46 protein-coding genes and 1 tRNA gene (2 of these 47 cut by a window edge) are annotated in these 57671 nt (G+C 55.3%); 12 read left to right on the forward strand and 35 right to left on the reverse strand.

What is annotated here, in order from left to right; genetic code table 11:
- From WJU22_RS14540 to WJU22_RS14565, 6 genes are all read right to left on the reverse strand, one after another.
- On the reverse strand, positions 1–750 hold the 5' portion of the coding sequence (locus WJU22_RS14540) for a hypothetical protein (protein ID WP_341838907.1). It extends 444 nt beyond the left edge of the window; 750 of the gene's 1194 nt are visible here — the first part of the coding sequence; it begins with the start codon at positions 748–750; the stop codon falls past the left edge of the window.
- Positions 751–761: 11 nt separating this feature from the next.
- Entirely contained in the window at positions 762–1571 is an 810-nt protein-coding gene (locus WJU22_RS14545) for a type 1 glutamine amidotransferase (protein WP_341838908.1), read from the reverse strand.
- Between the two features lie 10 nt (positions 1572–1581).
- Positions 1582–2685 (reverse strand): carboxylate-amine ligase, encoded by a 1104-nt coding sequence (locus tag WJU22_RS14550; protein WP_341838909.1) that lies wholly within the window; start codon positions 2683–2685, stop codon positions 1582–1584.
- Between the two features lie 37 nt (positions 2686–2722).
- Positions 2723–3673 (reverse strand): hypothetical protein, encoded by a 951-nt coding sequence (locus WJU22_RS14555; RefSeq protein ID WP_341838910.1) that lies wholly within the window; start codon positions 3671–3673, stop codon positions 2723–2725.
- Between the two features lie 3 nt (positions 3674–3676).
- Positions 3677–4387 carry an esterase family protein gene (locus WJU22_RS14560; protein WP_341838911.1) on the reverse strand — a complete coding sequence of 237 codons (711 nt, stop codon included), beginning with the start codon at positions 4385–4387 and terminating at the stop codon, positions 3677–3679.
- Between the two features lie 99 nt (positions 4388–4486).
- A complete protein-coding gene (locus WJU22_RS14565; RefSeq protein ID WP_341838912.1) occupies positions 4487–4942 on the reverse strand; it encodes a DUF695 domain-containing protein in 456 nt (151 codons plus the stop codon).
- Between the two features lie 91 nt (positions 4943–5033).
- Between WJU22_RS14565 and WJU22_RS14570 the strand changes: the two genes are divergently transcribed.
- Complete coding sequence (locus WJU22_RS14570) at positions 5034–5798, forward strand: alpha/beta hydrolase (RefSeq protein WP_341838913.1); 765 nt, start codon at positions 5034–5036, stop codon at positions 5796–5798.
- A 358-nt stretch (positions 5799–6156) separates the two neighbouring features.
- Here WJU22_RS14570 and WJU22_RS14575 read toward each other — a convergent pair whose 3' ends face one another.
- A complete protein-coding gene (locus WJU22_RS14575; protein WP_341838914.1) occupies positions 6157–9378 on the reverse strand; it encodes a TonB-dependent receptor in 3222 nt (1073 codons plus the stop codon).
- 344 nt (positions 9379–9722) lie between these two features.
- Between WJU22_RS14575 and WJU22_RS14580 the strand changes: the two genes are divergently transcribed.
- On the forward strand, positions 9723–10925 hold the full coding sequence (locus WJU22_RS14580) for a bifunctional 3,4-dihydroxy-2-butanone-4-phosphate synthase/GTP cyclohydrolase II (protein WP_341838915.1): 1203 nt from the start codon (positions 9723–9725) through the stop codon (positions 10923–10925).
- Between the two features lie 456 nt (positions 10926–11381).
- Here WJU22_RS14580 and WJU22_RS14585 read toward each other — a convergent pair whose 3' ends face one another.
- The 3 genes from WJU22_RS14585 to WJU22_RS14595 all read right to left on the reverse strand — a co-directional run bounded on the left by WJU22_RS14585 (position 11382) and on the right by WJU22_RS14595 (position 16980).
- Entirely contained in the window at positions 11382–11711 is a 330-nt protein-coding gene (locus WJU22_RS14585; RefSeq protein WP_341838916.1) for a hypothetical protein, read from the reverse strand.
- Positions 11712–11737: 26 nt separating this feature from the next.
- Positions 11738–12067: a hypothetical protein gene (locus WJU22_RS14590; RefSeq protein WP_341838917.1), complete on the reverse strand. Its 330-nt coding sequence runs from the start codon at positions 12065–12067 to the stop codon at positions 11738–11740.
- A 101-nt stretch (positions 12068–12168) separates the two neighbouring features.
- Positions 12169–16980, reverse strand: a complete 4812-nt coding sequence (locus WJU22_RS14595) for a translocation/assembly module TamB domain-containing protein (RefSeq protein ID WP_341838918.1) — start codon at positions 16978–16980, stop codon at positions 12169–12171.
- 111 nt (positions 16981–17091) lie between these two features.
- Between WJU22_RS14595 and WJU22_RS14600 the strand changes: the two genes are divergently transcribed.
- The 6 genes from WJU22_RS14600 to WJU22_RS14625 all read left to right on the forward strand — a co-directional run bounded on the left by WJU22_RS14600 (position 17092) and on the right by WJU22_RS14625 (position 25786).
- Positions 17092–18111, forward strand: coding sequence for an isoaspartyl peptidase/L-asparaginase (locus tag WJU22_RS14600; protein WP_341838919.1), 1020 nt, complete (start codon positions 17092–17094; stop codon positions 18109–18111).
- 336 nt (positions 18112–18447) lie between these two features.
- On the forward strand, positions 18448–21693 hold the full coding sequence (locus WJU22_RS14605) for a SusC/RagA family TonB-linked outer membrane protein (RefSeq protein WP_341838920.1): 3246 nt from the start codon (positions 18448–18450) through the stop codon (positions 21691–21693).
- A 19-nt stretch (positions 21694–21712) separates the two neighbouring features.
- Entirely contained in the window at positions 21713–23302 is a 1590-nt protein-coding gene (locus WJU22_RS14610; protein WP_341838921.1) for a RagB/SusD family nutrient uptake outer membrane protein, read from the forward strand.
- 19 nt (positions 23303–23321) lie between these two features.
- Entirely contained in the window at positions 23322–24017 is a 696-nt protein-coding gene (locus WJU22_RS14615; protein ID WP_341838922.1) for a hypothetical protein, read from the forward strand.
- Positions 24018–24389: 372 nt separating this feature from the next.
- A complete protein-coding gene (locus tag WJU22_RS14620) occupies positions 24390–24971 on the forward strand; it encodes a hypothetical protein (RefSeq protein WP_341838923.1) in 582 nt (193 codons plus the stop codon).
- Positions 24972–25081: 110 nt separating this feature from the next.
- Positions 25082–25786: a DUF92 domain-containing protein gene (locus WJU22_RS14625; protein WP_341838924.1), complete on the forward strand. Its 705-nt coding sequence runs from the start codon at positions 25082–25084 to the stop codon at positions 25784–25786.
- Here the strand turns inward: WJU22_RS14625 and WJU22_RS14630 are convergent.
- The 11 genes from WJU22_RS14630 to ggt form a co-directional block, all read right to left on the reverse strand.
- Positions 25783–27012 (reverse strand): hypothetical protein, encoded by a 1230-nt coding sequence (locus WJU22_RS14630; protein WP_341838925.1) that lies wholly within the window; start codon positions 27010–27012, stop codon positions 25783–25785. The genes WJU22_RS14625 and WJU22_RS14630 overlap by 4 nt on opposite strands.
- Entirely contained in the window at positions 27012–27908 is an 897-nt protein-coding gene (locus tag WJU22_RS14635; RefSeq protein WP_341838926.1) for an erythromycin esterase family protein, read from the reverse strand. The genes WJU22_RS14630 and WJU22_RS14635 overlap by 1 nt, the downstream gene beginning before the upstream one ends.
- Positions 27875–28288: a hypothetical protein gene (locus tag WJU22_RS14640; protein ID WP_341838927.1), complete on the reverse strand. Its 414-nt coding sequence runs from the start codon at positions 28286–28288 to the stop codon at positions 27875–27877. The genes WJU22_RS14635 and WJU22_RS14640 overlap by 34 nt, the downstream gene beginning before the upstream one ends.
- A 192-nt stretch (positions 28289–28480) precedes the next feature.
- Positions 28481–29206, reverse strand: coding sequence for a LytTR family DNA-binding domain-containing protein (locus WJU22_RS14645; RefSeq protein WP_341838928.1), 726 nt, complete (start codon positions 29204–29206; stop codon positions 28481–28483).
- On the reverse strand, positions 29203–30300 hold the full coding sequence (locus WJU22_RS14650; RefSeq protein WP_341838929.1) for a sensor histidine kinase: 1098 nt from the start codon (positions 30298–30300) through the stop codon (positions 29203–29205). Before WJU22_RS14650 ends, WJU22_RS14645 begins: the two co-directional genes overlap by 4 nt.
- Before the next feature lie 81 nt (positions 30301–30381).
- Positions 30382–32556, reverse strand: a complete 2175-nt coding sequence (locus WJU22_RS14655; protein WP_341838930.1) for an outer membrane beta-barrel family protein — start codon at positions 32554–32556, stop codon at positions 30382–30384.
- A 182-nt stretch (positions 32557–32738) separates the two neighbouring features.
- Positions 32739–33593 (reverse strand): TraB/GumN family protein, encoded by an 855-nt coding sequence (locus tag WJU22_RS14660; RefSeq protein WP_341838931.1) that lies wholly within the window; start codon positions 33591–33593, stop codon positions 32739–32741.
- 12 nt (positions 33594–33605) lie between these two features.
- Positions 33606–34664 carry an aminotransferase class I/II-fold pyridoxal phosphate-dependent enzyme gene (locus tag WJU22_RS14665; protein WP_341838932.1) on the reverse strand — a complete coding sequence of 353 codons (1059 nt, stop codon included), beginning with the start codon at positions 34662–34664 and terminating at the stop codon, positions 33606–33608.
- Between the two features lies 1 nt (position 34665).
- Entirely contained in the window at positions 34666–35082 is a 417-nt protein-coding gene (locus tag WJU22_RS14670; RefSeq protein WP_341838933.1) for a hypothetical protein, read from the reverse strand.
- The gene (locus tag WJU22_RS14675) at positions 35079–35606 is read right to left on the reverse strand and encodes a DUF1572 family protein (RefSeq protein ID WP_341838934.1); all 528 of its coding nucleotides are present in this window, start codon (positions 35604–35606) and stop codon (positions 35079–35081) included. Before WJU22_RS14675 ends, WJU22_RS14670 begins: the two co-directional genes overlap by 4 nt.
- A 39-nt stretch (positions 35607–35645) precedes the next feature.
- Positions 35646–37331: a gamma-glutamyltransferase gene (gene ggt / locus WJU22_RS14680; protein WP_341838935.1), complete on the reverse strand. Its 1686-nt coding sequence runs from the start codon at positions 37329–37331 to the stop codon at positions 35646–35648.
- Positions 37332–37430: 99 nt separating this feature from the next.
- Between ggt and WJU22_RS14685 the strand changes: the two genes are divergently transcribed.
- Positions 37431–39926 (forward strand): M14 family metallopeptidase, encoded by a 2496-nt coding sequence (locus tag WJU22_RS14685; protein WP_341838936.1) that lies wholly within the window; start codon positions 37431–37433, stop codon positions 39924–39926.
- 62 nt (positions 39927–39988) lie between these two features.
- Here WJU22_RS14685 and WJU22_RS14690 read toward each other — a convergent pair whose 3' ends face one another.
- The 9 genes from WJU22_RS14690 to miaB form a co-directional block, all read right to left on the reverse strand.
- On the reverse strand, positions 39989–40522 hold the full coding sequence (locus WJU22_RS14690; protein ID WP_341838937.1) for a hypothetical protein: 534 nt from the start codon (positions 40520–40522) through the stop codon (positions 39989–39991).
- An 86-nt stretch (positions 40523–40608) separates the two neighbouring features.
- A complete protein-coding gene (locus WJU22_RS14695) occupies positions 40609–41211 on the reverse strand; it encodes a thioredoxin family protein (protein ID WP_341838938.1) in 603 nt (200 codons plus the stop codon).
- A gap of 81 nt (positions 41212–41292) precedes the next feature.
- The gene (locus WJU22_RS14700; protein ID WP_341838939.1) at positions 41293–42261 is read right to left on the reverse strand and encodes a YihY/virulence factor BrkB family protein; all 969 of its coding nucleotides are present in this window, start codon (positions 42259–42261) and stop codon (positions 41293–41295) included.
- Positions 42262–42294: 33 nt separating this feature from the next.
- Positions 42295–43344, reverse strand: a complete 1050-nt coding sequence (gene mltG, locus WJU22_RS14705; RefSeq protein ID WP_341838940.1) for an endolytic transglycosylase MltG — start codon at positions 43342–43344, stop codon at positions 42295–42297.
- Between the two features lie 83 nt (positions 43345–43427).
- Complete coding sequence (gene secG, locus WJU22_RS14710; protein ID WP_341838941.1) at positions 43428–43775, reverse strand: preprotein translocase subunit SecG; 348 nt, start codon at positions 43773–43775, stop codon at positions 43428–43430.
- 49 nt (positions 43776–43824) lie between these two features.
- Positions 43825–45654, reverse strand: coding sequence for a hypothetical protein (locus tag WJU22_RS14715; protein WP_341838942.1), 1830 nt, complete (start codon positions 45652–45654; stop codon positions 43825–43827).
- A gap of 41 nt (positions 45655–45695) precedes the next feature.
- Positions 45696–46214 (reverse strand): LptE family protein, encoded by a 519-nt coding sequence (locus WJU22_RS14720; RefSeq protein ID WP_341838943.1) that lies wholly within the window; start codon positions 46212–46214, stop codon positions 45696–45698.
- Between the two features lie 7 nt (positions 46215–46221).
- Positions 46222–47475, reverse strand: a complete 1254-nt coding sequence (locus tag WJU22_RS14725) for a sigma-54 dependent transcriptional regulator (protein ID WP_341838944.1) — start codon at positions 47473–47475, stop codon at positions 46222–46224.
- A 16-nt stretch (positions 47476–47491) separates the two neighbouring features.
- On the reverse strand, positions 47492–48910 hold the full coding sequence (miaB, locus tag WJU22_RS14730) for a tRNA (N6-isopentenyl adenosine(37)-C2)-methylthiotransferase MiaB (RefSeq protein WP_341838945.1): 1419 nt from the start codon (positions 48908–48910) through the stop codon (positions 47492–47494).
- Between the two features lie 401 nt (positions 48911–49311).
- Between miaB and WJU22_RS14735 the strand changes: the two genes are divergently transcribed.
- The 3 genes from WJU22_RS14735 (at position 49312) to WJU22_RS14745 (ending at position 54034) form a co-directional block, all read left to right on the forward strand.
- Positions 49312–53028 carry a DUF7594 domain-containing protein gene (locus WJU22_RS14735; RefSeq protein ID WP_341838946.1) on the forward strand — a complete coding sequence of 1239 codons (3717 nt, stop codon included), beginning with the start codon at positions 49312–49314 and terminating at the stop codon, positions 53026–53028.
- A gap of 119 nt (positions 53029–53147) precedes the next feature.
- Positions 53148–53220: transfer RNA gene (locus WJU22_RS14740), tRNA-Gly, on the forward strand.
- Positions 53221–53428: 208 nt separating this feature from the next.
- Positions 53429–54034 carry a hypothetical protein gene (locus WJU22_RS14745; RefSeq protein WP_341838947.1) on the forward strand — a complete coding sequence of 202 codons (606 nt, stop codon included), beginning with the start codon at positions 53429–53431 and terminating at the stop codon, positions 54032–54034.
- Between the two features lie 15 nt (positions 54035–54049).
- Here the strand turns inward: WJU22_RS14745 and WJU22_RS14750 are convergent, their stop codons facing one another.
- The 5 genes from WJU22_RS14750 to WJU22_RS14770 form a co-directional block, all read right to left on the reverse strand.
- A complete protein-coding gene (locus WJU22_RS14750; RefSeq protein WP_341838948.1) occupies positions 54050–54580 on the reverse strand; it encodes an O-acetyl-ADP-ribose deacetylase in 531 nt (176 codons plus the stop codon).
- 327 nt (positions 54581–54907) lie between these two features.
- Positions 54908–55741 carry a hypothetical protein gene (locus tag WJU22_RS14755; RefSeq protein WP_341838949.1) on the reverse strand — a complete coding sequence of 278 codons (834 nt, stop codon included), beginning with the start codon at positions 55739–55741 and terminating at the stop codon, positions 54908–54910.
- Positions 55742–56260: 519 nt separating this feature from the next.
- On the reverse strand, positions 56261–56773 hold the full coding sequence (locus WJU22_RS14760; protein WP_341838950.1) for a hypothetical protein: 513 nt from the start codon (positions 56771–56773) through the stop codon (positions 56261–56263).
- Positions 56774–56807: 34 nt separating this feature from the next.
- Complete coding sequence (locus WJU22_RS14765; RefSeq protein ID WP_341838951.1) at positions 56808–57590, reverse strand: (Fe-S)-binding protein; 783 nt, start codon at positions 57588–57590, stop codon at positions 56808–56810.
- 10 nt (positions 57591–57600) lie between these two features.
- On the reverse strand, positions 57601–57671 hold the final stretch of the coding sequence (locus tag WJU22_RS14770; protein ID WP_341838952.1) for a (Fe-S)-binding protein. Its footprint extends 1042 nt past the window's final position; 71 of the gene's 1113 nt are visible here — the last part of the coding sequence; its start codon lies beyond the right edge, outside the window — the gene reads right to left on this strand; its stop codon occupies positions 57601–57603.

Raw genomic sequence — 57671 nt, forward strand, 5'->3', positions numbered from 1 at the left:
GTCGAAATCCTGCCGCAGATCGATGGGGTTGCCCAGTTGTGGCCGCATCTTTTCGAGGTCTTCGAAAATGACACGGTTGTAGATCCGGCTGATGGGGCGCTTCTTTCCATCGCGTTCGAAATACAGCTCACGGCCCGACTGTTTTAACTCGGAGACACACACCACCGGGATGCCGAGCATCGCTTCCGTCACCGCAAAATCGATGAGGGTCTTCTGTTGCAGGGGCAGCACTTCCAGCAAAATCGTTTCTCCGGCCGGCCGGTTTCCGACGATGGTGCGGCGGAGGAGGTCGCGGTAGGAGGCGGAAGTGAGCCCTTTGCCCAGGTTCTCCAATCCCGAAGGTACGTTCAGGTGCCGCCGGTATGCGGCAGCGAGTTGTTCCTGGAACCCGAACAGGCTAGGGAACCCCTGCAGCTCGATGAGTTTTGGCGTGAGGGAGCCATCGTCTGCCCGCGTTACGGCGAAATCCACGATGATGAATTGCGGCCGCGCGTTTTCGCCGGGCACGTTATAAGTTTTCGGGATCGCCCCGGCCGTGAGGGTTTTGATATCCGGCCGCATGATCACTTTCACAACGGCGTCCCCGGCTTCGAGGAGGCGTTCGGTCAGCAGGCGCGGCACAAAAACCGGGGTTTCCGCGATGCGGAACGCAGGCTCCACGCCCGTGGATGCCTTGAGGTCCGACAGCAGCGCCTGGTATTGGGCCGGTGAATACGATTGGTTATAGGCGAGGCGGATATCGGGGATCATGATGATTCGTTTTAGGTATGCTGGTATTGCAGCGCCGTTTCGAGGAAGTTGGGCAGCAAGGTATCGTGCGTGCGCAGGATCTTGTCTGGCTGTTGCAACAGTTCCAGCATGTTTTCGTATTTCTCTTCGCCATGATCGCCCACAACGCGTTTGCGGCAGGCGGGCTGGCGGAGGTATTTGTGCATCCCTTCGGCATCGGCCTCAGGGTGGAATTGCGTCCCGATCATATAAGGATTGAATCGGATGGCCATGGTTGCCCTTTCCAGGGGAACATGCGGCCTTTCCTTTTCGATGGCGAGCACTTCTGCGCCCATGGCCGCAAGGTTGGCTTCGTTCGGCTGGATCACTTGCCAGTGGCGACTGTCAACGATATAAAAAGGATCTTCCAATCCAGCGAAGATGGGCTCTTTTTCTCCGGAAGCGGTGAGATGGACGGGGAACACGCCAAAAGCGGGGCTCTTCCGCCGGCAAACTTCCCCCAACTGAAAATAACGGCAAACGATCTGGAACGAATGGCAAATGAGGAAAACGTGCTTTTTGGAGCGCCCTTCCTTCCGATTCCAATCCAGCACGGCGTTCAGCCAACCGAAATAACTGGCTTCCCAGGCGCTGCCGGCGCTGTCGACCGGGCTTCCCGGCCCGCCGGAACTGATGTAAACGTCGTACCCCAGGTCGGGCACCTTGCCTTGTCCGCGAACGTCGAACTCATTGAGTTGCAACGGTATCTGGCGCGCTTCGGCAAATTGCAGGAGCATTTCCCGGATACAGCGCATCCCCTCGTTGGGAACGCCTTCATACAGGTCTAAGACAGCTACTTTCATTACTGCAAAATTACGCCAGAAAGCGGGATTGTATGTAATCGACTACGGCATTGAAGTTGTTACCGGATTCTTCGAAGACTTTCAGCTGTTTATCCGCGCCTGTTCCCCCGGAAAGAATTTCCTCCGTTCCCTTCGTGATCACGTCGCGGGTGCCGAGGTCGTTCACCACATCGTCCACGAAATCAAGCAGTTCGTAAATCAGGGCGCGGGTGTTCACTTCCATTTCCTTCCCGAAATCGATCAGGTTGCCATCCAGCCCGTACCGCGAAGCGCGCCATTTGTTTTCGTTAATGAGGGCACGGTTGTAGAGGATGAAATTGAGGTTCTGGGCGCGGAGCTTGTATATTTTGACGCAAACCGCCTGGAAAAGCGCGGCCAGCGTGATGGTTTCGCGGACGGTGAGCGGCACGTCGCAAATGCGGAATTCGACGGTGTTGAAGAAAGGATGCACGCGGAGGTCCCACCAGACTTTCTTCGCATTGTCGATGCAATTGGTTTTAACGAGCAGCTTGATGTAGTTGTCGTATTCTTCGATGCTGGCGAAATAGTCGGGGATGCCGGTGCGGGGGAATTTATCGAACACCTTCGTTCTGAACGACTTAAACCCGGTGTTCCGTCCTTCCCAGAACGGTGAGTTCGTGCTGAGCGCAAACACGTGTGGGAGGAAGTAGCGGACGCTGTTGGCGATGTGGATGGCCATTTCGCGGTTTTCCATGCCTACGTGCACGTGCAAACCGTAGATGAGGTTAGAGCGGGCGGCGTCCTGCATTTCGTTGACCAGTTCGAAATATCGGGGATGGTCGGTGATGAGCTGTTTTTCCCATTTGGAAAAGGGATGGGTGCCGGAAGCGCCGATGCTGAAACCGAGGTTTCCGGCGATTTCGTGGATCGTTTTGCGCAGGAGCCAAACGTCGCTCCAGGCTTCGTCGATATTGGCGCAGATCTGTGTACCTACTTCCACGACGGCCTGGTGCATTTCAGCCTTCACTTTGTCTTTGATGACCTTCTGCGCCTGTTCCACGATTTTTTGTTCATGGGAGCGCAGTTCCCGGGTTTCGGGGTCCATGACCATGTATTCTTCTTCTATTCCGAGCGTAAAAGCGGCAAAGTTCATGTGTGACGATTGGTTAACCAGAGGTGAAGTTCGTAAATTATTCGGGATTGCGCGCCGCGGCGCCGGTAACGAAAATGCCCCATCGGAGGTTCATTTCATCTTCACGGGCCGCCATGGCCCTTTCCAGCGCGTATTGGGCCGAGTGTTCCAGGAACCATTCGAAGTTCTTTGGGCCTACCGATTGCGGATCAGCGTCCGGAGCGGGATTGCAGAAATCGATGGCATAGGGGACGCCGTCCTGCACGGCAAATTCCACAGTATTGAAATCATATCCCAGCATCCTGTTGAGCGAAATGGTGAATTCCTTGATAAGCGCCGCCAGCGCGGGAGATGGCCGGAAATTCGCGTTGTACCGTTCTGCATGGGGCAAGCCCGGATGGTAGGGCATGATGTGGACGTGTCTGGCGCCGATGCAAAAGCAGCGGTAATATTCCTCCCATTTCACTTCCGCCTGCAGCATCATGGTTTCCCGCCCGGTTTGCTGATGGACGTCGAAGAATTCTTCGCGGGACGAGATGTAGTGTACATCGCGCCAGCCGCCGCCGGCGTAAGGTTTCATGTAAGCGGGGAACCCCACGTACTTGAAAATCCCTTCCCAGTCCATGGGGAACGCCAGGTTGCGGAACGATCGTGCGTTGGTATTGTCCGGCTGCACGAAAGCGGGGAGCAGCGCCGTGTTGGGCACGGGGATGTCTAAACTGAGCGCGAGGGCGTTGTTGAAGTATTTTTCATCGGCCGACCACCAGAACGGGTTGTTCAGCACCGCCGTTCCCCGGAGCGCGGCGTCTTTGAGCCATGCGCGGTAAAAAGGAACGTCGTGCGAGATGCGGTCTATGACAACGGTATATTCCGCCACGCCGCCCTGGACGGCCTTGTCGATCATGACAGATTCGGCCAGCACGTCTGGCCCGCAGATACGGTTCACCCGGTCGATGAACGCCTGTGGGAAAGTGTTTTCCTGGCCGTAGAGGATCCCGATTTTCTTCATCCGTCAATGTTTTAACAGCGAGAGATAATGCGGCAGCATTTCTTTCCAGGCGGGCCAGTCGTGGTGCGAATTCGGCCTTACGTCGAGCCAGTGCTGGATATTCTTTTGTTGCAGGATGCCGGAGAACTGTTCGTTCTGCGCCCTGGAAATATCGTGTTCCGCAGCGCCGAGCACGATCCCCATTCGCCAGAGGTCGGGGTGGCTGTTGTCGGGCACGAAGTCCATGGGGTTATGATAGTAGATGTTATCGTCGTAATGCCCTTCCGCCCGCGCGCGGATGTCGAACAAACCGCTCAGCGAAAAAAGGTACGCTACTGATTCCGGGTGGCGGAAAGCGAAATTGGCCGCATGATATCCCCCGAAACTGCAACCACCTACCGCAACGCGCTCGTGGCCGGTTTCCTGCCGGATGCGGGGCAGGAGCTCGTCCATGAGTAGCCCGTCGTACAACGCGTGGTTGCGTGCCCGTTCGGAAGGGTGGATGTGGCGGTTGAACCAGCTCGACGCATCGATGCTGTCCGGACAATAAATCCGTACCCGTCCATTTTGGACGAACCAGGCTACGGACTCGATCAGCCCGCGGTCCTTGTTTTCGTAATACCGCCCCATGGAAGTGGGGAAGAGGATCAGCGGGTAGCCTGCATGGCCGAAAACGAGCATTTCAAATTCGCGGCCCAACGAGGGGGATTGCCATTTGTAATAGTTTTCTGTCAATGCTACGGGTTTTACGGATAAACGTTTTCCAGGTAAAGGAATGGTAAATGTTGGCATGCGCCGTTCGGTTTTTCACAGGTTAAAGGATACAGGTCCAGCTTATTTCCCGGCGGCTTCCAGCAGCGAGAGGTACGCTTTCCAGCCGGGATCGGGCCGGATGCTCACGGAATGCGGATAGGCGCCGTAGTTGTCTTTATAGAAAATATTCATGACCGAACGCAGGTCCAGCGTATCGGAAACGTAATAGTAATCGGTGCGTTTGCAGCCTTCGGATTTGAAACCCGCTTCCACGTTGGTGGTGAGCAGTTGCATCTGGCGAGACGCGGATTCGGCGATGGATGCGTGGGTTTCTTCCTGTTCGGCGGTTTGCCCGGTGCCCTTGCAGCCCGGGAGCGTCAGTTCCGTCACCACCAGAAAGGGGTACGCGCCATCGGGCGCCTGGCCTTTGATGAGGGTGTTGGGAACGGATTTGTCGGTACCCGGTACGGCCTGTTGCGCCCAAACAGCCTGCGAGATCAGCATCGCCAGTGGCAACAGGAATGGTTTGAATGGCATTTTTCCTCTTTTCACAACTGTAAAATAACATTTCTGCGGCGCATTTCTGGCGTCAATTTGTTAAATTACAGAAGAACCCAACCCGCCTGCTATGCTTCCCAGAAAAGAATCCTTCGGCCAGTATTCGATCTTCCTCCAGCGGGAAGTGACATTCGATTGCTTTTTGCCCGCGTCCCCGCGCGAAACGCCCCACCTGTTGCTGGTGAACGACGGCCAGGAGCTGGACGCCATGGGGTTCCCCGCCATGCTGGAACATTTGCAAAACCACAGCCATCCTTCGTTGTGGGTGGCTGCTATCCATGCCGGCCCGCAGCGCAACCAGGAATATGGAACGGAAAAACATGTGGGGGCGAGGGGAGAAGGATGCAAAGCCTCGCTGTACGCGCGCTTCGTGCTGCGGGAGCTGCTCCCGTTTCTCCGGGACCGCTACCACCAAGCGTTTCCGGATATCACCTTCGCGGGGTTCTCACTGGGTGGACTTTCCGCGCTCGACATCGTCTGGAACCATCCCGACCAGTTCCGGAAAGCCGGTGTTTTCTCGGGATCGCTCTGGTGGCGCTCATCGACCGACGGCGGCCCGCGCATCATGCACCGCCAGGTGGAAGAAGGATTATTCAAGCCAGAACTGAAATTCTTTTTCGAAGCCGGAACGGAAGATGAACTGGCAGACCGCAACGCCAACGGCGTCATCGACGCGGTAGACGATACGGAAGACCTTGTGCGCATCCTCGAAACCAAAGGCTATGAAAAAGGCCGGCATATTCAATATGCGCTGGTGCCCGGCGGCCGCCACAACACCGAAACCTGGGCCGGAGTGATGCCCGATTTCCTCGAATGGGTCGTTAAAACCGGTTGAATCCCTTCCACCGAAATAAAAAAGTAAGCTGCGCGATTTCCCCGATCGGGCCATAAAGCCCGGTTGGCTCCTTTCCACCGGAAATAAAAAAGAAAGCCGCCCCACCCTACGCGGAACGGCAATCTCGTCAGCCATTGTCCTCTGTAATTCGATAGAAAAGTCGTCCCGGAGCAAATGTCTTTAACCTGGAAGCGTTCGCTCTGCATCGTATGCCCGGCACCGGGAGGCCCGTTCTGTTAATACTAACGCAGCAGGATGTGCGCCGGATGTAATTTTTGTGTTAATGGATGAATTTTTCCATCCATAAAAAAGCCGCCTCGGATACACCGGGCGGCTTTTATCGTTTTACAGGTGAGGTTTAGTTATTGAAAATGTAGCGCACGCCCACTTGCATCTGCCAGCGCGACGCGATGCCGGTATTGGTACGGAAAGGGCCGCTCAGCTTGTCGAACGAGAAGCGCGGTTGCCCGCCGGCCCCGTTGTAATCGCGGAAAGCGAGGAAGCTGCTGGTGTTGGCCGTTTGTGTTACGCCCCATTTGCTGTTCAACAGGTTGCCCACATTGATGATGTCCCACGTCAACTGCAACTTACTTTTCGATTTCGGCGCGATCTTGCTGAAATCGATATCCTGTACGAGGCGGAAGTCGAAACGGTTGTACCAGGGGAATTCCAGGCCGTTCCTTTCTGCATATTGTCCGCGGCGCTTGTCGAGATAGGGATTGCTGCGGATGTACTTGTCGAGGTCGTCCCAGATCTGTGCAGGCGTGCGGGTATCGGGCGGCTGGTTGAAGCCGGCGCGGCTGGGGATGAGGATGATCTGGCTGGCATTGCGCGGAATATATACCAGGTCGTTGCTCGTGCCGTTGTCGTTGTTCACGTTGCCGCCATACACGTAGCTTACGCGCGAGTTATCGAACCCGTCGTTATATGGTTGCCCTTCGTAAATGAGGGAGAGCGTGGTGCCGAGGAGCTTGGCGTATTTGATGTTGTAGGAAAGCGTACCGATCACGCGGTTGCGAACGAGGAAGTTGGTGCGCGCCAGCACGGGGATGTTCGGATCGCCCACGATCTGGTTGCCGTTATATGCGCTCGCCGCCTGGGAGCCTGGGCTGGACGTCACGTCTTTCGCGTCGGTATACGTGTAGGCCACCATGCCGCTCAAACCGAAGTCGAAGGTTTTCTGCAGTTGCGCGGTGAGCGCGTAGGAGTAACCTTTCGATGAATTATCCAGCACGATGGCGTTGGTGAGGCTGCTGTTGATGCGGTTGGCGCTTCCGCCGGGGAAAAGCGGGCGCTTGTCCGGGCCGGGAAGCGTGCCGGTCGGGTATTTCAGGTTCGCGTCGCGATGGAAGACCGCATTGATGTCTTTGGTATAAATACCTTCCAGTGTCAGGATCACATCTGCCGGCAGGCGAATGTCTGCCGCGAGGTTCGACCGCCATACCTGCGGGTATTTGAAGTCGGGATCGATGACGTTGATGGCATATGTGGGCGATGCGGCCGGATTGGCGGGGATATAGGCGCTGGGGTTGTCGGTGAACGGACGGTTCGTCGGGTTCGTGGTGAACTCGTTACCGAAAAGCAGCCCGTTCTGACCGGCCTGGTTCACGGCCCATACGAAGGGAATGCGGCCGGTGAAGATACCCGTACCACCGCGGATCTGGTAGGTGTTATTGTCTGCCACGTCCCAGTTGAAGCCCAGCCTGGGCGACCAGAGGATCTGCGTTTTCGGGAGTTTGGCAACGTCCAGTTTCTCGCCGTCGCGGAAGGTCATGTCATTGACTTTCGGATTGGTAGCGAGATCGCTGGGGTACCAGGGCACGTCGATGCGGACGCCGTACGTCAACCGGAAATTATTCGCCACCTGGAATTCGTCCTGCACATACGCTGCGATCGCCGCCGTGTTCAGCTTGGCGATAGGAGCGGGATCGCCGGGGATGGCGGAGAAAGTGCGCTGGTAGAACGAGGGCATCACGGTATTGTCGTCTGTTGCGTCGAAGAAATCGTTTACACTGGCATACCGGAACTGGCCGTACACGAACTGCGCGAAACCGTTGCTGAATCTGTAGTATTCGCCGCTCACGCCGAACAGCAGCGTGTGTTTGCCCATGTACCAGTTGAAGTTGTTGGTGATCTGCCAGAGGTCTTGCCCGGAGTTGTTGAGGCCGGAGAAGGGCTCGGAGCCGAAGGAAATATAGTTCCTGCCGCCGGCTTCGAGGTCAACTACCGGGAACGGGCGCCCGAAGATCTCGCGGTGGTCGCGGAAACGGGAGTAGGTGGCGGTGAGGTTATTGGCGAAGCGGTTGCTGATGTTGTTGTTCCATTCCAGTACGAAGGAATTGAGTTTATTGTACTGCCGGTATTTCATATTCTCGAAATACAGCGAAGTGCTGCTCTGGCCGCGGCCGCTGTTGGAGTTGGAAGCGCTGGGGCCGATGTCGCGGTAAGCGTTGAGCCAGCTGTAGCGGAAGGTCAGCTTGTTTTTGTCGTTGATGTTCCAGTCGAAGCGGGCCGTTACTTTATCGTTGTGCGTAGGCAGCGAGAAATCTTCATATCGTCCCGGATCGTAGCCGTATTTGCTGATGAGCAGGTTGCGGACGGAATCGAGGGCGGATGCGTTTACGAAAGCCACGCCGGCGGGAACGTCGTTCACGGATTTGGCGTTGGGGTCGCGGTTGGCGCGGAAGTTACTGGCGGGGGATTCCTGGCGTTCCAGTTCGCCGCTGATGAAGAAGAAGAGTTTATTCTTGATGATGGGCCCGCCCACGCGGAAGCCGTATTGGTTCTGTTTGAAATCGTCTTTCTGCACCGTTTGTCCGTCTACCTTGCTGCCGGTGAGGCCTTTAGAGCGGATGAAGGTATATACCGAACCGGAGAATTCGTTGGTGCCGCCGCGGGTAACGGCGTTGATGCCGGCGCCGGTGAAACCGCTGAGTTTCACGTCGTAGGGAGCGAGGTTTACCTGCAATTGCTCGATGGCGTCGAGGCTGATGGGCTGGGCGTTGGTTTGGCCGCCGGGGAGCTCGGTGATGCCGAATGCATTATTAAAGGTGGAGCCGTCGATGGTAAAGCTGTTATATAAGCCGTTACGGCCGGCGAAGTTGAGTTTTTTACCGGATTGGGGCGTGAGTTTCGTGAAATCGGCGACGCCGCGGCTGAGGGAGGGCAGGTTGGCCAGTTGTTCGCGGCCGATGGCGGTGGAGGCACCGGTGCGCCCTGCGTTGAAGGTTTTATCCTGCCTGCCGGTGATCACTACTTCCTGGAGGCCGGTGGAGGCAGACTGGAGGGCGAAGTCGAGCCGGAAGATCTGGCCGAGTGGAATGGCCACGTTCTCGATTTTTTCTTCTTTGTAGCTCACGTAGGTGACGGTGATGGTGTATGGACCGCCAACGCGCATGTTCGGAATGTTGTAGCGGCCGTTTTCCATGGTGGTGGTGCCATAAATGGTGCCGGTGGGTACGTGAACGGCCTTCACGGTGGCGCCGATAAGCATTTCATTGGAGCTGGCATCTTTAATGGTTCCCGTGATGCCGCCGGTGGTAACCTGTGAATATGCGCAGGTCATTCCCAGCACAAGCATAATACTTGTAATGAGTAACTTTTTAAATCCCATAACAACCGATTTGATGATGATGGTGCAAAGATGACGAAATAAGCCGGGTAAAATTTAACTTGACTTTAACAAATTGTTACATGTTGAATATTCGGAAACAATTGTGCCCTTAGATTTTGATTTCTTCCTTTTATAACTGAAAACGGGTGCGATTTGTTTAAATGCTTCCCGGACAGATTTTTATTTTTTCAAATTAATTATTGTTTAATATGTGAAGGGTGGCCGGGAGGGGAAGGCTGGGGGCTGGGGCGCGTCAAACGTCGATTTTATATCCTAACTTTGCACATTCATTTCACATTAGAAGAATCATTATGCTGGATACTATCGAATCCGCCATTGAGGATATAAAGAAGGGGAAACTGGTCATTGTAGTGGATGACGAAGATCGTGAGAACGAAGGGGATTTCATTACGGCTGCGCGCAACGTGACACCGGAAGTGATCAATTTTATGAGCATGTACGGCCGCGGGCTGATCTGCGCCCCTCTTGTGGAGGAGCGTTGTGAGGAGCTGGGGCTCGATCTGATGGTGCGCGACAATACCGCATTGCACCAGACGCCCTTTACCGTATCTGTCGACCTCCTGGGCCACGGCTGCACCACGGGCATTTCCGCCTCCGACCGCGCCAAAACCGTTCAGGCGCTCATCGATCCCAATACCCGGCCCGAAGAACTGGGCAAACCCGGGCACATTTTCCCTCTGCGGGCTAAAAAAGGCGGTGTGCTTCGCAGAACGGGGCATACCGAAGCTACGATCGACCTGGCGCGCCTGGCTGGCTTCGAGCCTGCGGGCGTACTGGTGGAGATCATGAATGAAGACGGTACCATGGCCCGGCTTCCCGAGCTCCGCGAGATCGCCAAAAAATTCGACCTCAAACTCATTTCCATCAAGGACCTGATCGAATACCGCCTCCGTACCGAATCCCTCATCGAGGAAGAAGTACGGGTGCAGATGCCCACCAAATACGGCAATTTCGAACTGGTAGCTTTCAAGCAGCTCAATTCCGGCGACATGCACATGGCGCTGAAAAAGGGCGACTGGAACCAGGGAGATCCCGTGATGGTGCGCGTCCATTCCAGCTGCTTTACGGGCGACATCCTGCATTCCCTCCGTTGCGACTGCGGCGAACAGCTGCAGGCTGCCATGCAAATGGTGGAAAAGGAAGGCAAAGGCCTCATTTTGTACATGAACCAGGAAGGGCGCGGCATCGGGCTTATGAACAAACTCAAAGCCTACAAACTCCAGGAAGAAGGCAAAGATACCGTGGAAGCGAACCTGGAACTGGGCTTCGGGATGGACGAGCGCGATTATGGTGTAGGCGCGCAAATCCTTCGGCACATGAACGTGACGAAAATGCGCCTCATCACGAACAATCCCCGCAAGCGCGCGGGCCTCAAAGGCTACGGCCTCGAGATCGTGGAGAACGTGGCGATCGAAATCCATCCCAATCCCCACAACGAATTTTATCTCAAAACGAAACGCGATAAGCTCGGGCACGAAATCCTGAAAGGATAACCGGCTCACACGCATAAGGTATTAGCATCAAGGCTCACGGTCCGGAAAGGAACGTGGGCCTTGATCTTTTTACCGCCGGCAGGCCAATCAGGGAATTGCGATCAGCCATTGAACTTTACGTTCCAAAACCCTGACCACTCAGGGAATTGTGATCAGGCGTTGAACTTTACGATCCGAAACCTTGACCGTACAGGGTATTGCGATCAGGCTTTACGTTCCAAAACCCTGACCGCTATCCCATAAAGTCATGCAAAACGGTAAAATCCCTTACAAACCAGGTTCCCGCTTTTTATCATAAGACATTACGTAAGCGAACCCGGCGCCCTGGCGCAGGGTTCGCTGTTTTGAACAAGACCTGTTTTCTCCTCTTCCTGCAATTCGATTTCGGGTTCATCAATGATGGCTGATTACGGCCAACAAGCATTTACGCTTATCCTACCCTACACTGTACCGCACTTATTCAGGTCTCAGCTTTACCGTCGCTTTACCTCTGTTCAACAAATCCCTGCCCGAATTGATAATCCTGTTGATGATAATGGGTGCAATAATTCCGGTGACAAAATACCGGATCTTCGAAGAAACTACATAATCCTCAAAGAATATGTGCCCCGCAATCGCCCCGACTACTGCATACATGAGCATGGAGCCTAAAAATGGTAATAGGCGGAAACCGCTCTGTATCCCGCTTTCGACGGAATTGCCAGGTTCGATTCGTTGAGCAATAGGAACGGTTAACCCTCCCAGCATACAACAGAATGCGGGAGAATGGATGAATTGCTCCATCATTCGCTACAATTTTAAAGCATGAAATACTAGTCTCGCTGTCCGGTAAAAGCCGCTAACACTTTTTCAAAAAAACTGGTCCGGTCTTCATACAATTGCCGCACCGTAACGAGAATTTCGCCGTCTGCCATTCTCCAGGATGATTCGAGAAAGCATGTCCCGCTGGCATACATGGTTTTTTTGACTTCCTTCCGCGTCAACCCCGTGCATTCCGCAATCTCCGAATACGTCATCCAGAAATCCGTCCCTTTTGCATGTACCTGAATACATCGCTGAATAAGATCCTTTTTCTGCTCATGTGTCATGGCAGACAATTCAGGCATCTTCACTGGTTGTGTTACGTGAATAGTAGTTTGCATCTTCATCTGATTTTGATGAAAATGTAGCCATAAATCGGACACAAAAATTTTTTAGAAGCCGTTCATTCCGTTCATTTTTTGAACGTGGTATGTATACCTTTTTAGGGTCTGTCCACCGAGTCTTTTTCATGCTCGTGATCCTCGTGCCGCAAACTGTCTTCCTGCATCCTCCGCAGCATCGCGGCCCGCGCAATGCTGTCCTGTACCCGCCGCAACCGCCGGTCGCTGAAAAGCTCGCCGAACCGGTTGAAATCACGTACGTAAGACATCCCCACGCCACTCCGGATCCTGTTGTCCAGCAACCATGCATCATAATCCATCTTGCTGAACGCATTCAGACGAACACGCCCGTCCGGCGTCAGCAAATACTCGATCCGGAAGTCGCCCGCGAAGTTTTGCGTGGAAGAGCTCGCCGAAACCCTTCCCCAGTCGTAGTTCCCGCCTACGTATAAACGTATCCGGTTGTTCAGGAAAGATTTCGTGATACCCGTGCTCACCAGGTTCCGGTCATACGAACTGCTGGCGCTGTTATTGAAGTTGTATGCCGTATAGTTTACATTGAAACCGATCCCCGCATTCTTGAGGAAAGTATTGGAGAAGTTGTTCAGGATCGCCGAAGCCTGCGCGCTCAAAGCCTGCCCCACACTGTTTTTACCCGTAATCGCCACGTTGGCGCTGCCGTCTGGCGGCTGGAACTGGCCCGTTGCCAACAGGTACGAAATCTGGTACAAAGCCTGGTTCTGGTTGGAGTTGATCTCCTTCAACCGCGACGCCACCCCGCTCTCATACGCCATAGACCCCACGTCCGGCAAAGTAATCTCATAAGTGATGGTCGGCTGCGTGAGCGATTGCCGCAGGTACAGCAAAATATCCACCCGCTCCGAACGGTTCATCAGCTTGTCGTCTGTAGCTGATGCCCCTGCCGCGCCCGAGGCGGCGGCGGTACTGAGGTTATACAAACTCACCTTGGGAATGCTGTACTTCGCCGTAATGTTCACCAAAGCCTCGCCAGGATCCCCGTTCCAGGAAATCGTACTGTTCTTGTCGATATCGAACTTCCAGCTGGCGAGCCGCTGGAAACTGAAATTATAGGTACCGGTATTGATCGTATAATTGCCGTACATCGTGAAATCCCCTTCCAGGTTCACATTGATGGCCAGGTTGCCCGTTCCGTTGGCGGAAATCACGTCGTTCGTGGAGGCATTCAGGATCACATCGATCTGCGCGTCGGGGTTGGCGGCGATGTCCATCTTCACATTCAGCTTGATGTCGCTCTTCTTTTTCTGCTCTTCCACCACCTTTCCGTATTGCTTGAACCGGATGTATTCGTGCTTGCCGATATCCTTGCTGTCGCTCAGCGGCAGGTAGAAATGCGTGCCCTTCAGCGGGCGCGCCAGCACGCGAAGCTCGAGGTTTTCGAGCGGACCTGTAAAATAAACCCTTCCCTGCGACAGCACCGTTCCATAATACAGGTCGTTATCCGCCGGCCCCGTATCCAGGAACAGGAACTTGTCTGACTGCACGTCGAACTCGAACACCATATCGTAAAAGTTCTGATGCTGGATAAACCCATTCACCACCGCCTTGTTGTTGAACTTGTCGATCAGCGTGAACGGCTTCATTTCGATAAGGTTATCATCCATATGATGCACGTGGAGCAGGGGGATTTTGTACCGCGTGCCGAGATAATTCACTTTCATCCCGATATCCTGCACCTTCACCGATCCCCGGAACGATGGCTTGTCGGTAGTGCCGGTCACGTCGAGGTGGCCGGTAGCCGAACCGGTCAGTTCGCTCACATAATCTCCCAGGTATTTATCGAGCAGGCTGATGGAAGTGTTGTTCAGGTCGGTGGACGCGTTCAACACGCGGTTGCTGTCGCTGAGGCCCACCGTGCCTTTCGCCGTAAAGCTCGCCAGGGAATTGTCGGCCGACACGTCGAAGGAAAGCTGCCCGATCGTATGGTCGTAATTTCCTTTCCAGTTCACCAGCCCGATGGAGTCATTGTCTACCCGCAGCTGGCTCGTCCGCACGTCAGCGTCCACGCTCAGCCGCCCGAAAGGATCGTGCACGTCGATATCGCCATTGGCCATGCCTTCGATGAGGTAGCTGGTAAGGCCGTGGGAGATGATATCGGCGAGGTTCAGGTCTTTCAGGTTGATCATGAACCGCGACTCGTCCGGATTGAATTCGTTCGTGCTGATAGTAATGGCCTGGTCGTTGCGCGTGATTTTCAGGTTATGGACGGTCAGGAAATCGGTGCTCCAGTATACTTCATTCCCCGACATCATGTTCCAGGGCTTGCCGTTCACGGTGAAGGAGCTGTTGAGGAAGTGGATCTTCACGCCGTCGCCTACCGTTACCAGCCGTGCATAGAAACCATTGAGGGAAGTCGTGTCTTCCGCCTGCAGATCGAGTTTGATGAGCGAGGTGTCTTTCCCAGAACTGGCCAGGATGAGCGGATTGCGGAACATGACGCTGTCCCGGAACAACACCTCGCCCAGGCTCGTGCTTACGTTGATACGGCTGAAATCGCCGGTGGACTTGAGCACGAGGTTCCTCACCCCGAAATCCCGGAAAGCCGCCTGAGGGACCACCGCATTGAGCGACACGTTCCCCGTCAGCGTATTGAGTGCCCCCTCGATCCGTGTGCCGTCGAAACCGCTCACGTCGTTGGTAAAAGCGGCGATGAGCTTGTCCACCTGCCCGAATTCCAGGGAAAACGTGAAGTCCTGCCCGGCATTGACCATGGGCGGCGATTTGAAGAAACTGGGATAATATTTATTGAGGAACAGTTTGAAAGCGTTGGGCAATTCCATGAAACTATAGCTTCCCTGCACGAACCCGTTTACCTCGTTCCCCCGTACCCGTAAGGTTTTCAGCCCGTTTTCAGTGCCGGTGTAGACGGAAAGACTGTCGAATTCCACGCGGTTCCGGTTTTTGAACAGGGAAAGGTCGTACAGCCGGGCGGTGCCGTCGAAGTTATCGATGTTGCTGCCGGCAAAATTGAGGTCGGCTTTCGCCTGCAGCGTGATGGAATCTTCCGTGAGGTGGAGCGCTTTGAGGTCGCTGTTGCGTATTTCCGAATAGAAATTGAATATGGGCAGACGGCTGTTGAAATCGATCGTTCCCGTAAAATCCATGTCCAGGTTGGGATCGTTCACGGTCAGCGCACCGTTGAAGAACTTCCGGTTCATTTCGCCTTCGGTCTTCAGGTTCTGATATTGATAGCCGTATAGCCCGATCTGCTGTATATCCGCGTCTACCGCGGCTTTCAGGTTTTTGAAATTGAAACCTTCGCCTTTTACCTTGGCTTTCATCGTTACCCGGTCCACGATGGTGTTGCCGAGGAGCTCGCCGAGCTGGAAGTCGTATGTGGTAAGGCTTCCCGAGTAAACGGGCACGTCTTTGCTCGTCTTGAAGTTGATGTCGGAATCGAGGTTGCCGAGGTTGGTCTGGAATTTCCCGTAGGCCACGAAGTCGTTCACGAACCCGGTAAAGCTTCCCTGGAAGGCGAGCCGCTGGATGAGCTCGGTTTTCACGGCCGTGATATCTTTGAGCATGGGGAAGAACTGGCGGACGTCGGCGCCGCTGGTCGTGAGCTCCCGCGCGTTGAAATCGATAAATGTTTCGTTGATGTACGGAAGCCCCCTCATGCTGAAGTTCCCCCGGAGCCGCGTCGCCTTTCCGCCCTGCAGCTGCATGCTGTCTGCCGAAAGGTTGCTCACCGGCCCTTCCACCGACCCATTTACCAAAATTTCCGTATCCCAGGCCGAAAGCGGCGGCGCGAAAAACGCGATATCGTCAGACGACAGGCGGGTTTCGCGGAAATTGGCCTTCATGGTCACGAGGTCTACATAGTCGCCCAGGTCGGCCATGTCCTCGTATTGCATCGTATAATAATCCTTGATGTGGCTGTTGTTGGTCACCAGGTCGAGGTCGTTGAATTCCATTTCGACGGGCGACATCTTGAATTTCGCCTTGAGCGATTTTACCTCGAACCCGCTGCGCTCGCGGGTGCTGAGCGCCAGGTCTGCGAAAATGCTGTCTTTCACGAGCCGGCTGTTGGAGATCGAGAGGTTGATCTGGGCGAACCGGATGCGCGAGGGGTCGAACTGCCCGGCCGTGGAAGGCACCGAATCGCTGAGGTTGTTGACGCCGAACGTGCCGTCTTTGATCGTGAGGGATTTGACGATCAGTTTCCAGTTGTCGGCATTCCATCGCAAAGGCACGATGGCGGCGGAGTCCAGCACGGGTTTCGGTGCGGCGGGCGACGGGGCGCGGCGCTTGCGCAGGGGGCTGGCCGGGTAGCTGGATACCACGAACGAGGGCTGATCGAGCAGGAGCTCGTTGATCTTGATGTTGCGGGTCAGGAGATCGAGCTGTTCGGCGTCGAGGTAGATGCGGCCGGCGGAGGCGTTCATGTCTTCGCCTACCCATTGGTCGACCAGGTTGAACCGCACGCGGCGGAAGTCCACTTTTTTCAGGTCGAGCGAAATACCGGTTTTCTGTTTTTTGGCCGGCTGAACGGGGGCGCCGCCGAACTCGTCTATAATAAATTGATAATTCCAGAGGGAGTCGTTCCGGGGGCGGATGAGGTTGACCTGCGCATCTTCGAGCCCTACGAACTTGAGCACCGGTTTTTCCTGGATGAAGAACCAGTCGGTGATGCGGACGTGGAGGGCTTCTGCGTAAAGGAGGGTATCTTTGTTCCGGTCTTCCACCAGCGTGCCTTCCAGGCGCATGCTGTTGAACAGGCGGAAGTTGACGTGGCGGATTTCGACACGGGTGTTCAGCTGTTTGGACAGCCGCGCCGTAACTTCCTGGACAAGCAGGTTCTGAACGTAGGGAATATTGACGAGGATACTGACGAGGAGTAACAGGCCCAGCAGGCTCAGCAGGGCAATGGTCAATATTTTGCGAACTTTTTTCAGGGAACTCCGATTTATTCCGGCAAAAATAGTCATTACCAAAATGTTTGCCAATTGAATCTGCTACATATAAATTTGAATAAAACCCATCCCATGCGCTTTATACTCATTTTTTGCCTCCTGATACAAACCGGTTGGGCAGCGGCCCAGGAAAAATACGTGCTGGTCATCCACGGTGGGGCCGGTACCATTTTGAGATCGCAACTGACGCCGGAAAAGGAAACGGCCTACCGAGATGCGCTGAAAGCTGCGCTGACGGCGGGTTATGATGTGCTGAGCAAGGGCGGGTCGAGCCTGGACGCGGTGGAGGCGGCGGTGCGGTCGATGGAAGATTGTCCGCTTTTCAATGCCGGCAAGGGCGCGGTGTTCACGGCTGAGGGGAAGAATGAGCTGGATGCGGCGATCATGAACGGTAAAACGCTGGAAGCCGGCGCGGTGGCTGGCGTTACCGTGGTGAAGAACCCGATATCCGCCGCCAGGGCGGTGATGGAGAAAAGTAAACATGTGATGATGGTCGGGAAAGGGGCGGAGACGTTTGCGAAGGAAGCAGGCCTGGAGATCGTGGACCCGTCTTATTTCCGGACGGAGGAACGCTGGCAGGGGCTATTGCGCGCCCGGCAGCTGGATTCGACGCGGCAGCAGCTGGGCCATGCGGACACGGCGGCTTCCGCGAGGCTGGGAGCGGAGATGCGCGACTATAAATTCGGCACGGTGGGGGCGGTGGCGCTCGACCGGCAGGGGGACCTGGCGGCGGCCACGTCTACCGGGGGCATGACCAACAAGCGGTACGGCCGGGTGGGGGATGCGCCGGTGATCGGGGCCGGGACGTACGCCGATAACGCGACCTGCGCCGTTTCGTGTACGGGTTGGGGTGAGTATTTCATCCGGCTGGTGGTGGCGAAAACGGTTTGTGACCTGATCGCATACAAAGGAATGAGTGTCCGGGATGCGGCGAACGAATTGATAATGAAGAAAGTACCGGCGTTGGGGGGAGACGGGGGCCTCATCGCGATCGACAGGAACGGCCGGATCGCGATGCCTTTTAACACGGCGGGCATGTATCGGGCGGCTATTACTGAAAATGGGAGGATGGAAGTGATGATCTTCAAATAGCATATGTCATCACATTGTCACGCATCTGTGTTTGTGTTGATGGTATTTTGCACAATAGTGATGATAAATTAAGATACGAAAAATTCGTAATAATATCTTTGAATTTATCAAGTACGTATAGTATTGATAATCAAATCAATAATTCAACTAAATTTTACGTTTTAAGTCAGACATATTTTTCGATTGATGAAATGTAATGGCACTATCATGATTTGATGGTGGGATTTTTAACAAAATTTTAATCATTCTATTTTTCGGTTGAACGAATTGCAAAAGAAGTTCTTCTTCGTTGCAATACGTTCAGCATCATTACCAGTTTTATCAATCAAGATTTGTATGACCAAGAAGCTACTCTTTTTGTTGGTCCTGCTAGGGGCAGCGTATGCTGTTGCCCTAGCTCAGGACCGAAAGGTGTCCGGTACAGTGACGGATGCCAAAGGTGAGGCCCTTCCCGGGGTATCTATCCGGGAAGTGGGGACCTCCAACGGTACGGCATCCCTGGCCGACGGAAAATTTACCCTGACCTTAAAATCTGCCAGTCCCTCCCTTGAATTTTCTTTCATGGGGTACACCCGTACCACGATCAAAGTGGAAGGGCGCACTGATTTCAAGGTTGTGATGCAATCGGATGCGCAGCAACTGAAAGACGTTGTGATCACGGGGTACGAGCAGAAAAAACGCAAAACCCTGACTACCGCGGTTACGCGGCTTGAGGGCGACGAGATCCAGAACATCCCGGCAGCTTCGGTGGTGAACCTGCTGCAGGGGCGTATCGCTGGTTTGGGCGTAATTAACAACTCGGGTGCACCGGGCATCGGCGCGCCGGTGTTCATCCGCGGTAACGCCAGCGTGGCTTCCAGCTTTAACGACAACCGGATTTACTCCGATCCCCTTTACGTGGTGGACGGGATCCAGGTGCCGGCAGACCGTGCGGGCTCTAAAAGTTTTTCCTCCAACGATTTCGCCACCGGCAACAGCCCGATTTCCTGGCTGAACCCGAACGACATTGAGTCTATCGACGTACTGAAAGATGCCGCCGCCGCGGCCGTTTACGGTTCCCGCGGTGCCAACGGTGTCATCATCATCAAAACCAGAACGGCAAAAACAGGCAAACCCAAAATCGACCTGCGCGCTTATAACGGCGTGAACTTCGCTCCGCAGCTGTTCCCCATGCTGGGCGGCAAGGCCGAGCGTGAAGCAAAAGTCGACATCTGGCAGCGCTTCGCGCCTTACGACCAGCTGATGTCAGGCATGCCTATCCAGATGACGGACAGCCTCAACCCGTATTTCAACAACTCTACCGACTGGCAGAGCATGTACTTCCGTACCGGCCGCATCCAGAACTACGACGCCAGCGTTTCGTCTGGCAATGAGATGGGGAACTTCCGCCTGGGCGGAGGTTACTACGATGAACAGGGCATCGTCCTCAATACCGGCTTCAAGCGCTATTCGGCGAGTTTCACGGGCCGCCTGTTGCCGAACAAGAAAACGACCATCCAGCTGCAATCCTACCTGGGCCGTACCGACCGTTCCCGCGGCAACAGCCGTAACGGGCAGGGTATCAGCTCCCGCGGGATCTGGAGCGTTCCTTCGTCCGTTTACATGGTGCCCGACAAGAGCCCCTATGGCGGCGGCATGCTCGATGCATATACGCGCAACCGTGACAAGAACTTTACCAATACCATCAACACCAGTTTGCAGGTAATGTACCAGTTCACGCCAGAATTGCTTTTCACCTCCACAGGGTCGATCAGTTACGCGGTCGACAAGCGTGATTACTTCTTTGCAGGGGTGGCCAACAACGGCATTTCCGAAGCCGGCCAGTACAACGGCGCCAGTAACGCATACACGATCACTAACCAACTGTCTTACAGCCATACTACCCCTAACAACGACCATAACTATGGTGCGTTCGTGGTACAGGAATTCAACAAGAATACCATGGAATCCACCATCATTCAGGGCACAGGTGGAGGATCCGACTATGTACAGATCGTAAACGGATATTCACGCAAAAATACTTTTACCCAAACTGGATATGGCGCTAACGCCACTTCTTCCGTTCTCGGTAAAGTAAACTATGGTTTCCGTGAAAAATACCTGTTCGATGCATCCCTTCGCGCAGACGGCTCTTCCAAGCTGTCGCCCGATCGCCGCTGGGGTTATTTCCCCACCTTCTCTGTGGGTTGGCGTATTACCGAAGAGCCTTTCGTGAAGAACAACCTTCCCTGGATCGACGAAGCGAAGGTGCGTTACAGCTGGGGTAAAACCGCGAACCAGTTCGTGCAGGACTACGGAAGCATCAGCAGCCTGTTGCCAATCGGCGGCGGATTCGGCGAACCTCAGGAAAACTATGTTTCGACATACGGCGGCACACCTGTAGCGGTGCAGAACTTCTCGCAAATGCAGAACCGTGATCTGGACTGGGAATATTCTGACCAGTCGAACCTCGGTATCGAAATTGCCGTGCTGAAAAACCGGATCAGCTTAATTGCCGATTTCTATCAGCGCTACACAGAAGGAGGTACCTATGCCGAAACACTGCCCACCAGCTCCGGCTATTCGATGATCAACCGCAATGGGGTAGACTTGCTGAACAAAGGCTTCGAGTTGACGCTCTCCGGCAAGGTGTTCAATTCCACCAAGCCCGGCGGATTTAACTGGACGACCCGGGTGACGCTGGCCCGCAATACCACAAAAGTTGCGAAGCTCCCTAATAACAACCAGCCCTGGTACCTCGATCAACTCACCATGGTAAAAGTAGGCTCCGCACCTTATGGTTACCTGTTCATGGTGAACGACGGGGTTTGGCAAAGCGATGCCGAAGTGCCCGTGGATCCCTTCACCGGTAAAAAACTCTACTTCGATTACGGCTACCTGCCTTACCGCGTTGGCTCGCCCCGATTCCTGGACCTTAACGGCGACTACAAGATCAACGACCTGAACGGCGATGGCGGACGTGAAGTGAACGACCGTATGTGGGTTGGCGATCCCAGCATCAAATTAGAAGGCGGCTGGACGAACACCTTCTCGTATAAGAACTTCACTGTAGACATGATGTTCAACTACCGTATTGGTGTTAAAGTGGTGAACTCCGCGCTGCAACGTTACTGGAACTCTACCAAAGTTGTTGGTGGGTATAATCCGAACTACAAGTCGTTCGATTATTTTAACGGTAACTCCCTCGATTGGGGCGGCATTCCCCCGCTCGGCGAATACGACATTTTCGGCTTCGCTCCCGGCAGCCGTGGTGCGGAAGACGCTCGTTTCCCAACGCTTAACTATTGGACCGGTTCCGTACAGACTTTCTGGAACATTTATGATTACAAAAGCGCGTTCGTGGAAGACGCCTCGTTCATGCGCCTGAAGAACCTCATGGTTAGCTATAACGTGCCTTCCAAGACGATTCGCAGAATCGGGCTCGACAGGGCGTTGGTTTACGCCAATACGGAAAACGTATTCATCCTGACCAAATATTCCGGCAGAGATCCGGAAGGTATCGAGTTTCCGTCCGGGTACGACCGCGGCCGTAACTATCCGTTGTCCCGCAAAATTACCCTGGGCTTAAACTTGACTTTCTAATCCAAACAACTAGCATCGTATGAAAAGAGGAATATATTATGTGTTGATGGGGATGGTGGGATTAACGGCATTCTCCTGTAACAAGCAACTGGAGATAGATCCCATCAACTCAATACCAGACGCCAAGTACTGGTCTAGCGAACGAGACCTGGACGGTGCGGTGGCAGGCGCTTATGCACTGCTCCGGTCAACTTTCGTGGAAAGCCCGATGAATACCAACGACCCGAATGGTTACCAGCCGCGTTTTTATATGTACGGAGACAGAAGGGGGCTGAGCCTTACTTCCTACACCACCAAAGATCCCATCCGTGAGAACACGGACGCGGCGCTGCGGAAAAACAGGCTGCGCAGCGAATGGGGTACTACCAACGGTTGGGACGGCATCCTGTTCAACTGGGCCCCGTTTTACCAGGTGATCGAACAGTGCAACATCGTGCTGGAAAATGCCGGCCGTGTCCCCGACAACCAGTTCATTTCCAATACCCGCGAGCATTATGTATCAGAAGCCCGCTTCGTGCGCGCGTTCACCTATTTCTACATGGTCCGCGTTTGGGGGAATGTGCCGCTGGTGACTGCGCCCCGTACTTCGGAAAAACTGGGACGTACAGACTATAACAAAGTGCTGGATTTCGTGGAGTCGGAACTGAAAGCCGTTGAATCGAAATTGCCGACATTCTATTCCAATGCCTCTTACAACGCCATCCGCGCGACCAGTGGAATGGTTCAGGCTACGCTGGCGCATACGCTGGCATGGCGCCATAAAGACGCTGAAGCGGTAACATATGCCTCGAAAGTCATCAACAGCGGTATTTATACCTTGGTTGAAGACCGCAAGCCTACTTCTTCTGCACCGGTATATTACCAATACCCGACCATCTTCCGCGGCAGAAGCTCGGAAGGGATCATGGAAATCGACTTCGATCCCGGAACCGGAGAAGTAGGCAGGAACACCTCGCTTGCCAACCTGCTGCTTTTCGGGCCCAACCTGGCCAACCGCAACGAGCCGCTGTGGGGGATCAATTACCTCAAGATCAACGACTCCACTAACGCCGCAGGATCGCGCGCTTTTTCACGGATCACCGACCCGAAAATCATCTATCCAGACTCAACGAACGACGAGCGTTTTGTAGCGCTCTTCCCCAAATCGGGCAGCTCCACCAAACCCGGTGAATTCGTGTACACCAAGTACGCCTGGGTAGTAGATCCGCTTCGCTTCATCTATCACGCCAACATCGTCGTATTCCGTCTCGCAGATATCATGCTGCTCCGCGCTGAGTGCAACGCTCGTCTGGGCAACTACACCGACGCACGTAAAGATCTCAACGCCATCCGCAAAAGGGTATGGCTCAACGATTGGACTGGTGCCGACGCAGACCTCGGCCTCGAGATATTCAACGAGCGCCGCCGCGAATTGTTGGGAGAAGGCCATTACTACTACGACCTCGTACGTACCGGCTACATCACTTCCCCCGATTACATCAAAGTGCCTACCCGCCCGGATATGACGACGGATGAATTCAATGAAGGCGCCTGGACATGGCCCGTTTCCAACCGTGCTTTCACCGAGAACCCGAACATGGAACAAATGCGCTACTGGCAACGCTACTAAACAGAAAAAAACTGGAATCATGAAAAAACTCATCTTAAAATACTGGTTCTTCCTGGCCGCAGTGGCGCTGACAGCATCCTGCCAGAAAGAACATTACTTCGACGGTGGCGTTCACACCGGCAAGCTGGATATGAACATCTACGAATTCCTGAAAAGCCGTCCGCTGGAATTCGACACCATCGTCTGGATCCTGGACAAAACCGGGCTGGCCGCAGAAGTGCAGAAAAACAACATCACCTTCATCGCCCCCAAAGACCTCTGCGTCGTGAATTACCTCAAGCAGATGGGTGGTGCCAAACTGGATACGGTGAATACGGAAACGCTTCGCAAGGCCATGTCGAAATACATCCTCCCCAACGTGAAGATCTGGCGTGAGGAAGTGCCTTTCGACTATGATATCAGCAGAAACGGTGGGCAGTTCGTTAAAACGCTTTCCGGAGACTCCGTCTTCCTGGATTCCCCCCGCCGCGACGATTACAACGGCGTAAAGGAAGCCGGCCCGAAATTCTTCCGCGTTTGGTACCACAACGGTTACGGAGAGTTCTTCGGCCGCCGTTTCACCGCCGCCAATACCTGGCCCGAAACCGAAGTGAACGGCAAACGCTGGAACCCCTGGGTCAGCAGCGGTATCGTTATCACCACCGACCTGCAGGCCACCAACGGGAACATCCAGGTGCTCAACGGCTCGCATACCTTCAATTTCCCCTTTAAATAAGGGATATTAAAAAACATGCAATCATGAAGACGAAGACTATAAATAAAATATTGATCGGGGCGGCCATCATCGGAGGTTTCGCATACGGCTGCCGGAAAGTGGACCTGCAAGACGGATATTTCGGCAACAACATCCGTTATAAAGACAAGATCATGACCCTCGAAACCGGGCGCGACGTCATGAAAGGCGATCTGCTGCTCGACCGCTCCACAGGCCCCATCACCGTGGAACTGGCCGCCATCCGCAAGTGGAACGGTCAGCCCGCCCCGGAAATGCTGCAACAGGTAGACGCGGTGGAGTGGATCGACGAATTCACCGGCCAGGAGAAAACCCTGGAAGAGCTCGAAAAAGAAGAAGAAAGTAAAACGCCCCGTGTTCGAGATCAACAAGAACGACGGCCGCATCATCTTCCGCAAGGAAAGCTACGAAATGGATTCCTGCACCTATTTCATCGACGTGAAAGTCACCAACGGCGCCGGCTCCCGGGTCATCACCAACGCTCTCGAAGTGAAAGTGGTGAAAGGGGCAGACTATGAGTACCGTGATGACTATGCCTGGATCGTTTGTGCAGACTACGATTGGGACAACTGCGCGCCTTACTTCGACTCTGTCAATATCCAGTTCCAGAAAGTAGAATACCTGGGTGAAGGCAACACCATCACCTTCAAGTTCATTTCGCCGGAAGGGCAGGTGCTCAACCCGAAACTGTTCCCCGAAGGCAGCAAACAGAAAGGCAAGCGCATGGAGGATTTCACCTTCGCCTACCGCAAATTCGACGACCGCCTGGAATACGACGTATCATATCCCTTCAACACCCAGGACCGCGAGTTCGAATGGTGGGTGCCCGGCGCTACGTTCGGCAAAGACGATCATTACGATATGTTCGCCGCCGTGCGATTCAAAATATTCCGGCCCGGCAACTGGAGGATTACCTGGAAAGCATTCTATCCCTGATCTAAACCCTGACCATCAACCATAGACGAAACGGGCGGTAGCGATACCGCCCGTTCTTTTTTTGAATAAGGCCTGTCCGCATGCGTGCATAAAAAATTACCTTTGCCTCCATGCTCGAATACCTCCTTGTTATCCTCGCCCTGGGCGCCGGCGCCGCGGCTGCTTTCCGCCTCGGGAAACTGACCCCGCCTGCCACGGTCGCAGCCTGGTTCACGGGGATCATCGTATTCACCGGCGCCGGTTACCTCGGCCTGGGCATGCTGATCGCTTTCTTTGCGATGGGCACCCTCGCCACGGCGCACGGCAAATCCCGCAAGGCGCTCACGGGAGAAGCCCAGCAACGCCGGAACGCCGGACAGGTATTCGCCAACGGCGGCGCGGCGGCACTCATATGTTTGCTGATCGTGGCCGCACCATCCGCCGGCATTCCTTACCCGCTCATGTTGGCCGCCACCATGGCTTCCGCAGCGGCGGACACGGTATCTTCCGAGCTGGGAACGCTGTATGGACGGCGGTTCTATAATATCCTGACTTTCGGGAAAGACGAAAATGGGCGCGATGGCGTGGTCAGCCGCGAAGGAACGCTTTTCGGCATCGCCGCGTCGGCAGTGATCGGATGTATCTTCGTATTGTTTACCGGCTCGTGGACCGGCTTTTGGATCGTTGTAGTCGCCGGAACAATGGGTAACTTCGCGGATTCCGTGCTGGGAGCAACGCTGGAAAGGAATGGCGTGATCAAAAACGACGCCGTCAATTTTCTCAACACCGTCGCGGCTGCATTGGCGGCCTGGGGATTGTGGGCGATCGCAGCTTAGCGCGTACGCCAGATCCGGCGGACGGTTTCCTCTACATTCAACCCGTCCGGGCATTGCGGCGAACGCGTATTACCGCGGTTGCGGATCATGCCCTTCCCCCGTTCAATCGTAACCACCCGCGCGATGGGCATTTGCAGAAACCCGTTGCTGTCGGTCTTTTTTAGCCAGTCATACGCATATCGCAGCCACTGGTTGCGGTAAGATTCGGGTTGAAGGTAAAACCAGGATATCTCGTCGTACCCCCAGATGTAATGGGAAGTGGTATCGGCCACCCCCGGGGTGCGACTGATCCCGAAATTATCGAACTCAACGAGATAGGGCAGGGAGGCGCACTGCCAGCCCGACGGCGTAACACAGCCCTTGCTGCGGCCGTACAGCGCGTCCAGGTAACCCACCTGCAGCACCCCTTGCTGCGGCTTGTCCACTACCGGCTTGATGCGCAGGGGAAAGGAGTTGAAATCCAGCAGGCTCCTGCCGCCCGCCACCATTCCGCCATGCGGTGTATGCGCATCCAGCAGTACCCATCCGCGGCGCGATCCCTTCCGCGCGAATGCCCTTAACTTTTGCAGGAACCCGTCCCACGCCGCCCAGTCACGGTCGGCCATGGCCATCAGATTCACCTGGCCCATGTGCAGCGCCTCACAACCCAAACGGATATACGTTCCGCAGAGGAACATGAGCCAGAGCTGCGATTCGGTGCGCGTAATATCGGGAACGCTCCTGCCTTTGCCCCAGTGGTCCACGAACTTGCCGTTGGTATTGAGCATGTCCGCATACCGGAAACGCCGGTGCTCGACGGGCAGCCCCATCGCCTGGAACGTCCATTCCGGTACGGTAAGACTGTCGGTTTGCCGGGAAATGGCTTCGAACACCGCCGCCTGGAAAATGACTTCCGGATCGTTGGCATGTACCCTGCGCATGAGGGCCTGCGCTTTGGCGAGGAAATCCGCGTTGCCGAGATCGGTTTCGTGGCCCCAGCGGTAAATGGCCCGGCCGATGAACTTGGCGCCGATGTTCCGGATGAGCCGGATGTCGTCTTCCTTGTTGGGATAAGGGCCGTCGTTGCCGTATGGGTCCACCGCCAGGAACTCCGCCATGGTAACGGCCCGCGAGAGATAATACTCCAGCGCCTTGCGGGATATACCGGTGCTGTCCATCACCGGCTGTGCAACCGCCTGCTGCAGCATGAGCAGGCAGCATATGGAAACGACGGCTCTTTTGATCATCAGAATATCGGTTTAGTATGTTGGGTGACGGGAATAAATACCACCAGGTCGTACAGCAGCGCCGGCGCCGATTTGAAGTAGGAATCGTCCTCGCTTTTTTCTATGCCGTAGCCTACGAAACGATAGGGTTTCGGTGTTTCGAAAGCGGATTTGTCTGCCGGTTTCGCCCGGCTGAAATCGAACAACACGCTTTGCTTCGTATACGCCTGCATCGCCGCGTTCCAGGAGTCTGCTTTCAGCGGCAGGAGCTCTTTTTGGAAGATGGGGTCGCGGAAGTTGTGGTCTGCGTTGATGTTGCGGACTTTAATGTAGGAATAGCTACTGCCGTCGCCCGAGTTCAGGCCGATGTTGATGAACTGGCCGGAATGGGCGATCTGGAGCTCCTGGCCCATCCGCCCGATATCTTCGATCACCGGTTTTTTAGCGACATGCGCGTTATGCGCCCAAACGATCACTTTGGCGCCGGCTCTTTTCGCGTAATGGTTGATCCGGGCCGCCATGAGCGAATCCCTGGACATATACACGTCGCGCAGCGCAGCGGGCGCCATGGCGAAGGTGCTTCGGGCGTGGAAGATGAGGTCTTCCGCCAGCTCGTCTTTTTCCGGAAGGGTGCGGTAAATGCTGTCGATCCTGTCCACAACGCTATATGTTTCCGCGAAATAGTCGTAAGCCCCGTTGTATTTGCCGGAATTCACCACGCGTTGCTTACCGGGGAGGGCATAATACTGGGGAGCCCGCATGCTGCCGCGCAGTGCGTAATCGGCCAGGAGCTCGTTGAGCAGTGTGTTGTTGTATTTCGACAGGCGCTCCTGCAGCAGGTTCGGCGTCACTTCCCGGAAGCTGTCGTCGCAGCCGGCCAGCTTCACTTTTTCCCCTGGGGAGATGCCTGCAGCCATTGGAGGAATTCCTTCATCTCGGCCGACTGGTAGATCTCGAACAAATGCCGCCGCATGAGGGTGTCCAGGGGCGCTTTGCCGAGGCCGGCCTGGAGGCTGGCCATGTCTTCGTGCGGGTTTTCGAGGACGAACACGGTGAAGCCTTTTTCTTCGATGAGTTTGCGGGTAAGGGCGTACCGGAATTTGTAGTAGTCGGCGGTGCCGTGGGTTTCTTCTCCGATCGCCACCACGCGCTTGTCGCCGATGCGGCGGACGATCTCGTCGATCGCCGTTTTGGCCGTGGGGTCAATTTCGGTGCTGATGGATTTCCACTGTTCCGGGGTTTGGGCGAAAGCCGCCACGGTACAGCAGAGGAGTACGGGTAGTAAGGTCTTCTTCATAGCTAAAATTGAAATGGGATTTGGTTGAGCCGGGGCGCCATGCTGCCAGCGCCGGGGATAAACAAATATAATATCCGGTTTGCATATAAAAAACGGCGCCACCCATGCCGGGAGCCGCCGTTTTAGCCGTTCGTTTAGCAATATCGGATGAAAAGGGCCGCCGGGATTCAATTTTCCGTGGCCCGGAATGCGTTATTTCTTGTTGGTCATGATTTTGTCTTTCATGAGGTTCATGAACGTTTCGCGGTAGGTGTCGCCTACGGGCACTTTTTCGTCGGTATTGTCGAGGTGGACAGTGTTCCCTTCGATCATCCGGATGGAGCCGGTGGCGAGGAGGAACGATTTGTGGGTGCGCACGAAATCGGCGGCGGGAAGCCGTTCTTCCAGGTCTTTCATGTTCAGCAGGGCGATGATCTTTTCGCCGTTCCGGATGTGGATCTTCACGTAGTTTTTCAATCCTTCGATGAAAATTATATCGCGGATATTGATCTTGATAAGTTTTCCTTTTTGTTCGGTTTTCACGAAAATGAAATCGCTGTCTTCTTTAACGGGCGGTGTTGCGGGCTGGATGAGGGTCAATGCCCGCTGGGCGCCTTTGATGAACCGCGCGAAGGAGATGGGCTTCAGGAGGTAATCCACTACTTCGTTCTCGAAACCTTCCATGGCATATTCACTGTAGGCGGTGGTGAGGATCACTTTGCATTTGCCGTTGATGGCCTTGATGAAATCGATCCCCGTCATGGAGGGCATCTGAACGTCCAGGAAAATAAGGTCTACTTTGTGCTGATGCAATACCTGCAAGCCTTCCAGCGGGTCGGTGGTGGAATAGAGGAGGTTGAGGAAAGGCGTTTGGCGGATGTGATGCGTCAGCAGGTCGATGGCGTGCTGCTCGTCGTCGATGATAATGCAGTTAATCATTTTTTATGCAGTTGAATGATCAGTTCGGCGGTATAGAAATGTTCCGTTTCGTTGATGGTGAAGCTGTAGTTTCCCTGGTACGTCAATTGCAGCCGCTGGCGCACGTTGTTGAGGCCGATGCTGGTGGAAAGCTCCTTGGGCCCCTGTTTCTTTTTGTTGCCGATATAAAACCGGATGCGCTGGTCGTCTGCTTCGGTGCGGACAACGAGGGGGTTGGCGGGGTCGAGGAGGTCGCCGTGCTTGAACGCGTTTTCCACGAGGGTGATGAGGATGAGCGGGGCGATGCGCGCACCGGGATTTTCGAGTTGCTCGCTGTATTGAATGCTGAGCTTGTTGTTGAACCGCATCTGGTTGATGCCGATCACGTTTTTCATATGGGTGATCTCCTTGGTAAGGGCTACCTTTCCCTCGGCGTCTTCTTCCTTCCCCAAAGCATACCGCATAATGTCCGAAAGCAGCAGTACGGCGTTGGATACCTCCTCGCTGAGGGGCACCGTTTTGCTATAAATAAAACTCAGCGAATTGAACAGGAAATGCGGGTTGATCTGGTACTTGATGGCGCTGAGCTCCGCGTCCATCTTCTGCTTTTCCAGTTCCTTCTGCAATTTCTCCCGACGGCTGAAATGCATGAAAACGGCCACCACGAAGGTAATGGCGAGGTTGAACAGGTAGGTGAATATCTGCGTGAGGGAAAAAACGAACATTTTGTTGGCCGTCATGAATTTGGTCACTTTGTCCGACCGGCCATTCACTTCATACACCGTTTTGGCGTATTCGTAGAGCATGGAATACCCGAATTTAACGGCAAAGAGGATGGCGACCACCGCCACGAAGCGCCCCCACCGGTTATCCTGCAAGCCCGGCAGCCAGGCGAGGAAAATAAGCACATAGTAAGTAATGGTGAACTCTACGACCGACCGGAAAATGGTGATCCACGTGCCCCCGAAGCGTTCGTATGCGTTCGCCGTGAGGTCGGGGTCGAGGGTGTAAATGAAAAGGAAGGTGATGATGTTCCAGACGAGGGCGATGGAGAACAGCGTCAGGATCCTTTTCCATTCACTTATAAAAAATCGGCTGGTTTTGTCCATTAACATGTGCAAGAAGGTATGCTTTCGTTCAAAAATACTGAAAATAAGACGAGAAAGCCCCCATGCGGGGGCTTCCTGGTTAAATGGTTAAAAGCCCTGTTGCGAGGATGTTCGTCCGGATTCGGTCTCGATGCTGTTTTTCCGCGCTTTCGCGGCTTTTACGTTCGAGTTACCGAATTTGTAGTTGAACGTCAGGTTCACGGCGCGCGTGTCCATGTTCATCCTGCCCAGGTTATTGATGGATGAATATTGCACTTTGTATCGCATCTGGTTCGTGTTGAAGATGTCTACCGCCGCCAGTTTCAGGGAGCCGTTTCCTTTCATGATGGCTTTGCTCAGCCCCAGGTCTACGTTGCCCTGTGTTTTCAGGACGGCGTAACCCGCCATGATAGGCCCGCGCAGGTTGCCGTTCACCTCTGCCGTGAAGCCCTTGGGCAGCGTGAAGGAGTTCTGGATATTGGCGAAGGCCGTCACGCTGTTCTTCTTGTAATCGACACCGTCCAGTTTGGTATTAATACCCAGGTACAGGCCGGTAACGGTAAAGGTGGAGCGGATCTTGGGGGTGAAAGGCTTCACCCACACCACGTTCGCATATGCCAGGTTGAAATTGGTCTGGTTGTCGAAGCTCATGATCTGCACTTTGGTGACGGGGTCCTGGCGGAAGGTCATGCTCAGGTTGTCGGTCATCCGGGTAAACGCCACGGTGGTGAACAGCTGGTATTTGTGGCTCCAGGTGCCCTGTACGGCCTGCGAAAGCATGGGCTTGATGTTGGGGTTGCCCTGGCGGAGCGAGTATGCGTTCACGTAGGTGATGAAAGGATTCACGATGTCGAACCCGAAACGGTTGATGCTCCTGCGGTAGCTGAAGCTGAACTGGTTCATCTGGTCCATGGCGTAGGAGGCAGACGCGCTGGGGAACAGCTGCACGTAGTCGCGGGAGAACTTTTGGTCCATGGTCAGACTGTTCCCTTTCGCATTGGTGTGCTCCATCCGCAGCATGGCGCTGAACGTCCATTTCTTGATGGTTTTGGTGGCGCCGGCATATGCTGCGTTCACGTTTTCCTTATATATGAAGTGGTTCGTTTTGCTGGGGTCGTTTTCCCATTTGCCGCTTTGCATCGTTTCCCAATGCATGTTGTTGTCGGTTTCGGTGAAGGTGGTCTTCAATCCCGCTTCCAGCTTGAACGCTTTGAACTGTTGGGTATAATCCGCGCTGAGGGAATACAGGTCGATGGCGGATTCGGTAAAGTTGCGGATGTGGGTGGAGCTGCCGATGGGCGCTTCCGTCACATAGGCGTGGTATTGGCCGGAAAACTGGTCGTCCCAGTCTTTCCGGTGATTGAAGTAGTCGGCGTTGATGGTCAGTTCGTTCTTGTTTTTGGCGCTGGCGGTACGGAAGTACGCGTTCACGCTGGGGTTGACGAGGCGCTGCGTACCCGTGGCGCCCTGGCGGAAAATGGAGTCCGGGAGGGTGGTGTAGTTATCGCCCAGCCGGGTGCGGCGGTTGAACATGCTTTTCACGAGCACACCAGCGGAGGAGGTTTTGGACAGATCGAAGTCGGCACCGGCGCGCACGTTGTGCGTATTCTTGTTTTCGCGGTTGTAATCGCTTTCGGTGAGCACGTATCCGTCGGTATACAGGCGGTCGTTGGTATTGTGGGTGAACGTTCTGGCGTAGTTATGATCGTAACCGCCATACAGGTTCACGCCTTTGCTGCGATGGTTCAGGGTGATGCCCTCGGTGGTGCGCAGGTAGCGCCCGAAGCCGCCGGTCAGCGTCACATTGCCGTTGGTGCCGAGGTCTTTGGGTTTGAACATTTTGATGTTGATGATGGCACCGTCCTGCGCGTCATATTTACCGCTGGGCATGCTCATCAGCTCGATTTTGTCGATGTTGCTGCCTGCGGTGGAGGCGAGGAGGGTTTTGAGGTCTTCCCCGCTGAGGCGCGCCGGCCGCCCGTCCAGGTAAACGGTCACGGGCTTGCCGTTGAGCTGGAGATTGTTGTTATTGTCTGTGATGACGCCGGGAGATTTGGTGACCACGTCCCAGGCATTGGAGCCCGCTGCGGTTACCGACTTCCCGACGTTCACGATCATGGTGCCGCCCTGCATGGTAACAGGGGGCGTGGTGCTGGTGACCTCATGGGTCTTGAGCTGCTTGACGGAAGGAGCAGGGATGGAGTCTTTCTTTTGCTGCGCATAGGCGGAAGGAGCTGCGGAAAGAATAGTTGCTGAAATGATAGCGGTTAAAAAGGTTTGCATACACTGAATTTGATGATGCAAACTTATACCGGCGCCCGCCGGACTAAAAATTCGATACACCAACAGCCTGTTTTACATGATGAAACCGGTTTGCGGTTGACGAATCGCGCTTCCTCTGCTGTACAAAGAAAAAAGCCGTCTTCCTACGAAAACGGCTTTCAATTTATTTGATAATCAATTATTTATTTCACCGGTTCTACCTTAAAACCCTTCTTTTTCAGCAGACTGATCACACCTTTTTCACCGCCCAGGTGCATGGCCCCCACGGCAAAAAGTGCCCCGTTCTGCCGCATGGCCTTGTCCATCACGGGGATCCAGTTGCGGTTGCGGTTGTACACGAGCACGTCTTCATATCCCTTGAATTCGGGCGATTCCCCCAGCATCTGGTGCAACGCGGCCACATCGCCTTTCTTGTAATTGGCGATCAGCCGGCTGAAAATCGCCTTCTGTTTGGGAATGTCATTTATATAGTCCATGATCATCCGCGCCTCCAGCGAGTCGGGCATGTTGTCGAACACAGCTATCTGGTCGGCGATTTCTTCCAGCCCTTCCACCGGCTTGCCGGCGCCTTTGGCCAGTTCCATGAGCTTCTGTTCGTAGGAAACGGAAGTTTTGCATTCCAGCATTTTGGGAAGGATCACGCTGAGCAACACCATGGGCTTCATCTTTTTAAAGTTGACGAGGTCCATGCCCAGGCTGTCGCTCATGAAACGGTCCAGCTTCTTGAAATCTGCCGGGGTAAAGGCGTCGGAAAGGGAATAGCCCGGTTCGTTGCTTTGCAGCAGCGGTGCCATGGCCAGTATGAGATTCGGATCGTCCATATCTACTTCGAGGTAGAGCGATTGGGTGGTTTTGACGGCTTTTTCCAGTCCGGCGGGCATTTTGAAATCCCGCTCGCAGATAAGGTGGACGGTGCCGTAGAGGTACGACGGCTGGGAGAGGCCGTTGCCTGAAATCCTGTACAGCAGCGTTTGTTGGGCAAAAGCAGGGATCGTGAGGCAGAGGGATGCGATGACGGCGAACGTTTTTTTGAACATGAAGCGGAGCATTTAAGTACGGGAATAATATTGAAGGAGCTGGGCGGCGATCATTTCGAGATCGTCCGGTGTATGAAGGGCCGACAGGATGATCCGGTTGATACGGTCGCCCTGCGGATCGGGATAGGCGAAGGAGGAAATGAGCGAATCGCGGGACAGCAGCCAGCTGTACACCGCTTCCGACGGGTCTTCCAGCACGAACATGGGCAGTTCGTGGGGATGCGGCAGTTCATCGATGGCGCCGGTCAGCCGTTCCAGTGCGGTAATATTGCCGCGGAGCAGTTTGCGGGCGTCCGAGAAAGCGTGCTCGGCCTTCAGCCAGGCGAACGCGTTCGCAGGAATGATCGGCGTGCTGGCTGTGAAAAGCGGTAACCTGCGGATGGCGGCGATATCTGCCGCGTGCCCCGCCACCATGCCCCCTTCCAGGCTGTACGCCTTCGCCAGCGATGCGGTGATCAGGTAATGCGCGTTCTCCGATATGGGCAACATCCCCGAAATCCCTTCACCCCGCACCCCCAACACACCTATCCCGTGCGAATCGTCGATCAGGACGAGAGTTTTGCGCTCCAGGCGCGCCAATGCACTGAAATCATGCACTTCGCCGCGCAACGGGTCCACCGCGTCACTGATGAGCACGTAAGTGTGGTCGGGCTCGCGGTTGAGCATGTCCACCGTCGTATCCAGCCAGTCCTCCCAATTCCCGGAAGTCACCGCCGCGCCGGGGAACCGCAACGCAGGGTGCGCGCCGGGCGCATACAACGGCGTTCCTTTGGTGACGGCATAGGTAACGGCCGCCTGGGCGGAAAGGTAGCCCGATGAGAAGCAGGCCGCCGCCTGTTGGCCGGTATGCACCGCCAGCGCATGTTCCAGCTCCTCGTACAGCCGCAGTTGCAGGTTGCCGATGCGGCTGCTGGGGTACACGCTGCCGAAGCGTTCCTGTCCTTCCGCCAGCAATTGCCGGAAAACGGGAGACGTGTGCATCCCCAGGTATGAAAACCCGGAGAAGAACAGCATTTCACGGCCGTCGCAAACGACCGTCCTGCCGGGCATACTGTCTGTTATCTTGATCATGTTACTGTTTCCGGGTGTGGAGCACGAAATAATATTCGCCGGTCGTCACTTTCATATCGAATTCCGTATCCGTCAATTTCACCACCTCCACCAAATGCTCAGACCCGCGCGATCCGTTGGCGCCCGTCACCGAAATGATCTTGCCGTTGCTGAGCAGGGAATACTTCCCGCTGTCGGGCACGCCGCCGATGGTGGCGATGAACAGGTCGTTGTCGAGAAACTGGTAGTAAGCGTCGCTGTAATATCCGTCTTTCAGGTCTTTGGCCTGCGAAGCCTGCACATGGTTATACGAACTTCCCGCGGGAACGGTCACGTCGTAGACTTTCCATTTCTTGTGTTGCAGCAGGGCGTTCGTTTTACCGGAATTGCAGGCGGCGAGCGCTATCGCGGCCGATAGGAACAGGATGGGTATCTTCATTTGCCGGCGGCTTTTTCGTCGTTGAATTGTTGCGACCGCCCCACGGGAATGGATAAACTGTCCCATCCTTCTGCCCGCATGATCTTGCCGAGATACACGATCTGGCCCACGTGGTACGGATAATGGGAAAGCTGGCGATTGAGGGCGTCCATCACGGTATGCGGTTCGGTGCGGATGTAGACCGTTTTGCCGAGGTCTTCTTCTGAAAGGCTGTCGATGGCGCTGATCAGGCAATCCCATCCCTTATTCCACATATCCAGCAAATCGGCCATGGTAGCGTCTGGCGCATCGTCGATGAACTCGGCGTCGCGCTGGCGCCAGGGTTTTTCCCCGTCGCTGGTGAGGAAATCCGTGAAGCGCGACAGCATATTCCCGCTCATATGTTTGACGATGATATAAATATTGTTGGGCTGGCCCGCAGGCTGCCAGTGGATCTGCTGATCGCTCAGCTGCCGGAAGGTTTTCTCGGCGAGTTCCTTGTAGGAGAGCAGTCGTTTCTTCGCACTGTCCAGGTAAAGTCTCATACGGTTTGATCTTTTTGATGGAAGATTAAATGTACGAATTTATTCACCGGCCACGCTGTCGTCTCCCCGCCAATCGCCTACCGCTTCGATCTTCCCGTTTTCGATGCGGATGAGTTCCGTCCGGCTCCAGGGGCCGCCGGTTTTCAGTTTATATCCCATTTTCTCCAGTGCGGCGCGCGTGGCTTCCGGGAATTCCCTTTCCACCATCACATCTTCCGGCCACCATTGGTGATGGAATTTGGGTGCGTTGACGTTGGTTTTCGCATCGAGGCCGTATACGATGTCGTTAACGATAGTCTGGAACATGGATGTGATGATGGTGGAGCCTCCCGGCGTGCCGGTCACCAGGTACGGCTTCCCGTTTTTCAGCACGATGGTGGGCGTCATGGAGCTGAGCATGCGCTTTCCCGGCGCGATGGCGTTGGCTTCGGTGCCGAGCAGGCCGTACATGTTGGGCGCGCCGGGCTTCACGGAGAAATCGTCCATCTCGTTGTTGAGCAGGAACCCCGCGCCGCCCACCACAACTTTGCTGCCGTAACCGCCGTTCAGTGTGGTGGTGACGGCCACGGCATTACCTTCGGCGTCTACCACGCTGAGGTGGGTGGTTTCCATGCTTTCGAAGGGGCCGCCGGCTTTGATGTCTTTGCTGGGCGTGGGTTTGCCGGGTGTGAAGTCTGCCATGCGCTGCCGGAGATAGGCGTTGCCGGTCAATTGCGCCACCGGTACTTTCACGAAGTCTGGATCGCCGAGGAATTCGGCACGGTCGGCATACGCCCGTCTTTCCGCTTCGATCATGCGCTGAACGGCTTCCGGGCTATGGAACGCGAATTGTTCCGGATGCGTCGCATCCATCATGCCGAGCATTTGCTGCAGCCCGATGCCGCCGCTGCTGGGGAGGGGCATGCTGATGACGGTATGCCCGCGGAAATCGAATTCCACGGGTTTGCGGGAAGCCGCTTTATAGGCGGCCATATCTTTTTCGGTGATGATCCCGCCGCCGCGTTTCATTTCTGCGGCTACGAGTTTGGCGGTTTCTCCGGCATAAAATCCTTTCATGCCTTTCCGCGCAATCCGGCGCAGGGTGCCGGCGAGGTCCCGCTGCACCAACGTATCGCCCGCTTTCCAGGGCGCATCTTTCACGAACGCCACGGGGCGCGTGTTCAGCTGGATAAATGCTTCCCGCAAACGGTTGAGCCCGTCGGCCTCGCGCTCCGTGATCACGAACCCTTTCTCCGCCAGTTCGATAGCCGGCGCCGCGAGGCGGGAGAGGGGAAGCCTGCCATATTTCTGCGATGCCACGAGCCCCGCTACCGTTCCGGGTACCCCCGCGGCCAGGTGCCCGTCCAGCGACCGGCGCACCACCGGATTGCCGGCGGAATCCAGGTACATATCGCGGTACGCCCTGGCCGGGGCTTTCTCGCGGTAGTCGATCGAAATGTTCCGTCCGTCGGCCAGCCGCGCCACCAGAAAGCCCCCACCGCCCAGGTTCCCCGCCGCCGGATATACGACCGCCAGCGCCAGCTGCACCGCAATGGCCGCATCCACGGCATTGCCCCCTTCCCGCATGATCCGCGCACCCGCCTCGCTGGCCAGCGGATGGGCACTCGATACGGCGAACCGCTTCGCTTCCATGTATTTACGAACGGAATAATGATATGGACCGGGCTGCTGCGCCACGGAAACCAGACAGGTCAACAGCAGCAGGGGGAACAAAAAGATGCGCATAGGTCTCGAGCGTTTCACCCCAAAATACGGATATTTTCCGGGTTGGGGCGCGCTACCGCGATGCGCTTTTTCCCTATCTTAGCCGGATACTACGACCATATGAAGTCCTTTTTCTGCTCCTTTATCCTGACTATTTCCCTGCTGGCCGCCCGGGCGCAGCAATCCCCCTCGGAATTCCTCGGATACCCGCTGGGGACGAGGTTTACGCCACATCATAAAGTGGTAGATTATTTCCGTAAGCTGGCCGACGGCAACCGAATGGTACGGCTCGAGACGTACGGACAAACCTACGAAGGGAGACCCCTCATCCTGGCCGTGCTGTCTACACCGGAAAATATCGCGCGGATAGAAGATATCAGGAAAGGGAACCTCGCGCTGCTGGACGGTGGCGCAACGAAAGACCAGCCCGTCATCATCTGGCTGAGCTATAACGTGCATGGCAACGAAGCCGTGTCTACCGAAGCGGCCATGCGCACGGCGCATTCGCTGTTGACCGACCGCCAGGAACTGCTGAAAAATGCGGTGATCATCATCGACCCCTGCCTCAACCCGGATGGGCGCGACCGCTACGTGAACTTCTACAATTCCGTGCACGCCCGCATCCCCGACGCTACGCCTTTCTCGCGGGAGCACGTGGAGCCCTGGCCCGGTGGCCGCCCCAATCACTATTATTTCGATCTGAACCGCGACTGGGCCTGGCAATCGCAGGTGGAATCGCGGCAGCGCGTGGCGCAATATAACCGCTGGATGCCGCAGGTACACGTAGATTTTCATGAACAGGGCGTAGATGCGCCGTATTATTTCGCGCCGGCGGCGGAACCGCTGCACGATGCTGTAACCGAATGGCAGCGCGCCTTCCAGACGCAGATCGGGAAACATAACGCAACATATTTCGATGCCAACGGATGGCTGTATTTTACCAAAGAGCAGTTCGACCTGTTCTATCCCAGCTACGGCGATACCTATCCCACTTACAACGGCGCCATCGGTATGACGTACGAACAGGGAGGAAGCGGCCGCGCCGGCCTGGCGATCCTCAACCGCGAAGGCGATACGCTGCGGTTGAAAGACCGGTTAGACCATCACTTTACGACCGGGATCGCTACCATTGAAGTTTCCGTGGCGCAAGCGGGAAAACTGGTGGACGAATTCGGGAAATTCTTCCGGGATGCCCGTCAGCAGCCGGTTAGCGAATACAAAACTTTCGTGGTGAAGAGTGGCGGGAATACCGAAAAGCTCATGTCGCTGGTGGAAACACTGCGTAGGAACGATATTAAATACGGCTTCGCGACGGGTAACTCCGCCGGTAATGGCTTCAATTATTTTACCGGTAAAACGGAGAATTTTTCCCTCGAAAAAGGTGACCTGGTGGTGAGCGCCTACCAGCCGCGCTCTACGATGGTGCGCGTGCTTTTTGAGCCGGTAGCACGGCTGACGGACAGCGTCACTTACGATATTACCGCCTGGGCGATGCCTTACGCCTATGGATTGCCCGCCTACGCCGTGAAGGCGCGGTTGCAGCCTGCGGTTTCGGATGCGCCGGAGAAAACGGAGATCCCCCCGGCAGCGGGTGCCACGTACGCCTACCTCGCCGCCTGGAACAGTATGAAGGACGTAAAATTCCTCGCCGCCCTGCTCAACCGCAACATGCGGGTCCGCTATGCCGAGGCGCCGTTCACCATCGGAGGGAAAATCCATCCCGCGGGTACGCTGATCATCACCAAATCAGGCAATAGCTCGCTGGATGCGATCCCTGCCATTGCCGCACGTATGGGCGTGAACGTTACCCGCGTGCCAACGGGGTTCGTAGACAAAGGGGCTGATTTCGGCTCAGACAAGATCCGTTTCATCCGCAAGCCAAAAGTTGGCGTGCTCGCCGGAGACGGCGTGTCGTCCCTGGGAATGGGCGAAGTCTGGCATTATTTCGAAGAACAGATAGAATATCCGCTGACGGTGTTGCCCGTGGCGGCATTGCCCGGTTCCAGCTGGAAAGACCTCGATGTGCTGATCATCCCCGACGGCAGATATGAAGCGTTGAAAGATAAAAACACGGCTTCCCGGTTGAAAGACTGGGTATCCGCCGGCGGCCGCCTGATCGTGATGGAAGATGCCGTGGCGCAACTGGCAGAAGGCGAGTGGGGGATTGCCATGAAGAAGGAAAAGGACGAAGAGAAGGAAGGAGCTGACGACAAACCGGCCAAGAGCCCATACATTAATTTAAAATCCTACGCCAACCGGGAGCGCGAAAGCGTGTCGGGATTTATCCCCGGCGCGATCTATAAAGTGCATATGGACAAAACCCATCCGCTGGCGTTCGGCTATCCTGAATACTACTATACGCTGAAACAGAACGATCAGTTGCTGGCGTATTTCAAGGACGATGGCTGGAACGTGGGCGCGCTCAAGGGCGACGATTACCTGACCGGTTTCGTGGGCGCCACGGCCCGGGAGCGCCTCCGCGACGGTCTCGTATTCGGCGTCAAGGAAATCGGCACCGGCGAAGTGGTGCTGATGACGGATAACCCGCTCTTCCGCTCCTTCTGGGAAAACGGTAAGCTGCTTTTCGGCAACGCCGTGTTCTTCGTGGGGCAGTAATGGAGGAAAATCATTAGTGAAAAGGCTGGCCTTTTCACTAATGATAGCTAATTTGAAGCATATCAGGATACGCCGGTACGATTAATTATTAAAGTAACGATGCTGTCGGCAATTGTATTGAGTTGATCTGATATTGTGTTTTCAACATCCGACCATGTATTTTCAATTTCGAACCTTTCATTCCAGTCCAGCGCTGAAATACTGGCATTGGCGGGCATATTCAGCGTAATTGAATTGGAAAAGAATACACCGTTCACATTGTAGAATCTTTCCCTGCCATTTCGGATCATGGCGTCTACATCTTCCAGTACCAGGTGAGATGAAATGAAACTGATATCGGCAGGCCGAAAATGGTTGTTAAAGTAGTTGTCGACGGTCCCATATTCCCCAATTTTTTCCTGATAACTTCTATTCCCAAAGGAGGCTGTTTGATATTTCCGTTTGATGTCGGCGTGTGTAATTGGAAAAATCAGATTTGTGGGGAGGCGATCATATGCATGTCCGCATAGTTTTTTGATGAGTAACTTTTGAAGGGTTGTTTTGCCTGTTCTATCATCACCAATAAGGATGTAGAGCTGTTTGGATTTAATAAACATTCGGATCGATTTTCCGGCAATGTAGCAAAAAACAACAAAGCCGCCCGGCAGACCGGGCGGCTTTGTTTATGTCGAAACAATTGCATTTACATTTTCCGCTTGATGCCGCAACCTACGGAGGCGGTGGAAGGGTTGGGGATGGGCTTTCCTGCAACCATGGCCTGGATGGCGGTTTGCAGGTATTTCTCTTTTACGTCTGGCGCGCTGCCGGGATTATCGTCGATCGCGCCTTTGTAGACGAGTGTGCCGCTCTTGTCGAACAAATAACATTCGGGCGTACGGTCTGCATTGAACGCATCCGCCACCTGGTTGTCTTTATCCACGACATATGGCCATTGATACGATTGATGGCGCGCATACGCCTGCATAGCTTCGAAAGAATCGCCGCTGGTACGGGCCGCTTCGTTGGAATTGACGAGGATCACGCCGATATTGTTCTTCTGCGCGAACTGGCAGATGGCACGGGTACGGTCCTGGTTGCGGATAACGTACGGACAAGTATTGCAGGAAAACATAACCAGCAATCCGTTGGCTTTTTTCGCATCGTTCAGCGACAACTCCCTGCCGGAAACATCCTTCATCTTCACATCGGCTTTTGGCAACTTCGCCCCGATGTCAAGGAAAGCGGGCGAACGGAATGAAACCACCGCAGCCGCAATCAACAGGAGGAAAAAGAACTGCTTTTTCATAGGCCTCCATAATTTGGTTGATATGAAATTAAGGTATTTCGAGGGCAAACAGAAGCCATCCATCCTATTTTCCGGATGGTACTATGAAAGTCCCTGTAACTCAGGCGATTCTTCCTTTTCCCTTTCCGCCGCTATCTCCCGCAACGTACTGATACTCGTGTTCAGTTCGAAGCCGATCAGCAGGATAAATGAGTTGAAATACACCACCAGCATAAGCACGAGGATGGTACCAATGGAACCGTAAATCTGGTTGTACCGCGCGAAGTTGTTCACCCAGAAAGAAAATCCCAGCGTCACCACGATCATCGCGATGGTAGCGAAAGTAGACCCCGCGGAAATGAATTTCCACTTCTTCCGCACCGCCGGCCCAAACCGGTAAATGAACGAAATAATAGAAAAGAAAAGCAGCACGATGAGCGTCCAACGCACCACCTGCAGCAAAAACTGCGAATATTCGTTGTCGATGCCGATGTATTCTAACACGTTCTTCAGCAGCGTGCCCTGCATGATGATGAGCACCACCGTGGCCAGCAGGAGGAAAACGAGGAAGATGGTCAGCTTCAGCGCGGTGAGCCGCGTTTGCCACCAGGTGCGCTGCCGGAACCCGGGCAGCAGTTTATCGAACGACCGTAGCATGCCCATCACGCCGTTCGACGAGTAATAAAAGCTGAGCACGAATGCAACGGAAAGCAGCGTGTTGCGCTGGGTGTAAAGGAAATCGTGGATCATGTCGCGCACGATGATGTAGCTGTTGTAATTCGGCGTGATCGTTTGCGCAAGGTCGTACAGCGTAGGTTCCACGTTTTGCAGCGGAATGAACGGAACGAGCGTGAAAAGGAAGATGAAAAACGGCGGGATGGCCAGCAGGAAGTTGAATGAAATGGCCGCGGCTCTTTCCACAAGACTTTCCTTCGCCGTTTCCTTGAGGAAAAATACGATGACGTCGTAAAGGGGCGCGCCGTCGAACCCCGGTAATACCAGTGTTTTGCTTTTATGCGTCAGCCACCGTACGGGCCGGGATTCGAGGATGAGTTTTTCTACGTCGATCATCTATTGGGAGTTGGACCGCCGTAAAAATACGAATTATTTGATGCCCCTCGCGTTGAGGCCTTTCTGGTAGGCGCGCGCATTGTCGAGATGCTCCTTAAACGTGACCGCGAAAGAATGATATCCGCTACCATCGGGCCTTGCGGCGAAATAGAGGTAATCCGTTTCTGCGGGCGTCAGCACGGCGTCGATGGATTTGGCGGAAGGCGTGCAGATCGGGCCGGGAGGGAGGCCGTAATAACGGTAGGTATTATACGGAGAATCGAATTCGGTATGGACATTGTAAATCCGGCGCAGCGCGAAATTTCTTAACGCAAACTTGACGGTGGGGTCGGCACCGAGCTTCATGCCGGTCCGCAGCCGATTGAGGTATACGCTGGCGATGACGGGTTTCTCGTCGTGCCGGTTGGTTTCCTCTTCCACGATAGAGGCGAGCACGGTTACCTGAACGGGGGTGAGGTTGAGCGCGGTGGCTTTGCTGCGGCGCGTTTCGTTCCAGAAATCAGCGTAGCCTTCTTCGATCTTTTCGAAAACTTTGGCGGCGGAGGTGTTCCAGTAAAACTCGTAAGTATTGGGTACGATGGCGCACATCACGGTGGTGGAATCGAGCCCGAACTGGCGGAGGTACACGGCGTCTTCCATAATGGCGCGCATGGCGGTAGAATCCGCTTCCAGGTTGTTGGAAACGAGGCGGATGAAATCGTCTTTCAGCCGGAGTTTATTGATGACGAGGCGCACGGGCGATTGGCGGCCGCTGCGGAGGATGCGGACGATCTCGAGGTTGCCCATTCCTTTTTTGATTTCGTACCGTCCTGCTTTCACGCGGGAGGGATATCCGAGCTGGCGGGCCACGATGTTAAAGGTGGCGCGGGAGGAAATGATCTCCTGTTCCTGCAAGCCTTTCAACACATCTTCGTACCGGCTGCCGGTAGGAATGTAAAAGTACTTTTTATCGCCGAAGGAGCGGGTGTTGGGCCCCATGAGCAGGTATGCCGCTATCACGAGTGCGCCTGCGATAAGGCAGGAGCCGATGATAGCGATCCGGCGCACCCAGGGAGAAGTGTTCTTTTTGGTTTTGTTACGCATATTGGATAGAAGGCGGAGTATAGTCAACAAAAAACCCCGCTTTTAACGGCGAGGTCTTTGTAAATATTATTCGGAAGGAATATTTAGTGTTTGGCGGAGTCGTTGGCGGGCTGAACCGGAGGAGCGGCCTGCTGTTGTGCGCCGGGGAGCGGAGTGGCGTTGTTAGCCGGAGCTGCGCTGTGTGCACGTTCGCTGGCGCTCTGGGGCATGTTGCTGCCGCCGCCGGTGCCTGCGGAACCGATGAACATGGTAGAAGTAAGGCATAAAACGGCAATAACGGCCGCCAGTACCCAGGTGCCTTTTTCCAGCACGTCGGTCGTTTGGCGAACGCCCATCACCTGGTTGCCAAAACCGCCGAGGTTACCGGCGAGACCGCCGCCTTTGGGGTTTTGTACCAATACGAAAAAGCCAAGCAGAATACAGGCAATCACAATCAATATTCCAAAGAAAATCAACATATTAGCTACTAGTTATGAGTTGTCAATTGTTTTGTAAGTCTTTAATCTTCTGCGCAAAGTACGCTTTTTTGCCCGGATTAAGCAAACTTAATTTTTGATAAACGGCGATGGCTTTTTCAGGCTGATTTTGCCGTACCCAGATCTCGGCCAGCGTTTCGGAAACGATGTCGTCGTTCAGGGTGATAGACTGTATGGCCATGGCTTCCACGCGTTCGGTCACTTCCGGGTCGTCGTCTTCGTAAAGTTTGTGCAATTGCTGATGGTACCAGTCTTTGGTGGCTTTTCCGGCGAAGTTGTCCTTGATCTGGCGGAGCCAGTCGGTAAAGCTTCTCATTTCAGCGGCGGCTTTTGCGGTCATGCTTTCAGCGTTAGTCGGCTCTTTCAGTTTTTTATATGCGAAATAGTCTTCCGTGAACAGGGGCTGGAAGGTAAGCTCGGTTTCCTGGGCAGGTGCGTCCATGGGGTGGATGCGGATGGGCGCTTCGCCGTCGGCGGGCTCAGCTTCCGGCGCGGGCGGAATAGCGATGCCGTGGCCTTCGGGGGCCTGGCCCGTGGGGATTTCCACTTCCTCCTCCTCGATCTCCGGTTCGTAAGTAACGGGCTCGTGGGGATGGGCGGCTTCCGGCGCAGGCGGAATAGCGATGCCGTGGCCTTCGGGGGCCTGGCCCGTGGGGATTTCCACTTCCTCCTCCTCGATCTCCGGTTCGTAAACAGCGGGCTCGTGGGGATGGGCGGCTTCCGGCGCGGGCGGAATGGCAATGCCATGGCCTTCGGGGGCATGGCCCGTCGGGACTTCTATTTCCTCTTCTTCTATTTCCGGTTCGTACACGGCGGGCGCTTCCGTGCGGAGGGATTCATAATCCACCGCAATCACGTCGTCGGGCACTTCGAGGTTACGGGCGGCGTCGAACGCGACTTTCTCTTCTTCCGCTTCATAATCCACAGACACCACGTCGTCGGGTACTTCGAGGTTGCGGGCGGCATCGAACGCGACTTTCTCTTCTTCCGCTTCATAATCCACAGACACCACATCGTCGGGCACTTCGAGGTTGCGGGCGGCGTCAAACGCGACTTTCTCTTCTTCCGCTTCATAATCCACAGACACCACGTCGTCGGGCACTTCCAGGTTGCGGGCGGCATCAAAAGCAGCTTTATCAGCTTCCGCTTCATAATCTACCGCTACCACTTCGTCTACTTCCGTAGGCGGTGCAGCGATGTGGGAAGTATCGGCAACGAGGGCGGCGGCAGCGGCGCGGTCTTCGGCTTCCAGTTCGTCCAGGATGGCCTGGTCTTCGGCGCTGATCCCGTTTTCCTCGGTCTGCAACACGATTTTCTCTTCCGGCAGCAGTGCCGGTCCTTCCGGAACGGCGTTGCTTTCCCAGGCTGTCCGGGAATCCGCCGCAGGGGCGGGCGCCTCCAGTTCGTCGAGCAGCGTGGATTCTTCTTCGTCCACTTCCGCTTCCAGCGATGGGCTGTGAAGGGCAGGCTGCTGGTCGGCCGCGGCTTCCACGTTATCGATAATGGCCTGGTCCTGGCCGTTTACCGCGTCTTGCACGGCAATTTCGCCGGACTGCCAGGCGTCTGCCGGTTCGGCCGCAGGGGCCGGGGCTTCCGCGGGCGCATTTTCGGATGCCAGCTGGTAAAGGTATTGCGGCGTGCTGGTATACAGCTGTGCCGCCTTGAAAACCGGGTTCTGGAAATCCGGTGTGTATGCGAATTGTTTTTGCGCCAGCAGGACCCGGGCGGCCGCGAAATACGGGTACTGCTCCACCAAACGCTCCAGCGCCTGCTGGTCTACGTTCCGCAGCTCATCTTCGTGAAAAATATGATCTATGATCCTGTTTGGCGTCATGTGCGCTAAAATATGAAAATAATGTCTAAATCAAAGAAAGGCTACCAGTTCGCGAAGGCCCGGTTGAAGATATCGTCTACCAGGTTGGGGACGATCTCGGCGATCAGCGCGGATTCCGACTCGGCGATCGTACGCTGGGCGTTGAAGTCGGCCGAACGGGAGAACGACTGGTTGGTAAATCCGCCTTTTTTGTCGCCCACCCGGGTAATGAAGGTCACGTTCACGGTGATGGTCAAACGGGCGGAAGCCGGTTTATCGATATTGGTCACCGCGGAGTTGGACACGGAATAGCCCGTGATGGTGCCGCGGAACTCGTAATCGGCCGTCTGGTCGTTGGTTTGGGCGAGGCGTGTCTGCGCGAGGATCTTCTGGCGGAGCTTTTCGGTGATGTTCTGGCTCAGCTGCGGGTTATTCTGCGGTGCACGGTTCTCGAAAAAGCGCACCAGTACGGTTTTTGCCGCAGGGTCGATGCGGGCGCCGCTGGCGGAATACTTGATGGTACAGCCACCGATGCCTGCCCAAAGGGCCAGGCCCGCCAGCAGGGCGATGTATCTGGACATAGGTCGTTTATTCATGAATGTTATACTCCTTCAGTTTACGGTACAGGGTGCGTTCCGAAATACCGAGATCGAGCGCGGCATCTTTCCTTTTCCCTTTATGCTTGCGCAGCGCCTTTTCGATCAGTTCTTTTTCCTTGTCGGCGATGGAAAGCGTTTCTTCCACCTCTTCATGATGATCGATGGCATTGTCTTTCAGGATGATCGGTTGCGCGGTGGCAGGTGCGGCGATGATGTTGGGGGTTGTCATCACCGGAGCTTCGGCCGGCTGATACGATCCCGCCAGTGCGCCGGAATCCGCGTAGGCGGCGTGTTGCGCCATATTCGGGTTTTGCAGCACTTCGAAAAACATCTTTTTCAGTTCCGTCACATCTTTCTTCATGTCGAAGAAAAGTTTGTAAAGGATATCGCGCTCGGAAGCGAAATCGCCGTTGCCCTGGTGGCCGCCCGGCGCCAGCATGGGCAGGCGGTTGACGGTGGGCTGCTCCGGCAGGAAGTGTTGCAGGTCGTTTGCCGTCACCAGCTTCTCGGGTGCCAGCACGGAAATCTGCTCGGCGATGTTCTTCAGTTCGCGCACGTTCCCGGGCCAGGGGTAATTCACGAGCACGTCCCGCGCTTCTTCGTTCAGCTGGATGGAAGTCGTTTTGTACTTCTCCGCGAAATCCACGCAGAACTTGCGGAAGAGCATGGGAATATCTTCTTTCCTGTCGCGCAGCGAAGGCACGCGGATGGGAACGGTATTGAGGCGGTAATAGAGGTCTTCGCGGAATTTGCCTTGTTGCGTACGCTCGAGCAGGTCGCGGTTGGTGGCGGCGATCACGCGCACATCGGTTTTCTGCACTTTTGAGGAGCCCACGCGGATGTATTCGCCGGTTTCCAGCACGCGGAGCAGGCGCGCCTGGGTGCCGAGCGGCATTTCCCCGATCTCGTCGAGGAAGATGGTGCCGCCGTTCACGGTCTCGAAATAACCTTTACGATTATCTACCGCGCCGGTGAAAGATCCTTTTTCATGCCCGAACAGCTCCGAATCGATCGTGCCTTCCGGGATGGCGCCGCAGTTCACGGCGATGAAAGGATTGTGCTTACGGGCGCTCAATGCATGGATGATCTGGGAGAATACTTCCTTGCCCACCCCGCTTTCGCCGGAAATCAGCACCGTCAGGTCTGTATTGGCGACCTGCGCGGCTACCTGCAGCGCGTAGTTGAGCGACTGCGAATTGCCGATGATGCCGAAGCGGTTTTTTATGCTTTGAATATTGTCCATTCTATAATATGTTTTTTCAGCAGCGGCCCACAACGGTACCGATGAGGGTGCCTGCCGTACAGTCATCAATTTTGACCATCACGTATTCGCCTTTACGGAGGTCGGATTTGTCGAACACGGCTACTTTGTTATGGTCGGTGCGACCGAACAGTTGCGTGTCCGATTTCTTGGAAGTGCCTTCCACGAGCACTTTGAAGGTTTTGCCTACGTCTTTCCGCATGCTGTCGAGCGAATGGCCGCGGTGAAGGGCAACGATTTCGGCGAGGCGGCGCTTTTTCACGTCTTCCGGCACATCGTCCTGGTACCGGCGGGCGGCGAGGGTGCCGGGGCGTTCGGAATAGGCGAACATGTAGGCGAGATCGTATTTGGCATATTCCATGACGGAAAGCGTGTCCTGGTGGTCTTCTTCCGTTTCCGTGCAAAAGCCGGTGATGACGTCTGTGGAAATGGCGCAACCGGGGAGGATTTCGCGGATGCGGTCGATCTTTTTGAGGTACCATTCCCGGGTGTAGGTGCGGTTCATCAATTGGAGAATGCGGGTGGAGCCGCTTTGCACGGGAAGGTGGATATAATTGCAGATGTTTTCGTGCCGGGCCATGGTGTGCAGCACTTCATCGGTAATGTCTTTCGGGTGGGAGGTGCTGAAGCGCACACGCAGGAGGGGGCTGATCTCCGCCACTTTTTCCATGAGGCGGGCGAAGGTAACGGTTTCGTTGCCGGCTTCGTCCACGAAGTAATAGGAGTCCACGTTCTGGCCGAGGAGCGTCACTTCGCGGTAGCCGCGTTCGAAAAGGTCGGTGGCTTCTGCCATGATGGAATGCGGGTCGCGGCTGCGTTCGCGGCCACGGGTAAAAGGCACAACACAGAAAGTGCACATATTGTTGCAGCCGCGCATGATGGATACGAAGGCGGTGACGCCGTTGCTGTCCAGCCGCACGGGGCTGATGTCGCCATAGGTTTCTTCGCGGCTGAGGAGCACGTTGATGGCTTTCTGGCCGGTGCCGGCTTCTTCGATGAGGCTGGGGAGGGTGCGGTATGCGTCGGGGCCTACTACAAGGTCTACCAGTTTTTCCTCTTCGAGGAATTTGGATTTGAGGCGTTCGGCCATGCAACCGAGCACGCCCACGAGGAAGTGGGGTTTCTGTTGCTTGGTTTTCTTGAACTCGGTGAGGCGCTGGCGAACGGTTTGTTCCGCTTTTTCGCGGATGGAGCAGGTGTTGAGGAGGACGAGGTCCGCCTCTTCGACGTTGCGGGTGGCGCCGAAGCCTTGTGTATTGAGGATGGAGGCGACGATTTCACTGTCGTTGAAATTCATCTGGCAACCATAGCTTTCGATATAGAATTTTTTTGCATAGGTCTGGCTATCACCCGAATTCGGGGCGATAGCTTCGCCCTGGCGGCTCTCGTCATGTACTTTCTGAACTGTTTCCAGCATGCCTGTCAAAATTTTGAACAGCAAAAATAGTAAAAAAATGACAGAATGACAGGGTGAATCACGGAAAAAGAGGGACTAATCACGGGGCGGGAACGCACCCGGGCGGGTGGCGGGATCCGGGGGATGGAAATACACGCCCCGCAAAATGATACCGGAAAAGGTTAAAAAACTATCTGGCTGAATGCAAACGATTGCATAATTTAGGAAAGAGTTGATCCTGCGCCAGGGGCCGCGCCGTTGCCGGTCTGTTTAAGTTTTTGCGAACCTGACTATATGCTGTATTGAAACTACCTAAACCCGGAAGTATTGTTCCCGTTATGGATTGTTAGCCGTAAATCCCCTGCAGTCGAGCATCGTACCCACTATCCGCTTTTTGTTAACAATTATAAACCCGATCCCTTATGACGAAAATTGTCCTCGACAACTGCCGGCGGCCAGTCACCGCCCTGCTCGCGCTATTCCTTTCCTTTTTAATGCAATCGTATGCACAAACATTGCCCGCCAACTTCTCGCGGGTGAGCGTAACGGGTGGCTTGACCGGCCCCACATCCTTCGCCTTCCTGCCCGACGGGCGCGTCCTCATTTGCCAGCAAAACGGGCAGTTGCGGGTGTTCAAGAACGGCAGCCTCCTGTCTACCCCCGCCGTTTCCCTATCGGTCAATACCAGCGGGGAAAGGGGATTGATCGGCATCGCAGTGGACCCCGCCTTTTCCACCAACAGCTACATTTACCTGTATTACACCTCGTCGTCGGGCCCCCACAACCGCGTGAGCCGCTTCACCATGAACGGCGACCTCGCGCAGTCGGAACTGGCTTTGCTCGATATGCCCACCCTCAGCGCCATCTATCACAACGGCGGCGGCCTGGCATTCGACAACTCCGGCAAGCTCCTCATCGCCACGGGCGATAACAAGGTAGGCGCCAATTCCTCGAACCTGGACAGCTACCTCGGCAAAGTGCTCCGCATCAACACCGACGGCTCCGTGCCATCCGGCAACCCCTTCACCGGCGGCGCCCAGCGCAGCAGGGTATGGGCCTACGGCCTCAGGAACCCCTTCACCATCGCCACAGACCCCGTCAGCGGAAAAATCTACGTCAACGACGTGGGCGAAGCCACCTGGGAAGAAATCAACGACGCCACCACCGGAGGCCGCAATTTCGGATGGCCCACAAAGGAAGGGAATTGCACCTCCGGCTGCACGGGCTTCACCAACCCCATCTATGTGTACGCCACCAACCGCACCACCAATCCACCCAACGGACAAGGATGCGCCATCAACGGCGGCACGTTCCTCGCGGCCACCAACACCAACTGGCCGGCTACCTATCACGGCAAATACTTCTTCCTCGATTATTGCGGCTCCTGGATCGATTACATTAACCCCGCATCGCCAGCGACCCGGAACGGCTTCGCTTCCGCGCTCAGCGACGAGCTCACCACCATGAAGCAGGGCACAGACGGCGATCTGTATTTCCTCCGCAGGGCCAATAACACGCTTTACAAGATCATTTACACCGGCAGCGCGGCGCCCGTCATCACCGCGCAACCGCAAAGCATTTCCGTGCCCCAGGGCGGCAACGCCACCTTCACGGTTTCGGCAAGTGGCACACCGGCGCCCACGTTCCAATGGAGAAAAGGCGCTGCCAATATTGCCGGGGCCACGGCTGCCGCGTACACCATCAATAACGTACAACCCGCCATCGCCGGTTCGTATAACGTGGTGGTGACCAACAGCGCGGGATCCGTGACCAGCACCAGTGCCACCCTCACCGTAACCGCGCCCAACACGGCGCCTGTGGCTTCGATCGCAGGTCCGGCGAACGGCTCCGTGTTCAGGGGAGGAGACGTGATCAGTTACAACGGCAGCGGTTCCGATGCGGAAGATGGCACCTTGCCGGCTTCGGCGTTCGTTTGGTGGGTGGATTTCCATCACGCCAATCACCATCACCCCGGTCCTGCGTTGACGCCCGGCGCTGTATCGGGCAGTTTTCCCATTTCCACGCAAGGCCATACCGAAACCGATATCTGGTACCGGCTTTATCTGGAAGTAACGGATTCACAGGGAGGCAAAGACACGACGTTCGTCGAGATTTTCCCGGTGACGTCGGATGTAAGTTTGCAGTCGGTTCCTGCTGGACTTACCATCACGCTGAACGACATTCCCTATACCACGCCCCACGTCCAGAATTCCCTTTCGGGCATGGTGCGGCCCATGGCGGCGGTGAGCCCGCAGGTGCTGAACGGCACTACGTATGTTTTCGATTATTGGGAACATGGCGGACCGCGCGTGCAGAACATCACGGTCGGCGATAATCCCGTTACCTACACGGCGGTGTTCAAAACGGCGCCCGCGCCCGTGAACCTCCTGCCTGTGCACGACGCTTATGTGCGCGATGGAACGAATGCCGCCATCACCCACGGTACCACCGATTCCACATTGCTCATCACCAAAGTTTCGCCCGCAGGGCAGGTGAACAACGCCCGCGAAAGCTATCTGCAGTTCGATCTCGGCAGCATTACCGGTCCGCCGGCTTCGGTGGTTTTGAAGGTGTATGGGAAACTCGATCTGACGACGGTGCCTTCGGTAGGCGTAGGTGCTTATTCGGTGGCGAACACCACGTGGACGGAGAACACGCTCACCTGGAACAACAAACCCGCTACCAGCGCCAATCCACTGGCTTCGGTGATCGTAACCAATGCGGCGTTCGCCTATTACGAATTCGATGTTACGGCATATGTGCAGGCCGAGAAAGCTGCCGGCCGCAACAAGGTGTCGTTTGCGCTGAAGAGCCAGGCGGCACATGATCCGCGGATATTCTGGAATGCCAGCGAGTTCGGTTCCAACCCGCCGCTGCTGTCGGTGATCGCGGGAGACGGCGGTACCGAACCGCCCTGTGAACCGGTAACCGCGAGTGGCGACGACGGCAACGTGGCGGCCAATGTGCTCGACAATGATCTGGCCACGCGCTGGTCGTTCCAGGGCGACGGCCAATGGATCGCATTCTGCCTGGGCGATACGCTCAACGTGACGGCGGTGCAGATCGCATTCTACAACGGCAACGTGCGGTCATCCAACTTCGACATTCAGGCGAGCAACAACGGCAGCAGCTGGAACACGGTGGCGGCGGGCCTCAGCAGCAGCGGTACTTCGCTGGCGCTGGAAACGTTCAACATTCCGGCAACGCAGGCCAAATACATCCGCATCCTCGGCCACGGCAACAGCGTGAACTTATGGAACAGCTACACCGAAGTGAAATTTACGACAGGTGGTGGGGGAGGAACGGTGGAAACGGCGCTGACGGCCATTCACGACGCTTATGTGCGCAATGGCACCAACGCTGCGGTGACGCATGGCACTACCGATCCCAACGCACTTGTCGTGAAGCTCAACAGTTCACCCACGGCGGGCAACGACCGTATCACCTATCTCACCTTCAATACCGCCGGTATCACCGGAACGGTGAGCGATGTGAAGATCAGGCTGTTCGGCGGGTTGACGGACAATCGCAGCGCGAACATCCCCCTTACCGCCAGCGGTGTGGCTACCACTTCGTGGACGGAAAGCACCATCAACTGGAACAACAAGCCGGCCGCCGGCGCATCCGCATTGGCAACGGTTACGGTGACCGACTCGGTGCCCCGGCCCTACAATTGGGACGTGACCAGTTATGTGAACGCTGAAAGGGCGGCCGGCAGGAACACGGTATCGTTCGCCATCCAGGCCACGGCGGTTTCCACGCCGATCCTGACCTTCCGGTCAGACGAAGCGGGCGGCAATGTTCCTCAGCTCATCCTGACGCATACGCAAAGTCTCGCACCGACGGCGATCGCCATGGCGAAACTGCCCGAACCGGCGAAGGAAGGCGAACTTTTAGCGAGCTTCCCGAACCCCTTCGGCAACGAGCTGACAGTGACCTACACGCTTAAACATGAAGGCAGGGTGCAGCTCGCGCTGTTCGACGTGCAGGGCCGGCAAGTGGCGCTCCTGGCAGATGCCGTACAGCCTGCGGGCCAGCACAGGGCTACTTTCGGGGTGGCGAAACATCCATCCGGCATGTACATCCTGCAGCTGCGGCATGGCAATAAAGCGGTCCATCAAAAACTGGTGAAGAAATAGCAAACATAGCGGCGGCGCGGGTTTGTGCCGCCGCTAAAATTTTCGCGGCGGGATATTTGTTTTTGTGTCGCAAACAATAGTATATTTGTCCTCTTCCCCGCAAAAAACGGGGAAGATCAGCGGGAATAGCTCATTTGGTAGAGCATCAGCTTCCCAAGCTGAGGGTGGCCGGTTCGAGCCCGGTTTCCCGCTCAATGGAAAGGCAAACGTCGGAGGGCGTTTGCTTTTTTTATGTCCGGGCATAGGTGCCAAAGGGTTCGAGGACAAGGCCCAATGCACAGCACAGGTAAACCGCCAATACCCGCTCCGTTAACCGGGAAAGCGTATCCATTAATCGGGATGGACTGATCCTGCGAATTAAATTTACCTTGGGATCCTGATTCTAACCCCTGAAAATTCCATGCAAACCGAAATCGATAATTTCCGCATCATCGAAACGCCTGAAGCAGCAGAACTGTGGTTCCGCAGGTCGTTTAAGGATTGGTTCGACCTTTTCTTTTCCCTACTTTTTACTGGTGGCGCCGCATGGCTGACGGCCTTTGTCTTTCAAAGAGACGAAATGGGAGGAGGGAGCATTGTGTTTGGGGTTTTCATCACGATCATCACGGTGCTCCTGGCGGCCGATTGTTGGTCGCGGGTTGTGAGCGCTACAGGCAGGATACTATGGATCGATAAACGGGCGAAAACCCTCACCATCCGGCCCAACATTTTTACACGCCGTACCTTTCCCCTGAAAGCTGTCGCAGGTCTCACTTCCAGCGAGCGCGGCAGCCGGCCCGACCGCTTGCATTACATCCGCCGTTCCCTTCCGCGCACCCTGCGGCTCCGCCTGAAAAACGGGCGCCTGGTAGCGTTGGCTTATCTTCCCACCAACAACACCTTTAACTTCGGCAACCGCTATCCGCGTACCGAAGCAATTATGCGCGCGAAAAAAGTGGCTGATGAGATGAACCGGCTGCTGGATGCGGAATTAAAGAGGGAAGGGGCTGCCCATCAACGGAAATGAAAACGGTAAGGAAAATTATGACGATGCGTTTTTCAGCAGGTCGGCATAGCGCTGATAATTCTCCTCATCAAAACAAACGAACGTCACCCGTTCCAGCGTTCCCGGCTCTTGCAGGAATTCACGGACGGTAGCCACGGCGATTTCCGCTGCTTTATCTTTCGGGAACCTGTAAATACCGGTACTGATATTCGGGAAGGCGATAGTAGTAACGCCGTTTTCCTGGGCAAGCCGGAGGCTGTTGCGATATGCGTTGGCCAGCAGCGTTTCTTCGTCCGATTTGCCGCCGTTCCAGACGGGCCCTACGGTATGAATGACAAACTTCGCGTCCAGGTTGCCCGCTGTCGTAATAACCGCTTCGCCTACCTTACAACCGCCCTGCCGGTTCCTGATTTCCCTGCACGCTTCCAGGATTTGCGGGCCTCCGGCCTTGTGAATAGCGCCATCCACACCACCGCCGCCCAGCAAGGATGTATTGGCCGCGTTTACGATCGCATCTGCCTTCACTTTGGTGATGTCGCCCTTCATAACTTCCAGGTGAGTTTGCATGTCAGCTAAAGTAGCAAAGCCGGCCCGTACTTCAAAATAAACGAAAAAAGCGCCCCGCAAAGGAGGCGCTCGCGCGTTCGCTCATCAGCGCATGATTTCCAAGGATACCGGCGCCCGGAGAGCCCCTTCAGCCCCAACCGGCGCGCCGGATGCAGTTTGTGCCGCTGCATCGCTGCAAAGGTATTCCATCAAACCACCCGTTTTCACCGTACTAATTCGTGATTGCATTTTCCGGTAATTCTACTCAAGTAGAAAGCCGCCTCTATGGGCGGCTTTCTGTTGCGGATTTTCGGGGTTACTGTTACAGGATGTATGTGTACTTTAATCTTACTTGTCTTTCATATACGGGACCAGTTTCTTCGTCAGCTCCGTCATTTCCTCCAGCGACATGCCATCGCCGTCCGTGACCTGGTACACCGCTTCCTGGATGTGGCCGTACGCGCGCATCCATTCCGGGCGATCGGCGATGGGCTTCGCCAGGTCTGTCGGGGTGCAATGCCGGGTGAGCTTCAGTTTCGGGAAATGATCGAGGTACAGGCCGATTTCGAGCAGGGAATTGTGGTCAGTCCAGCCGATCATATCGTATGCGTTCAGCAGGATGGGATAATTCTTGTTCGCGTTTTTCGCGGAAAGGGGCGAAGGTGCGTTTTTGTTGATGCTGACCACGCCTACATAGATCGTCATGGTGTCTTTCTGCGGACCGGTAGGCGGAACGGTGACGGTTACGTCTTGCGTGAGCATACCGGTCTGGTAGCGTTTCCCGGCATCGTTCCTCCGGAAGGAATAGAACAGCGTGCCGGCGGGGAGTTTGTGCTCGCGGGGCGCTTGCGTCGTGTTCACGAAATGCACGTCTACATAAAACGTATTCGTATTGCCGTAGAGTTTGGTCAAAGCCGGGTCGAAAACGTGTCCGGGCCTGCGTACGAGTTTAACGCCGGGCCAGGTGTCTACCGACCGGTAATAGGGCTCGGTGGTGTCGATACCGATGCCGGGGGCGCCCGTGTAAATGATGGGGGACAGCTCGATGTCGCCGCTCCAGTCGGGCGCTTCGTCATCGTCGTCCTGTTGCTGGCGGTCGGGCTCGGGGAGGGAATCTACGCCGCAGGAGCCGGCCCAGATGGCCATGGTGCAAACAGTAAGACAAATAAAAAGTTTTTTCATGATTGTGACTTTTGAATGTTGAGGCGATTACCGGGAGATGTGTACCGGTTCATTTTTTTGAAGGGGGAAGATGGATTCCGTGATGGGGTGAAATGTTTTTTGCATGATGATGAAGCATTATTTACGATGCAAAACTAGGTTCGGGGGAAGGGGGATTTTTCAGTAAAAAGGCTCAATTTTTTCCTGAGTAGTTGTACTTAACGAAGAGGCCGCCCATACCAGGCGGCCTTGCTGAATGCGGGCAATAACTCGAACGGATGTACATCTTGGTTTTTACGAAGGGATATGATGGTATGCAGGTGTTTCGGTTTGGGAATCGCCATCGCTTCGATGCGTTTTCCGACCGGTTGCAAAAGTAATCCGGCGGATGGGGGATCGCTACCGTAGAAGCACCTTGCTTTCCGATTGAGTAGTTGTACGGTGGCGGCGATGGAAGAGATGATGGCATTGCGATGCCGGGCATAAACGAAAGAAGCCCCCGGGCGGGGGCTTCCTCAAAAATATTTCATGCGGCTGTTATCAGGCGGTTTGCCCGATGCGCTGCATGATCCAGCTGTCTTTCAACGGCATCAGCCATTTGGCTTTCATTTCGCCGAGGGTCAGCACGGTATTGTTGAGATACAGCGTGTCTTTGGTGATATACTCCTTCTCCAGCGCGTATGCCACCTGTTGCAGGGGCAGCAGCTGGAATTTGTCTTTCACGATGAATCCCAGCAGCAGGCGGTCGAACAGGTTTACTTCGTATTGCCGTTCGATGCTTTTCACGATGCGGACGGAGCTGTCGGTACTGCAACCGCTCACATGCGTTTCGGTTTCATCGGCGATGAGCACGATCACCTGGTTGAAGAGGAGTTTTCCCCAGCCTTTTACCGGTACGCCGTGGGCGTTCCATTGGGAAGTGAACTGGTGCAACTGTTCTTCGATCTCCACGGCTTCCTTTTCGTGAAAGGGGCGGTTGCTCTGGTATATCCAAACCCGGGATTCGGGGGCAAACCCTTCGGGCAGTTGTTGTATGATGTTAATCTGATCCATAATGGCAAATTTACGAAATCGCGGGCAAATGGGGCTATTCCTGCATGTCGCGGGCGATGAGCTCGGCCAGGTCCAGCACTTTCACGCTGTCTTCCTTCCCGGTTTCCTTGACGCCGTCTGTGAGCATGGTCATGCAGAACGGGCAGTTGGAGGCGATGATCTCCGCGCCGGTGTCTACCGCTTCGCGTCCCCGTTCGAAATTGACGCGGGTCGTCCCTTTTTCCTCTTCCTTGAACATTTGTGCGCCGCCGGCCCCGCAGCACATCCCGCGGCTGCCGCAGCGTTTCATTTCCACGAGCTCGGCGTCGAGGGCTTCGAGCACGGCGCGGGGGGCTTCGTAGATACCGTTGGCACGGCCGAGGTAGCAGGAGTCGTGATAAGTGATCTTTTTCCCTTTGAAGCTGCCGCCTTCCTTCATTTTGATGCGGCCTTCGTTGATGAGGCCCTGCAGGAAAGTGGTGTGGTGCATCACTTCATAATGACCGCCCAGTTCGGGGTATTCGTTTTTAAGCGTGTTGAAGCAATGCGGGCAGGCCGTCACGATCTTCTTCACGCCATAATTATTCAGTACCTGGATGTTGTTGTACGCCATCATCTGGAACAGGAACTCGTTGCCGGCGCGGCGGGCGGGGTCGCCGGTGCAGGCTTCTTCCTTGCCCAGTACGGCGAATCTGGTGCCGGTGCGGGTGAGGATTTCGGCGAAGGCGCGCGTGATCTTTTGCGAACGTTGGTCGATGCTGCCGGCGCATCCCACCCAGAAAAGCACTTCGGGCGTTTCGCCTTCGGCAAAGTATTCGGCCATGGTCTTGATCTGCATACTCATATTTTTAAGCGTGTATCCAGGCGTCCCTTTCGTCGGGCGACGATTTCCAGGGTGCCATGTTGTTTTCGATATTGG

It is taken from the genome of Chitinophaga caseinilytica, from assembly GCF_038396765.1.
GTDB classification, from domain to species: Bacteria; Bacteroidota; Bacteroidia; order Chitinophagales; family Chitinophagaceae; genus Chitinophaga; species Chitinophaga caseinilytica.

Excerpts from the sequence above, each read along its gene's own strand:
- WJU22_RS14545 (WP_341838908.1), bottom strand. The coding sequence starts at position 1,571 with ATGAAAGTAGCTGTCTTAGACCTGTATGAAGGCGTTCCCAACGAGGGG.
- WJU22_RS14550 (WP_341838909.1), bottom strand. The coding sequence starts at position 2,685 with ATGAACTTTGCCGCTTTTACGCTCGGAATAGAAGAAGAATACATGGTC.
- WJU22_RS14555 (WP_341838910.1), bottom strand. The coding sequence starts at position 3,673 with ATGAAGAAAATCGGGATCCTCTACGGCCAGGAAAACACTTTCCCACAG.
- WJU22_RS14565 (WP_341838912.1), bottom strand. The coding sequence starts at position 4,942 with ATGCCATTCAAACCATTCCTGTTGCCACTGGCGATGCTGATCTCGCAG.
- WJU22_RS14570 (WP_341838913.1), top strand. The coding sequence starts at position 5,034 with ATGCTTCCCAGAAAAGAATCCTTCGGCCAGTATTCGATCTTCCTCCAG.
- WJU22_RS14575 (WP_341838914.1), bottom strand. The coding sequence starts at position 9,378 with ATGCTTGTGCTGGGAATGACCTGCGCATATTCACAGGTTACCACCGGC.
- WJU22_RS14580 (WP_341838915.1), top strand. The coding sequence starts at position 9,723 with ATGCTGGATACTATCGAATCCGCCATTGAGGATATAAAGAAGGGGAAA.
- WJU22_RS14585 (WP_341838916.1), bottom strand. The coding sequence starts at position 11,711 with ATGATGGAGCAATTCATCCATTCTCCCGCATTCTGTTGTATGCTGGGA.
- WJU22_RS14590 (WP_341838917.1), bottom strand. The coding sequence starts at position 12,067 with ATGCAAACTACTATTCACGTAACACAACCAGTGAAGATGCCTGAATTG.
- WJU22_RS14600 (WP_341838919.1), top strand. The coding sequence starts at position 17,092 with ATGCGCTTTATACTCATTTTTTGCCTCCTGATACAAACCGGTTGGGCA.
- WJU22_RS14605 (WP_341838920.1), top strand. The coding sequence starts at position 18,448 with ATGACCAAGAAGCTACTCTTTTTGTTGGTCCTGCTAGGGGCAGCGTAT.
- WJU22_RS14610 (WP_341838921.1), top strand. The coding sequence starts at position 21,713 with ATGAAAAGAGGAATATATTATGTGTTGATGGGGATGGTGGGATTAACG.
- WJU22_RS14615 (WP_341838922.1), top strand. The coding sequence starts at position 23,322 with ATGAAAAAACTCATCTTAAAATACTGGTTCTTCCTGGCCGCAGTGGCG.
- WJU22_RS14625 (WP_341838924.1), top strand. The coding sequence starts at position 25,082 with ATGCTCGAATACCTCCTTGTTATCCTCGCCCTGGGCGCCGGCGCCGCG.
- WJU22_RS14630 (WP_341838925.1), bottom strand. The coding sequence starts at position 27,012 with ATGATCAAAAGAGCCGTCGTTTCCATATGCTGCCTGCTCATGCTGCAG.
- WJU22_RS14635 (WP_341838926.1), bottom strand. The coding sequence starts at position 27,908 with ATGGCTGCAGGCATCTCCCCAGGGGAAAAAGTGAAGCTGGCCGGCTGC.
- WJU22_RS14640 (WP_341838927.1), bottom strand. The coding sequence starts at position 28,288 with ATGAAGAAGACCTTACTACCCGTACTCCTCTGCTGTACCGTGGCGGCT.
- WJU22_RS14645 (WP_341838928.1), bottom strand. The coding sequence starts at position 29,206 with ATGATTAACTGCATTATCATCGACGACGAGCAGCACGCCATCGACCTG.
- WJU22_RS14650 (WP_341838929.1), bottom strand. The coding sequence starts at position 30,300 with ATGTTAATGGACAAAACCAGCCGATTTTTTATAAGTGAATGGAAAAGG.
- WJU22_RS14655 (WP_341838930.1), bottom strand. The coding sequence starts at position 32,556 with ATGCAAACCTTTTTAACCGCTATCATTTCAGCAACTATTCTTTCCGCA.
- WJU22_RS14660 (WP_341838931.1), bottom strand. The coding sequence starts at position 33,593 with ATGTTCAAAAAAACGTTCGCCGTCATCGCATCCCTCTGCCTCACGATC.
- WJU22_RS14665 (WP_341838932.1), bottom strand. The coding sequence starts at position 34,664 with ATGATCAAGATAACAGACAGTATGCCCGGCAGGACGGTCGTTTGCGAC.
- WJU22_RS14670 (WP_341838933.1), bottom strand. The coding sequence starts at position 35,082 with ATGAAGATACCCATCCTGTTCCTATCGGCCGCGATAGCGCTCGCCGCC.
- WJU22_RS14675 (WP_341838934.1), bottom strand. The coding sequence starts at position 35,606 with ATGAGACTTTACCTGGACAGTGCGAAGAAACGACTGCTCTCCTACAAG.
- ggt (WP_341838935.1), bottom strand. The coding sequence starts at position 37,331 with ATGCGCATCTTTTTGTTCCCCCTGCTGCTGTTGACCTGTCTGGTTTCC.
- WJU22_RS14685 (WP_341838936.1), top strand. The coding sequence starts at position 37,431 with ATGAAGTCCTTTTTCTGCTCCTTTATCCTGACTATTTCCCTGCTGGCC.
- WJU22_RS14690 (WP_341838937.1), bottom strand. The coding sequence starts at position 40,522 with ATGTTTATTAAATCCAAACAGCTCTACATCCTTATTGGTGATGATAGA.
- WJU22_RS14695 (WP_341838938.1), bottom strand. The coding sequence starts at position 41,211 with ATGAAAAAGCAGTTCTTTTTCCTCCTGTTGATTGCGGCTGCGGTGGTT.
- WJU22_RS14700 (WP_341838939.1), bottom strand. The coding sequence starts at position 42,261 with ATGATCGACGTAGAAAAACTCATCCTCGAATCCCGGCCCGTACGGTGG.
- mltG (WP_341838940.1), bottom strand. The coding sequence starts at position 43,344 with ATGCGTAACAAAACCAAAAAGAACACTTCTCCCTGGGTGCGCCGGATC.
- WJU22_RS14715 (WP_341838942.1), bottom strand. The coding sequence starts at position 45,654 with ATGACGCCAAACAGGATCATAGATCATATTTTTCACGAAGATGAGCTG.
- WJU22_RS14720 (WP_341838943.1), bottom strand. The coding sequence starts at position 46,214 with ATGTCCAGATACATCGCCCTGCTGGCGGGCCTGGCCCTTTGGGCAGGC.
- WJU22_RS14725 (WP_341838944.1), bottom strand. The coding sequence starts at position 47,475 with ATGGACAATATTCAAAGCATAAAAAACCGCTTCGGCATCATCGGCAAT.
- miaB (WP_341838945.1), bottom strand. The coding sequence starts at position 48,910 with ATGCTGGAAACAGTTCAGAAAGTACATGACGAGAGCCGCCAGGGCGAA.
- WJU22_RS14735 (WP_341838946.1), top strand. The coding sequence starts at position 49,312 with ATGACGAAAATTGTCCTCGACAACTGCCGGCGGCCAGTCACCGCCCTG.
- WJU22_RS14745 (WP_341838947.1), top strand. The coding sequence starts at position 53,429 with ATGCAAACCGAAATCGATAATTTCCGCATCATCGAAACGCCTGAAGCA.
- WJU22_RS14750 (WP_341838948.1), bottom strand. The coding sequence starts at position 54,580 with ATGCAAACTCACCTGGAAGTTATGAAGGGCGACATCACCAAAGTGAAG.
- WJU22_RS14755 (WP_341838949.1), bottom strand. The coding sequence starts at position 55,741 with ATGAAAAAACTTTTTATTTGTCTTACTGTTTGCACCATGGCCATCTGG.
- WJU22_RS14760 (WP_341838950.1), bottom strand. The coding sequence starts at position 56,773 with ATGGATCAGATTAACATCATACAACAACTGCCCGAAGGGTTTGCCCCC.
- WJU22_RS14765 (WP_341838951.1), bottom strand. The coding sequence starts at position 57,590 with ATGCAGATCAAGACCATGGCCGAATACTTTGCCGAAGGCGAAACGCCC.